The following is a 55,860-nucleotide window of genomic DNA, read 5'->3' as shown; positions in this document are numbered from 1 at the left end:
TCATACATTTGCCATTGTTGTTCCTTTTGAAACCCTTGAAAGTAAAAACGAATTCTTTTTCAAGAGCGCACATCAGGATATTTGCGGCAAGCCTATTTCAATTGCTTTCAGACCATTGTTTAAGGATGTGACTGCGAGTTTTCAATTTAATGGCGTGGTTACGGAGCTCGTGCTTCAGAATGATAGCGAGCTCGTAAATTCTTATCTGATAAAAGGATACAGTCCTACTTTTCTTGCTGAGGACGGCGTGCAGCGGAGGGCATTTTTGAGTCAGACACTAGCGCAGATCATGTCCGGCGTGTTACAGGCTTATCCGCAAAATGTACTACCCAGGAGCATTTCTCCCCAATACGGAGGAGCAATTGATTACAAAGCGCAGTATGACGAGAGCAACTTCGACTTTCTGAACCGGCTTGCTTCCGAATACGGGGAGTGGTTCTATTATGACGGTACAAAACTCGTGGTAGGCAAAGTCTCCAGCCGGACGGAGCAATTTACCGTCGACGGCATTCAAAACTATGATATGGCTATCGGGCTGAAACCAACCCGGTTTGGGATGTCCCATTACAATTATGCGAAGCACAAGGATTTTGCGAGTGCCGGTGGGCCTGTGTCGTTGGGAGGCTTGGGCGGTTTTGCATATCAGAAGTCTTCCAGTCTTTTTGGTCAGTCGGCACAGCTCTGGCCACTCCGCGATATTCAGATGCAATCAGAACTCGATGAGGCCGTGGAAACGCTCAATGCGACCAATGCAGCTGATTTGGTAAAGTTTCAGGGTTCAGGAGAAAACCCGAACCTGAATGTCGGTGTGATCGTGAATGTAACGACGCAAAAGCTGATCAAGCCAGGGAAATATAAGCAAGAGAGTGTGGGGCAGTTCAGGATTACTGCCATTTCGCACACGGTCGATAATATTGGCAACTATGAAAATTTTTTCGAGGCGATACCGGCGTCCACGAATTACCCACCTCGTAATCCGGAAGTAAGGATGCCGATATCGCTGCCGGAGATAGCGACTGTGATCAAAAATGAAGACCCGAAAAAACTGGGACGTGTGCGTGTTCAATTCCATTGGCCTAACCAGTTGCAGGGTAAATCGTCGTGGATACGCGTCACTTTGCCTTACACAGGATCGTCGAGAGGGATGCTGTTTATACCCGAGCCCGGCGATCAGGTCCTGATAAGCTATGAGGCCAATCACGTTGATTTTCCTGTAATAGTGGGAAGTATTTATCATAAGTCACCGGCCAATGACTATTGGTTCGACGACAACGATCAGAAATTCATCCGGACACGTGGTGGGAATAAGATTGTCTTTAAAGATAAAAAAGGTGAGCAGGAGCTTTTCATAACCAATGCCAACAAAAAGGGCACGAGCCTCCATTTTTCTTTCAAGGACGATGGGACGATTACGATGAAGACGGAAGGGCTGATTCAGCTTGAGGCAAAGAATATCAAAATGACCGCGAAGGAAAACATTGAAATGAATGCCAGGAATATGATCGTAAAAGTGCAGCAGGATTTGAAATCAACAGCAAGGAATACCTCATCCCAGTCGCAGCAGGAGGTGAGTATCAGTTCAGGACAAGAGGCGAATGTTAAATCTACGATGGTAAATGTGAAAGGAGGAGGAACAGTGGATGTGAAGGCTCCTATGATCAAATTGAATTCTTAAACAAGTCATACTACTAGTAACTCTCACTGTTAAACCCAATTCACATTATGGCACAGCAAGCATCAGCAAGTATAGCATACTTCCAGGCGACAGGATTCTCACAAACAGAAGTCGAAACGTGTTTTTATCAGCTCAACCGACCTATTGATCAAAAAGGACGTCCTGCCGGTGTAACGCAGGGAGGAACTATCACCGTTGAACTTGTATCCAACAAAGATACGAGCCCTCTGGCAGAGTGGATAACTGACCCATTTAAAGAAGGTGATGGAACTATCGAGTTTTATGATGCCGTACAACAGCAGGTTAAAACCGTGCAGTTCAACAATGCGCGGTGCATCGGCTATTCCGAAAGATTTGACAGAATTCCAAATCCGATGACGCCCAACCGCCCGGCTATGACAATGACACTTACCATTTCGGCTGAGAAGATCGTTATCGGCGATGCAGAGCACAATAATAATTGGGACGACAAGAGATAAAGCACGCAGGTGAGCTTGCATAAAAGCTCACCTGATAATTGCTAGTCGTGCTTTGGAACCAATCTGCGGGCAATAATCCTGGCGCCATTCGTCACATAATTCTCAGGACAATTGCGATAGGGATCGATGTAAAGGTTATTCCGCCACCAGGATCGCTGAACATAGAAATGCCATTCATAGAGATTGGTATAGGAATCCGGGTTCATCGGATCTCTCACGTCGATTTGCCGCAAGGGTTCGGCTGCATTATGTTCGTTGATGGCTAGCTGAAAGGCTTCACCAATGGCCAGTTTGTTCGGTATATCTGTTACAATATCGTATATTTTTTGCTCGCCGAGTTGAAGATCAAGTACGAAAATAACGTCGGTCATGTGTTTCAAATCCGCTGCCGATAGTTTCGGACGGAGCATGGAGGGATCGTATTTCCATACTTTATAAATCTTGGCAGGAATGCGTTGGTAAGCATCGAAAGCCCAGGTAATAAAATAGGGAAGAAGGAATACCGGGATGATTGTAATTAGTGGCCTGACGAATATTTTGTAATCTTCATTTGTTGAGCCGTCTGTAAAGCCAAACATTTTAGGAGAATAGGAAACTAAAAACATCGCGAGCCCGGCAATAATACTCATCAGAAAAGTCATAAGTGTGCCGAGCAAATAATCGTCTGATGTAATCCACGGCATTCCCCAGCGCAGCGTGCTAACATGTAGCCAGCCAATCAGTAATACCACTAGAAGAGTGATGTTGTAGTTCCAGAAAGCCAGATTTTCCGAGGATGCGAGCATTTTGGCAGCCATAAAATAACCGAGAAAACCAATTCCACAGAATACAAGGAATACCGCCATCATATAAATAAGCGTATTCCGGATAGGGACATTTCTCATTAATCCACTTCGTGCACGTCCTACGGTTTGACTTGCAATGGAGCGGGCTTCATTTTGAGGGTTAAAAAAAGAACTCATTTTTGATGAAGGGGGGATAAGTGGTGATATTCAAATCTATAATAAATTGTAATAATATCGAAAAGATAAACTTAAATAGTTGAGTTAATATTGAGTTAAGCTAATCAGAATAGAAAATTAATTCGGAAGAAAAATAATAATCCAAAGAAACAAATACAAATGGGAAGACCCGCAGCCAGAGTTGGTGATCCTCATATTTGTCCGATGTTCGACGGACTCAAACCGCATGTAGGCGGGCCCGTACTCCCACCCGGAAAGCCGACCGTGATGATAGGAGGTATGCCTGCGGCGACGGTCAGTGACCGATGCCTGTGCGCCAGTGCGCCGGATGTGATCATTCAGGGTTCCGCCTCGGTGGTGATCAATGGTCTTCCTGCTGCCCGCATGGGAGATGCCACGATGCACGGAGGCAGAATTATCTTGGGCTGTCCCACCGTTCTGATCGGCGATTTCGGTATGGTTACGCCGGATATGATTACGAATATGATCGATTTTCGAACAGAACGCCCGGGCATTACGCAAGATACAAGTAGGCCTTACGTGTTGGCAGGGGCTGGTGGGGGTGGGGCCGCTCAGATAAGTTCAGCGCTTGCTGCCGCGAAAGATGGAACTCCATTTATGGAAAAATGTTGAACACCATAATTTCGGAACCGCATGTTCATTGTCAAACGTAGCCAACTGGAAGCTTTTCGGCAACCTATGCGTGAAATAGCAAATGCGGACTTAATTCAGGCCCTGCGTTCAGATGGGTTCGGCGTAACTATTTCTGTTGACAAAAGTATAGTTACGCTTTCCGACGAATCCGGAAGTCGAACAGTGCTTCAATATAACCAAGCCAAATTGCTGTCAGGTATTACCAAGCAGTCTGGAGCAATATATGAATTGGATCATGATCATCATGGGCGCTTAAAAACGTTTCGCTACCCCGATGGCAGCGAGTTGTATTTTAAGTTTGATAGTGGACAACTTCGGCAAATAGGTGCTCCTGGCAAAAATTATCAATTCGCGTACGATGGAAACCGGTTAAATCAGATAATTTATCCGGGAAATAAGTTCAGGCAGTTCTTTTTCGATGACTTTGGGGCCATTTTAGCTTCTATCGATCGAATGGGAGAAACTTACCAATTCCATAGAAATGAAGTTGGGCAGATTTATTGTATTACTGATCCCTCGGGAAAAGAGCTTTGTTTCGAGTATGATCAAGCCGGGTTGTTGGCAAAACTTATTTATCCCGATAAAACGGAGCAATCGTATCTCTACGACGAAGAGAATGATACGCTTTTTTTGAGTCTTAGGGATGGCCAGGGTTTTAGTCAGCGATTTGATGGCGAATTAATTACGGAACTCGCCTGGGAGAATGGTCCAGCTGTTCAGTTTGGTTATGATAGTTCCGGTATTCTGACTTCGATAAATAATGATTTAGTTACTGTCAAGCTGGACTATAATGAACAAAATCAATTAATAGAGGAAGATTGTGCGTTGGGCAAAGTCAGATTTGGATATGACAGCCGCGGTAGATTAAGTAGGTACGAGCTGCCCTCGGGCTTGTCAGTAGAATATGAATTTAATACCGAAAGCCAAATTGTTGCATTACGGGTTGCCGGTCAATCCATTCGATATGTTTACAATGATAAAGACCTCCTGACATCGATTCATTACCCGAATGGGTTGAATGAATATCAGGACAATTCGCATGTTCAGGGTTTACAGCGAACTAGCATCAAGGATTCAAATGGACAGGTTGTTTCGGAGCAACTTTATGAGTATGATAGTTGGGATAGGCTTTCCAAGTATCGGGATGCGGCCAATCGACAAGACTTTAAATTGATTTATGACGATGAATGTCACCTTACGGCATTACTTGACAACGAGAGCGGCCGGGTTATAGAATATTTCGAATATGACACTACGGGAAATTTAAATTCTCATAACGGAAGGCGCGTCGGTACGGGTTTAATGAACGAGATCGGAAGCTTTGGAAACCTGACGATCCGGTATGACCCGCTCGGGAATTTAAACAGTTTCCAAGGTAGTAAAGGTGAGATGCAGTGTTTTTTTGCCCGTAACGGCATCTTAACAGAAGTTGCGACGGTAAATGAGATCTGGCGCTATACTTATGACGGGATAGGGCGGCGGATTGAGAAAACGGATGGCGTAAATACGTGGAAGTTTGGTTGGTCTGGCTCAAAGCTAGTAGTAGAAGAACATCACATCCGGGGAGTCGTACTGTCGTTACGTGAATACATTTATTTGCCTGATAACGACGTACCGATCGGCTTTTATGAAAGTGGGAGACTTTACTGGATGCAATCCGACGTACGCGGCGCGATCATACGGGTATTTGATACCAAAGGCCAGCTGGTTTGGCATGCAAGTTACTCTGCCTTTGGCGAAACGGTTTTGTATCGAGATAATATTCGGCAGCCATGGCGGTTGATGGGACAGTATGAGGATGCTGAAACCGGCTTGCATTATAACCTGGCCAGATACTATTGCCCCTGGCTGGCAACATACCTAAGCCTAGACCCTGAATGGCTTAATTTGGAAACGTTGTATTACGGCTATGCCCGCAATGATCCTTACAATAGATCGGATCCCTACGGGAATGTTGCCCCATTACTCATGGCTGTCGGCGTCGGTGCGTTGGTAGGAGGAGTTGTTAGTGGCGCTATGAAAGCGATTGAAGGGGGCGGAATTAGCGAGATAGCGGGTGCAGCAGCAAGCGGCGCCTTGTCGGGGGTCGGAGCCACTTTGGGGGGCATAGTGGGGTTTGCCGTTGGTGGTCCTGCCGGTGCTTACGCCGGGATGGTAGCGGGTACTGGGGCTGGCGGTTTTTTGGGTAGTATGGCTGGCCGCGCCGTTAAAGGTGAAGATGTCTTTACGAGTTGTGCTTTACAAGGAGCAAGAGAGGATGCGATGGGTGAGACGGCCTTCGCTGCTGCACTGCCTATTGCCGGGAAGGTATTGGGGCCCGTTTTGAGGCCAATTGGGAAGAGGCTTGCTGGCACGAGATTAGGGACGGCTGGTTTGACTGCAACAAAAAGAGCAGTTGCACAGGTTAAAGGAACCGTTTCTAAACTTGGTCCTGGTGTGCTACTTGCTGGAAAGCCAATAAAAAGAGTCAAGCGAGGAAACCCGAGAAAGGTTGCTGTTATAGGTCGTAGGATGAAGGGCCACGTGGAGGATGCTATGGTTGATTTAGAGTCACAAGGGGTTGAAATCGAGTTATTTAATAAGGAAGGGCAAAAGAAAAATATTTTTGACATAGATGGAAAGAAATATAGATGGAGTGATATTGAAAATGATTTTGCAAATTCATCAAAATATACAAGGGACGATAAGGGATGGATTGAGCGCGAGGATTTGCCGGAAACATTAATGTACAAGGCGAACAAGCAATGGGCCGAAAAATTGAAAAGCGAAGGCTATACTGTTATCGATATGGGATACCCAGATGATATGAATTCCACTAGCTTATTTTATGACATTGAAACAAGAACCCTTTTTGATTGATTATGTATAGTCAATATACTAACCAGTTTTCGCATGCCGTCGAGACCGAGATGAAGGTTTTGATGGAGTTGGGTTATCGCACTGAACCATTAGATACTTTCAACGAGGACGATGAGCTTCTTATTTTTTGTCGCTTGGTGGTTACTAATTCTGCTCTGAATCGATCGGTTTATTTCGATTTTATGCCGCGTGATATTTACCAGATTGACATATTTATTGAAGATAGTCTTAGTGAAATTTCTTTTTCGATTTCAGATTATCTAACTTATGAGAGGACCGCGCAGCCTATCCGACAGTCCACTTCTTTTCGATTGGATAAAAATGACTTCGAGGAACAATTGAAGCGGTTATTGAGGGAAGTCAATTCTTTACTCAATTATCAGCTTCGCAGTGTTATGGAAGGGAAAGTTATGGTAAGGATACCTTCGCAAGATTTAAGGGACGACTATTGAACGCAATGGCTAAATTCCACCTCCTAGACGCGGCCCGAATGGGATTTTCGATGGACAGTGCAAAATTGCGCAATTCCAGGTGCGATTCACTCTATCGCGGCAGAAGCGAAGAAGAATATGCTGCAATTGCACCATACCTTTTTCAATACGACCTGGAAGATGATTTTGATCTTTGGTTACGGGAGAATGCTGGCCAGTCGTGGGGTATTGGCCTTGTAGCAAATGAGCCTATGGAAGTAGTACACAAGCATTTTAGGAAGTTTCTCTTGGTTCAGGCGGAAGACGGGCAGGAATTGTATTTCAGGTTTTACGATCCGCGCGTTTTACGTGTCTTTCTTCCAACCTGTGACCCGGAGCAGCTGAAGGAGTTTTTTGGTCCGGTTCTGGAATTTCATATTGAAGATCCCATTAATCAGCATATGTTAGTATGCAGGCAGAACGATGGCTTTTTGAAAGTGGAAAAATACCCTTGGAATTTCAGCGAGCTTAACAATTTAATGAATTAACTCTCAGTTGAAACTTAACCCTCACTACATTATGCCCTACTTCAACGTCCAACCGAAATTCGTATACAAAGGGAAGATAGTCCATCTCAAGGAAAGCCTTCCGCTTGGTTTCGGGAATACGCATCCGATTCCGAAGAGTATGTATTACAATCCGGCATATGTCGAAAGCGAAGGTTTTGAGGGCGGTATATTAAAGATCCGCTATAATGGCGAACTACTTCATTTTAACGTCATGTCCGCGGAGAAGTACCTGGAATGCGATCCGTGGATCTGAGGTTTTCAATGAGATTTAATATCACCATCATAAAGAAGTATGGACAACAATGCAGGAAGCCGTCATATTGCCTTGCAAGAGTGTGAAGCGGCGGGACCAGGTACCGTTGGCGCAGTGATTGCCGCGATATTGAAATCAAAGGCGCTTGCCTGGACGGTCAAATATGAAATTGCCAGTGCCGGGATTGGGGCGTTCTACCAACGTCAGGACATCCGGGTTATTCTGAGGAGCTCTTGGACAGACGCCAATCTCCATACGTTGTCGGTTCATGAGACGGAATTTTACCGTACGCAGCCAGGCAGCGCAGGCGTTGTAGGCAGATTGCTGGGCGCGGATGAGCGATATTTTGCGCTACGTATCGCACGAGATCACATGTTCTGATCCGCCTTTACATGTTTCGCTGACTTTCTAAACTGTTCGTTATGCCTGACCATTACTATCGAATACCATTGCGACTGGACCTCATCACTAACAGAGGAGAGGGGCAGTTGGAGACCTCCAATGCACGTGAATTGATGTGTTCACTGGAAGAATCTATCTGGAATCATATCTATCTCATTCTCACCACGGCCTATCGGGAAGTGCGGTTCGATACGACATTCGGCAGTGCCATCTGGGAATACGATCTTATCGCAGGTAGCGATGTGAATGAGATTCGTTGGGAAGGCGAGATCAAAGACCTTGTCGAAGACAGTATCCGTCATTATGAACAAAGATTAGAATCGATACAGGTCAAAGTTAAGCTTCACCTGAGTGCGCAGAAAGACGCCCACAAACGGCTGTCTATCACCATTACCGGCAAAATACGATCGATGGAGCGGCAGACATTCACTTTTGAACGCGATATTATCATTGCTCCTTTCATAGCCGAATCATTGAAATAACTATGAGTTTAAACACTTCCGATTTTACCAGGGATGAGGTACGCAGGCGTATGGTGGAGCGTGCTGCCAATATCTGGCAAATGCGCGCCAGAGATGTCGATACGGCAGATCCGCTGGTGGGCTATCTGATGGATGCCTGCGCTTTTGAGTTTGAAAACACTTCAAAAGTGATAGAGTCGACACGTCAGCGTATTATCGATAGGCTGGCAAGTGTTATGTGTCCAGAGGTAATTGACTTGCCACGTCCGGCCCATGCCATCGTCGCATGCCGGCCTGAAAGTCCGGTTGTGGACCTTTCGGAATCGGCCCAGTTCTTTCACCGGCAACCGAGCGGGGGGACTGAGGGTTATAGAGACGTTATGTTTTCCCCTGTGATTAAAACCCGGCTGGTTAATGCCGAAGTAAAGTTTATCCTCACTGAGCAGGAGGTGTTTCACATCAGAGGACGCGACAGGTTGTCTATCCACCAACTCCCCCAGTTTGAACACACGACCAGCTACCAATCGGTATGGTTGGGATTGGAAGTCGACAAAGACCTATCATCTCTTTCTGATCTGTGTTTCTATTTTGATTGGGAAAACAAACCACATTCGGTAAAAGCGGCGTTCTGTCGGAAAGTTCAGGATAAAAGGCAGACAAGCTGGTGGCTGAATGACCAACCGCTGCAGGTCCGCACCGGTATTCATTCTCCTTTGGAGGAGGCAGGATATGAGCAGGCGTCGGATACTACGTATGGCGAACAGCTCATTGCAAGGGAGCTTGACGGACTCTGGCAATTGGAATCGGAGGTAATAAGCTATTACGAGCAGTCGTTCGTCACGCTGGAAAACATTCCATCGACGCAGGATTACGATTACACCAGATTACCTTATCCCCCGGGATTTGAATTGCCTGATCAACTGGTACAGCGTTTTTTTGCCAATAAGTTGCTCTGGCTGGAGATTCGTTTTCGTCGCGACGTTCCGAAAACCGAGCTTTCGAAAATGGATGTTCGTACGAACTGTTTTCCTGTAATGAACCGGAGGAAAAATGAAAACTATCAACGTCTTCAGCAGTCCATCAATGTGTACCCTCTTATATCCCCGGAAGAGTTTCTTTTTATGAAAAGGGTGTACTATGCGGATGGAAGTGACCTTTACAGATCTTCTCCCATCAGGAATGCTGATGAAATGGAAAACAATTCATTTATGTACCGGGCGCAGGGAGTAGGAAGGTTTGATGTGCGCGATGCCCGCGAAGTGTTGCATTATGTGCAACAATTACTTCGGGAGGAGAACAGGGCGTTTTCGGCTCTCGGTACAGGGGCTTTTACAGAAATCATTGATAGCCTGACCAAGAGCCTTAATGAATTAAAAGTGAAATTGGACAGAGACTTGGTAAATAGTTTCAAAATAGGGCATCCTTACATTTTTGTGAAACCCAGGGACGAATCTGATTCCAATGTTTATATCGAGTTCTGGAGTACTAATGGCGCCGGAGGAAACGGCATTCGGGCAGGGTCGAAGATAAACGTACATGATACCGCGTTTGGTCTGGATGAATCAAGTTTGCTGCTTCTGACCGACACTGTGGATGGCCGAGATAAGCCGGAGATTACTGAAAAAGAACTGATCCTGCGCAGGACGTTGCTTACACGAAACAGACTGGTGACACCACAGGATGTACAGGCAGCATGTCAGACGTTTTTTCATGGCCGTGCGGGCGATCAGGTAATCAGGGTCGAAGTAGAAAAAGGTTTCGCTGACGGTCTGATCGAAGGTGCTGGTTATGTGCGATGCCTCGACGTCTGGATTATTCCCTCTTACCCCGAAGCTCTCAGTGCTGACGACTGGGACAATGAATGTGAGCGTTGCCGTCACCATCTGACAAGTCAGTCATCCACCATCCTGCCTTATCGGGTAAGAGTTAAACAATAGAAAAATGGCTTCAGAGTCACAAATAGTTTCAGAGCCGGACAAGTTGGCCACGAAACTTAAGGCTGGAAAAGAGGAAATAGAATGTCTCGGTAAGAATCATGTGGCAGGTGATCCTGTGTTGGATTTAAGGTTGGAGGTAATTCTGGCCGAGCTCAGCAGTCACGGACTAGATCCCCTGCGGGATGTATTGGTCCATACCTGGAGCCTATTCGAGCGGGATTACCGGGGCGATCTGGATCTGAACTCGAACAGGGTAGTAGTCGGCGATGCGCGGGCATTGGATTTGGAAAAGAAACGGGCAAAAGTTGGTGACTCGTCAACCATTGAGAGCCGCCATGGAAAGCCGGAGTGGGACTACTACGATCTGATGCAACAAAACTTGTTTTTGAACCTTGTCGTACATCGTGATGGGCTCTATGACTATTTGCCGGAAGGATTGTTTCATCAGCCCGTAAACAGTACGCGCGACCGCGACCACGCTGATTTGGTGAATGAGATTGCGGTTCAGTTTGAGCGGGAACATGCTGCCCGTCGATTTTTTCAGCCCATCGAGCAAGAATTTTACCTCCAACGTCTGCTGCTCGAGTTTGAAGAGCGGAAGTACCTGATCACTGAGGAAAATCTGCGCCGCAATGACAGTGGGGAAATATTCCGGGCGTTCTGGCAGTTGCCTGAGAAACTTTTAAGCATCCGCCAGCTAAATAATTTGCTCCACCTTCTGCCCATAACACACCGGATTGTCGGCGATATTAAAATGGTCACAGAAACTTTCGAGTTGATACTCGGAGTCCCTGTCGAACTTTCTGTCCTACCACCTATCAGTTTTCCGATTATTGAACAGTCGGTAAAGGAAACTCCCGAGGACAATTGGATCGGCCCGGAACCGTCCGATCTAGGCCGGCTGTCTTTGGGAACCTTTTCATTGGGTGGAATATATCAGGATACCATGCCAGCCTTGGAAGTTCGCGTCGGACCCCTTACCACCAACCAGTTTGCTGGTTTCTTGCCAGGTGCGCGTGAAAGGCGAATTCTTGACTTGTTGCAGGGATACTTCATTCCGGCAGAAACGACTGTTATCACTCATTTGCTGCCGGACGAAGGGAATATTTTTAAGTTAGACGGATCGGAGTCGGCCAGTGTGTTAGGGTTTAATGCCTATATGGTAGCGTGGCCGATTAAAGCCTAGCCATGAGTTGATCGATTTGTTTTAACTTCTCACGCGCTTCTCTTTTTAACGGATATCCTACCGGCTCAGAAGTGATTTTCTGAAAATTCCTTCTGGCACTGCTATACAAGTCTCTCCGTTTCTGCATCTGGTTGCATGTCGACAAGATATCCGCCTGGGCTTTTTGAGAACAAGCATCACGAAATAGAAACAGAAGGTCCCATTCTGGTTCTTTGCTCTGAGCGCCTCCGCCACCTCCCCCGCCCGCGGATTTTTGAGCGCTCGCGATCAGTTGATCCTTGACGTTGATTGTATTTTGCAAGCCGTTGTTAGCCGTTTTCAATTGCTCAACTTCCATTTTAAGCCTGTGTATTTCGGAAACCTCGCTCTTGATTCCACGCTGGTGTTTCTCTAATACAATGCGCGCCCCACGTTCTATGTAAAGTCGACGAAGGTAAATCGAGACGGCATTGCGTATATCTTTTTTGTAGCCTTTGAAGTTTTTCGATTCTAACTGGTCAATCGCACCATTGAATTGCTTATTCTCCCGCTCCGCATCAGCTACCCATTTTTCCCAGAGTGCCAAAGATCCCTGGCCATTAACCTGGTTGCTGTCTCGTTGCTCCATGACTCCAATATAACTCTGTAATCTTACCAATTCATCTGTTAGTTCTTGCTGACTCTGGGCAGTATCGCCCGTGCCCGTGCCGCCCTTGGAGTTTTTTCCAAGCATGTAGGCCAGGTACAATGGTATGGCAGTAATCAGAACATATACAGCAACAAAGGTGACGATAGAAGAACTGCGCTCGGCGGCGTTTAGGGCTTTCATAAGTTGTAAATAGTTTTGATTGAGGTGATAGGTTTAGCTTCTACGGCTGAGTTCTACGGCTGACATTGTATTCAACATAGTCGTTTTCCCGCGGAATATTGGGCTTGTCGGTAACAACGGATCTTCTCCGGATTATCCAGTCTTCCTTATCCTGTCCAATGTAGTCCAGTTTTACAAGCTCTTCCACAATCTTGAAAATGCCGTTCCAACAAATGGAAATGGTATTCAGTTGGGGCCGGATGTCTGAATGGTTATACTTGTAATTAACCACTTGCGCCAGTTGATCCCTCATTGTGTCGGGTGTAATACCGGCCCAATTGTAAAAATAGTCGAGCACCTTTTCTGCGCCCATTTGCGTTGTGCCGTAGCTTGCTTCGGGGTGGTTCAGGCATGTTAACGTAGTCCGTAAACGTCGTGTAGCCAATGTGATGGCTTCGATAAGGTGGATGGGGGGGGCCTGCCGTCCTGTGAAACTAAGATGGTTGAGTGGAGTATCCAGATGCCCGGCTAGGTCCTCTGCCCATTGACGTATCAATTCCGCAAGTGGTCTCACATTGCTGCTAACTTCGGGCGCGTCTCGTTTTTGACAAACTCTTTCAACGATTTTAAATGCATGCCCTTGTATTTCCGTGAGTAACTTCGCCATTGAATTTGCCCATTCAGCCAGGCTGACATGGCTGCTCACCGAGGCACAAGCGGGGATATAGCTCTTATCTTCGGACAATGTATTTGCGCTGAAAGTCAGTTTACCTATAATGAGACTGCCCGATTCAAACTCCGCAGACGGATAAGCAATGTCATTATCCGAGGTTGTCTGATTGGCTTGCGAGTGAGCTGGCACTATACGGAGACCATACGTTGGTAGTGTGTAGGGAGGCCTGTCAAAATGTTCATCGGGATCAGGCTGCCCAAGCGGCTGACGTTTGAAAAGATTGACCGACAGTACTACCAAAAAATCGAGTTCACGATCTTTGGGAAGGTTAAATTTATCGCGCAAGCTGGCCAGGTTGGTTGTCACGGAAAGCTGCTCATTGATAATTTCAATGCGGCATCCTGATCCGGTAATGGCCCGGCAATTAAAAAGCTGAACCCTTACCATCTGATTTTGCTCGGGGATGATGAGCAGGTTGAAGTCCGGCGCATTTGAGGATAACAACCCGTAATTATGGGGGGTCAGGCCCACTGCAATCGAATCCCTGAGATGGTCCGTCAGATAAGATTCGAGGTCACTGAAATGTTTCCGGGCAATTTTCATCCCGTCTACCCAGTTTACGGGGAAATGTTCAAGTATAGGAAGCATATTGAAGAGGAGATTTGATGGATGACAATTATTTGCAAAATCTTTTTTTCTTAAAATCCGCACGTACTAATTCAGCTATCCGGTTCTGCGGGTCGCGTGCCGCCTGGTCCAGATATTTTAGAATCCGGCAGGGATCGTCCTGCTTCACAAACGCATTGTCGTTCAGATAGAGCTCCGCAAGCGTAACCTGGGCAAAGGAATCACCACCTTGAGCCGCTTTCCGGTAATTGTCGACGGCTTCTCCCGACTTGCCCTGCGCTTCGGTCACCTGTTTGAAATCAACGCCATCTTCTAAAAGTCCCAGGTAGTAATAAGCTTTGGGATTTTTCAGCTCCGAACCCTTTTTTAACCATGCTGCTGCTTCTTTCAGATCAGGTTCGATATTGTCGCGGTCCGATCCTCCGAAGTAATATATAATGCCGAGATCGGTGACGGCTTCCGAATTGGTAAGAAATGCCGGGGAAGACCGATATTGATTTAGTAATGCAAAGGAAGAGTCGTATTGCTCATTTTTATAAAACATAATTGCCTTTGAGACACCCTGATTGGCCTTGTCAGCGGAACTGGGTAGAGTCATTGATAGTTTTTCCGGAGCCGCTTCCTTTATTTTTGCATCAAAAAAAGTGGCATAGATAGTTCCGCCGGTGATCAAAATAGCCAAGACGACCCCAATAGCCAATTTTACATTGAAAGTGGACGGAGTTTTCTCTTTTTCGGTAAGCAGAACTGCCTGTCCGGGTTTACTTACTTCCGTAATTTTTCCGGGATTAGTTCCCGGCTTGTGAGGCGCGAATTTTTCTTCTGGCGTGTGTTCGGAGTTTTTTGCAATATTCCCGATCTGTGTTGCTTCTTCAAAATCGTAATGTGATTTTTTTGCTAATAAATTCTGCGAGAATGCTGCACAGGAATGATAGCGTTCCACGGGATTTTTTTGAGTTGCCTTTGCAATTACATCATTAGTAGTTTGAGATACATGTGTAAGGTTAGGCAATGGTTGCTGAATGATCGCCGACTGAATATTGAAAGAAGATAATTGTTGATCATCGTATGGTTTTGCTCCCGCAAGTAATGTATAAAGCGTTACGCCGAGGGAATAAATATCGGTCCGATAGTCCACACTTCTCGGCGTTAGAATTTGCTCCGGGCTCATGTACAATGGCGAACCCATCAGGGAAGTCGTTTGAGTTAGTCCCAGGTCATCGCCCATGATTTTTGCAATGCCAAAATCCATGACTTTGATCTGGCCTTTGGAAGTACGAAATAAGTTGGCCGGCTTGATGTCCCGATGGAAATAGCCCTTTTCATGTACATAGTTAAAAGCTTGTAAAACAGGTTCGAACCATTGCAATATTTCCTCTTCCCGGATTCGCCCTTTTCGGGAAATCTGATGCAGATCTTGCCCTTCAAGGTACTCCATAATAATGGCCAGTGTTGTGCCGCATTCATAATAATCTTCCACACGCCTGATCGCCGGATGGTCGAGCCTGACCATAATTTGCGCTTCGGCGCGGAACCGTTCGGCGATGGAGGCCTCATGCGCTACAAGCTCAGGTTTGAGTAGTTTTATTGCGAAGGGACGTCCAACGGAGTTCTCCGCATACCATACAGTAGCCATGCCTCCTTTGCCTAACTCATGAAGCAGATTATAATTGAGTATTTTATTAACCGACATATAGAGGGGGATCGAGACCACTAAAAAAGCAATATATTGTGAATTTTCCTTGTGTTATTTTATTTTAGTAAGCACGTATTTCAAATACTTAAAATATATTTATCTTGCGTAAATAGAACACTATTAGAAACACCTCCTTTGTCCCGTGCTTTTGCCATCCTAATATGGCCTGTTGAATTATCCCAGGTGCAATAAGGTATAGCGTCAGTTTGATGTTTTCAGGGTAGTTGCAGGTTAAAAGAAGGCTGGATAAAGCATATCTCAGTTAAAAGAATGGAAGCCTTCCTTACTCAGACAATAAATATCGGGCGTGGTAGTGGTAACGATGTGGTTATTCAAAATCCCGACATAAGCCGGAAACACGCGAAAATCACTTTTATTACAGAACACGTAATGCTTCTCGAAGATACCGACTCTTCTTTTGGTACGACTGTAAATGGTCAGCGCGTAGAGAGAAAGATTATCGGATTCGAGGATATCATTGTTTTAGCGAATCAGGAACAACTTAATTTGAAGGATCTCTTTTCCCGGTTTGTTAAGTCGGAAAAAGCTGAGGTGAAAGAAGAGCCGGTGAAATCCCGTTCAGAAGACCCGCTTGATTTCCGTGCGGATTTTAAAAAGCTCGAAAAAATGCATGAAATGTACGTAAAGGTGACTGAGGCAATGATGGTCAACACACCTCGCCATCAGGCATGGCTTAGAGCGACTTTCAGCATGACGCCGCTACTGGGCATGGCTTTCGGGCCTTTCGGTATGGCTTTTGGCGTGCTTGGTTCGGTGGTCGGCCAAATACTTTCAGCGGAACTGATCAATCCTTCGGAAAAGAAATTAACACTCGAAAAAGAATTTAAACGCACCTATATATGCCCCAATCCCGCATGCAAACGGTTTTTGGGCTTTACTCCTTTTGCTGATCTGGTTTACCAGAAGAAATGTTCACGCTGTAAGGCGCAATGGATGGACTGATCGAATCTGAATTGTCGTATTGGATAAATTTTAAACCACTTAATCCCTTCTTAACATGGCTAATACATATACAGAGGAAAGTAAGCCGGGATCTGCACAGCCGGAATCTGGCAAAGGAGGAACGAAGGCTGCGGCTGTCGCGTTAGGCGGAACAGCGGGGCTAGCCGGAGCTGCTTTTTTGGCCAGTCAATATCTGAATGATGAATCCGATGTGGATAAGACGGCCGTAACCGATGTGCCGAAGGTTGAAGAGCCAAAGCCAGCACCCGACAACAGCAAAGCAGATACCGACGTATCCGTCGATCCGGTAAAGAATGAAACAACGGGTCCAAAATTGGGTGATAACCATCCGGCGGGACCAGGAGGTGGGCATGATGATTCCGGTAATGGAGGCGGAGGGCAGGAGGGGCCTTCTTTCGACGAGGCATTTGCAGAAGCGAGGGCCGACCATGGCGGAGGAGGAGGGCATTTCACATGGAGGGGCGACGTTTACAACACTTATACGGTAGAAGAGTGGGCCGACATGAGCCCAGGTGAGAAAAGGGATTTTCTGGCCGGTGTTTTACACGGCACACCATCAGGCCTCTCTCATGATGATGATCTTATTTCGATAGATAGTCCCGAGGATGACGAAGTGGCGGAGCCTGTTGCAGAAATAGGGGAAGGAAGCTCGCCGGATGCAGGGGTAATAGAAATTGACGGTAGCCAGGCAGAGGTTGAAGTTCTAGATGAGGAAACGCGCTCTGACGCAGAGGAGGTATATGTTACCAGTGTTGCTGAAAGCGAGGACGTGTTATTAGTTGAAGCTGACGATAATGCAGACATAGCCTTGGAGGACACTACCGACGGTCCTAACGCTGAGGGCCACGATTTTCTTGATTTGAATCATTCGGACGGCAATGATTGGGCGTAATTCCTTTTTATTATGACTTTGAAACGACCGGTCATCATAGTTTGCGGCAACCCTGGTTGTGGCAAACGATTGCAAATTAACCAGCCAGAAAAATTTACCCGCGGTGTTGTATGCCCCAATTGCAAGTTTAGAAATTCACTACCGGAGCTTGAAAGTGCGCCTAAGAAGGCGGTTATAGATGATGATTTACCTACCGCCGCATTTTCGGCTGAGGACGTTCCCACAGGAATAAGTTCAAGACCGAAGGCTCCTTCGGTTCCATCCGTACCTGGCTGGCTTATCATCAAGGATGAGCGGACGGCTACCAAAACATTTGCGCTACATCAGGGCATAAATACCATCGGGCGGAAATCGTACCAACATGTCTCGGATCATATGATTGATTCCAATGATCATTTGATGAGCAGACCCCATTGCACGATTGAAGTGAGGCTCAACCGATTGGGTGTGTTGGATTTTATTTTACGCGATGGCGTGGCACTTCCGCAGAACGCACAAAAGAGCAGTCTCAATGGGACCTACCTGAACGCGAACGAAAAGCGTCTAGGTGATCAGGACAGAATTTACCTGCGGGATCGTGACATGATACAGATTGGGATGACAAAGCTGGTGTTGATAACCGGCTATCTCGCAGGTTCCGCTGAACAAGCATGGCAGGAAGTTTCCACAATGGAATTCGGAAAAACAGTTGATAAGTTTTAACCTGCAGCTGGAAAAGACCTACTTTCGTAAGTTTCGGAATAGTAAAGTGAACAAGCTTTTGGATTTCATGGATCAAGCGTATTCTCAATATTGTGACCGAAATAGGAGTTCTGGCATCGGTAGAGGCACTCGGCGATTTCAAAAATAACTTCCTAGATAGCATTGAATTGAACAATACAGCAAGGAAGCTCGTCACTTCGTATTGACTAATAGCAAATCGCTCATCACTTTCTAGGACGGTAGATCTTTCACCGATGCTTTCAAAATGCGGGTATGACTTGATAAGTGCATTTGTAGGGTACCATAGTAAAGAAATCCTTTTTTAGGATTTCGAATTATTTGTAATGCCTGCCATACTTACACGTAGGGGACCGGGCTAAGGAAGATTTTTTGTTTTCTTCGTCTTGGTGACACCTCGGGTCATGGAACGGCGCACCAACTATTCCATTTCTACTATTATTGCAGCGAGGGATTTGAACGATTGACTTAATGGATTGAAAATCAGCGAGGCATCTATCCTTTAAAGATTCCTTCCATGATGCTCGGAAAACGCAAAAGTTTGGCAGATAAGTTTTATGTAACTTATTGATTAGTAGCGGAATGACTAGATTAAGTATTGGCTTGTTTTTCAGGGATTGGATAGATGACGCTGCGCTTTCCCAGCGAGGAGATGTTATCGATATAGGTTAAGGCAACGTTAATATCTAACTTTCTCGAAAAAAGCCGTTCAATCCCATGCAACCCACCTCTCTCTTCGACCAATTCTCTGCCCTATACACCAGTGAGAAGCTAGGCGATCATGACCGTCCGATAATCAAGGACGGTATTATCCACGCACCCACGTTCGAAAAGCAATCCAAGAGAATACTCTTCATCGCCAAGGAACATAACCTGGGTACCGATGGCGGTAGTCCGGACTTCGCGGCCGACTACGGAGTATGGTGGCAGAATTACGTGTACAAGCGTTTCGCTCACCGCCTCAGCGAGTGGGCCTACGGGATTTTGAATGACTTCCCAGAGGATTTTCACAGCATATCCAAAGAGGAACGGCTAGAAGCCCTCCGCTCAATTGCGCTCATCAACGTGAAGAAATCTAGTGGCACAGCGGCAGCCAACGCAGCAATAATCGCCGCGTATATCGCCAAAAGCAAGGCACTACTCCAACAGCAAATCATGGAAATCAGGCCGACTTTAATTGTTTGCTGCTTTCGGTATGACAATTACCCGAACGACCTCTTTGGTGAGACCGACAAAATCCTTGGTCAAAAAATTGAGATGAAAAAACATTCGTCAAATCTTTACAGCAGAGGTCTTTGGAATGGCTTGCCAGTCATTAATTTCTTCCACCCTTCCGCTAGAAAGAGTAAACAGTTTCTGTATACCGAGTTGGCAAACGCTTTATCATACGCTACTGACTATTAGGAAGTAACAAGCATTACCCTCCTAACCAGGATTTCTTAATCCTACGATCCTTATCCATAGCTTTGAGAACGCCGGCATAATTTACAGGAAGTGAAAAGTAGGCTATAGTGCCGCCGAGGAGTAACCCGAAGGTGACTGCGGAAGGCGTCCGTTGTCGTTGTAATCGCAGACGATCTTTTTGGCGCCATGAGTGACAAGCGTTTCCTGAATCTCACCCTTCCATGATGCACGGAGAACTCGAAATTCTGCTAGATATATGTAGCATAATATATTGATTGTTAGCCATTTGAATATGTTGAATATTTGCTTGTTACATTGAGATTGGGTCGCGAATGTTGACATAAGTGGCTATTCAAACCTTGGCAAGCCTCTTCAGCCTAGTCTGATATGCCTGGAGATAATTTCTTTTAGAACGATCATTCAAGAATGAGACCTTGACCAAGCTTTCGACCTTTTTCGAATTAGAAAGCATCGTGTTGAAGATAGAGGTAATCGATTTCGTATTCAAGCCTGCTTGCTCTCCAAGTGTATGGAATCGTCTGGCAATATTCCCCTTTGATAGTTGAGGGGGCAAGAGCCCATCTTCCAGCGCGAAGTCGGAATCATTTACATGAAGTCGGCTGTTAAGAAGATCATACGCAGGACTGAGCCTGAAATCACCCATGCCGGTTTCAATTATCGAAAAGTTCTTAAAATGGGCGTCGCCATTTGAAAATAGATAGTTAAACATGATTAGTTGAAATAGTTTGGGTGATTCTAATCCATAGATTGGAAGATATCTCTTCATTACGTTGAAGAGGTCCAGATAGTTACCCAGATACTTGTAATGTTCCCCGTGGGTCTGAGGACTTCTGTTGGCCAAAGCCGCGAAATCCTCTACCGCCTTCTTTTTATTTCCGTCATGTACATCAAAGCGCTTGGTCAGATATGCGGGTTTACCGTTTTCAAAGAAAATAAGTGCATTGTCTGCCGTTTCAATGCCATAAACCTGGCAGGCTATTTGCATCGTCAAATGTTCATTGGCTGGCATTTGATCTGGATTACTACCGATGGTGGGTATCGGTTTAAGGATGTGCGTTCCCTGCTCGCCCTCTCCAACCAATCTCAGCTTACTCTTGACCTGAATTATGGAAAATTTTTCTTGGACGCCGGAAATTGACACTCGCCTTTGGCTCTGCAAGAACGCTATGTTAGCTAGGCCCCCGGAAGCTGGCGAGTCATACGGTAATACATGTGATACTTTCGCCCCATTGAACATTCTTTTCAGGCATTGTCTGCTGTAAGTATCATAGCCTTCGGCTAATGTACCCGGACAGTATTTGATAATAGGTATACTCATGCCGAGTCATTTGTCCGTTTGACTGTGACAGCTCCAATTGCGTCGTACTGCGCAACGTTCAGTAAAAGCCCAAAATAGTCGTCCTCGTCAATTTTTAGGGACCTGCAGATAACATGCTTGTTAACGCCCTCCGGCAACATATTAGCAAAGAAGGGAAAAAGAGTTTTGGCGTTATACACCTTGACTGATTTCGGCAAAGTGAGGCTAACAGGAGGTTTCTGGCTGTTTGCTATCCAGGCATCTTCGTAGGTGAAACTAAACGAACCATCGTTATGCTGGATTAGCTTGCCAGCAACTTCGCCTTTGTACATAATTTCCGCCTCCCTCATAGCTATTGATCCATCGATTTGATTTGTAGAACGAGCTGCATTCCGAGTACATCGGCAACTTTCTCTAATGTGATGATGGTAGGATTTCCCTTTCCGCTTTCTAGCTGTTTCAATGTTCTCAATCCAACACCTGACATATCGGCAAGCGTTTCCTGGGTTATATCAAGAAGTTTTCTTCGTTCCTTCAGTATGCTACCAAGATGCATTGCCCTTCCCGTTTGTAAAACCTATTATCCAAATATACGTTAAAAAGTGCATTAAAGTGCTCTTTTCGATGTTGAAAATTGTTACTGACTGATAAAAGATGGCAAAAGTGCACTATGTTGCACTTTTGAAAAAATATTTGCGAGCTTTTCTGAACGGGTTTTACCAGAGGTGGGAAAATTGAAATAGAAGAATATTCGCATTCTATAACTGACGCTACTTTTCGAAGAAATCGTCAAGCAATACATTTCAAGTTGATCGATCTGTGTTCACAAAATTTCCGAATGAAGCAGGCCAGAGTCTGTTTGCAATTCGCGAACAGAAAACTCAACTATAAGACATCTTGCATAAAATGATCTAGTGATTGCGTGCGACAACTTGACATCATCAGTTATCGCACTCAATCTCTTAATCAATAATCTGTAAAAACATGACCTTCATATTCACTGTACCCTTCTAAAAACAAGTCTCTGGCGAAGGCTTCGTAGTCAAAATATTTCTCGAGCGCGGATGGCACACCGGACAGCAGTCCTGTTTCTTCGACGTATTGATAGGCGTATTCAAGCTTTGGATCTTTCATTGATCCGCCAAAGAATCCGCGGTAGCTTTCCCGGAATCCATCAAGTTGGTCATCTAATTCGTACCCGTTGGATGGCCAATAGTTAATCTGTTTGCAGTAAATCTCGAATGCTTCGGCAGTCTCATCGTCCATTTCGCCGATGGCCTCGAAATATGTAAATGCCTCTTTATGTAGGCTGCATTCTGATATCAAAAAATCCGGGATGTTCTCCCAGTCCTGGAACATTAGCTCCGGGTCCAGTTCATTTCGATGAAATTCGTGGCAGTCTCGCAAGAATTCTTTTAGATCTGAGTAGTCTGTCAGGTCAAACCATTTACCGAATAGCGATCCATTGTTGTACTGGCTGTAGGTTCCCACATAGATTTTAGGAGTACTTTCAAGATTTCTCATGATTGAAAGGCATTTAAGTAGCTAAGGCCCGGCTTTGTGCTCAGGGCAATCGCTGCCTTCCACTCAATGAAAAAATGACGGGGCTCGTCCCCTTGGTTGCAAGCCCATCCGGCGGTTTAAGGTGCGGCTGGCCGATTCGGGATCAGCTAAAAAGCCGGATGACAAAGTGCAGGCTTGCAACCGTCTTTTTTTACTTTGTAACTTTCGTTTGCACTGAACACGATCTAGCTGATGTCCTTCGAGTGGCCAGCGACTTAGCCCCGTCTCCAGCTTTGACCATATGTAAGCTATATGTTTGTAGCAGTCCCAATATGGATTTGTAGGAGCAACTGAAAGTGCCAAGTCGATTTGCAATTTATGACCCGAACACAATCCGATTATTGTAACGTCTTTTCAGGTAAGAAGTCCCTGGGAGAGAGATTGAAATACTGGGCCAACTTATCAATGTGTTTGAGATTGTATTTAGCCCGATGATTGGTGCTTTCCGCGTTACTGATGAATGCTTTTGTAGTTCCAAGAATACTGGCAATATCCTCTTGAAGCAAATTATTAGTCACACGTAGTTCCCTGACGTAGTCGATTACGTACTGTTCTATTCTGCCAATGTTGTCTTGGTCCTTCATGCTTGGGACGAAGTACGGGAAGCGTAAAAATTTCCAGTACACACATGTGTGTCTTTTGGTAACTTTCGATATATTTGTTTTAACAATCGTTCGCATAACGTGTGCAGATGAATGATTGTCGGCACTCATAGAGCTGCTATTTTCTTTTGTTGCCCCAGTTATCGTAAATGCTATGGCCCTTCATGAACTCTCCAAGACGTCCGCACGCAACGAGCAATACCTGCTGCTTTTTCGCAGCGGTAACGAGCGAGCACTTGATTATTTTTACAAGCGGACTTATAACAGCCTACTTTACCTTGGTAGAGGGTTGGTTAATGACGAGTTTCTGGTGAGCTGCATCCTGCACGAGTGTTACCTAAAAGTCTGGGCACATCGAGATAAGATTGAAAGCCTCTCTCACGCATACCGGTTTATTCGTCTCAACCTTCGTTGGCAGGTGTTAAAGCAAGTGCAAAAACCGGCATACCAGATATACCGGAAAATGACAGAAATAGACCACTTGGAACCTTTCCTGGGTGAAAAGCCAGATCTGGATAGCTACTTCGCGGACGGCACCGAAGGAAAGAGATTGGAAGAAATCTCGAAAGCGATCTCATTTCTGCCCAAACAGCGTCAGTTGATAGCCAGCCTTCATTTTAAGGATGGACACAGCGCGCGCGAGGTAGCCAAAAGAATTGGAGCGAATACGCTACATGTGACCAGCGAAATCCAAAAAGCCATCGAGGAGCTTAAAAAAATGGTAGCGCCCCGCGCGACTGTGCCGATAAGGCAAGCAAAGCAGCCGTACCCTTACGATCAGATTCTGAGTAGCGAGCAGGCTGCGGTCTTCGAGCTCAGGCAAGATCAGAAGAAGTCTTTTGCTGACATCGCCTCTATTCTCGGCTACCCGCAAACCCAGGTACAGCAACACTATATCAAAGCATATCAGCTTGTCAAAAATCATTGGAAGCAAAATGGGCGTTAGGTTATGGAAAAGCTTTTCACTACCCGGAAGATCCGGCTTTTGATCGATTCGGACGACATCGATCAGAAGAACAAGATTATCGATACCCTCTACCAATGGCGCTACATCTGCTTCAAAGCCGCCAACCAGATCTATACGCATCATTACGTCCAGCAGCAACTCAGGGAGATGCTTTATTTGACCGAAGGTGTAAGGGCCAGGCTTTCTGATATCAAGAAGGACGAGCATGGGATACTGTCGACATCGAGAATGAACACGAGCTATCAGGTGCTTGCCCAAAACTATAAGGGCAGTATCCCGATGCACGTCATGAGCGCCTTGAATGGAAATTTGGTTGCCAGTTTTAACAAGATGAGCAAAGCGTTAGCTAGCGGCGAAAGCGCAATGCCCAATTTCCGAAAGGAAATCCCGATCCCGTTTAAAGGAACCGATGTCAAGAAGCTAAGGAGCAGCAAGGAAGGGGCAGTGTTTCACTTTTCGTTATTCGATTTTCCGTTCAGGACATACCTGGGAAAAACAGGCCATGACAAGCGGGAAATGCTTCAAAGGTTACTGGCTAGTCAGGTCAAGCTTTGCACCAGCTCGCTGGTGCTTGACAAAGGAAAGATTTTTATGCTCGCTGTTTTTCAGACAGAACGGCGCGAGCAGCAGCTTGATCAGGATATCATTGCAGAGGCGAGTTTGTCGCTGGATTACCCGATCATCGTTTCGGTAGGCAACAAACGTTATACAATCGGAAGCAAGGACGAGTATCTCTATAAAAGACTCGCTATCCAGGCTGCCATCCGGCGGAAAAGAAAAGCAATGGCATTCATGAACCAAAACAGCCGAAAGCATCTTAGAAAAACGAGTATCGATAATTTGATACAATCAGAGAAGCGGTATGTCTCACACAAGCAGCACGTATACAGTAAGAGGTTAATTGATATATGCCTTAAAAATAAAGCAGCCACTTTGCTGCTCGTAGACCAGACCGAGAAGGAGCAGCAAGCGAAAGAAGATCCGTTCCTTTTCCGGAATTGGGGTTATTACGGCCTCAAACAAAAGATAGAGCGCAAAGCCGAGAGGGTTGGGATTGCTTTGCTGGTAGAATGAATTTTCACAGAGGCTGCTTGTACAGCCGCAGGATGAAACCACTGATGGTTTCATTAAGTGCCCAGAGGCACATACAACTGGGTTAGCTTAATTAGTGGTAAGCAAACGTGACCCGAAATCAAGCAGGTAACCGGTCCCGGTTACCTGCATTTTATGTAGCTCTATTCTGCGTCAATCGCAGCTTTAGGCTTTCTGCCACGAGGCTTTCCGGTATACTCAGGTTTTGGCGCTTCGGTTTCGATCACGAGCTCATAGCCTTTGGTATTTTGATCAAAATCAAAGGTAGAAATCTTGAAGATCAGCTTTTCGCTTTCGAAGTTGACGTTACCTTTTTTCAGAATAACCGCCAATGGAATTACGTGGCCTCTGCCACTTTTCTCGAAGGAAAAAGTTTGATCCGAACCCGCTGCTGGCACAAGATATACGGATTTAATCTTTCGCTTTCCTTCCTGGGTTCCAATTTTGAAATGGGTAGATTCAGGATCAATTCCCAGGTCGCGTAGTGCGGAAGCCGGGAAAACGAGCTTGCCGGAATTAGAAATGTAACCTGTCGGAAGCGGTGCGACTTTTTCGACCACTTTGGTTTTGGAAACGTTTTCCTCCGGAGAAAAGAATTTAATTGCTTTCAGTTTCATGAGTGAACGGGGTTATTTTTGGCTAAGATAGGTCATTCTTCACGAAAACCTGTATTTACAAGCCCAGGCTGTGTTTTTTCTGCTTTTTGACATCCGGTTTTAGCTCTTTTTTGAGGCCGATTTCCAAATTTTGAGCCAGCCTCTTTTCAAGAGAAGAAAGCGAATAGTCACGCCCCAAATCAGAGCCCTTGATCTTAATTTTCTTCTGCATATTAAAGAATGCAATGCCGCGCCCGATGTAAGATTTATATCCCACGGTCATCAATTCTTTTTTAAGCTCATCAATGGATTTTACGTTATCTAACAGCTTGTCAATCGTCTGCCTAAGCTTCAAATGTGCATGGTCGGTTATTGATAGTTCCTGTGTCCTTCGCTGGTTGATGCGCATATCAGGTGCTTGAACTAATCCCAGTTTATGCTCCATTTTGCGAGAGAATGTCCCGATCCGGGCGTAGTTCTTAAAATGATCGGCTGTATTTTTTCCGTTATAGTTTAGCCGGTTTGCAACGATGTGGAAATGGCGATTACCGGTATCCTCATGCTTGAAGACAAGTATTTGGTTCTGTTCAAACCCGAACTCTTTGGCAAACTCAGTAGTGATGCTGGTGATTGTCTCGTTGCTAAGTTTTTCACCTGGCGCGAAGCTAAACGATTGATGCCAGATGTATTTGCTCAGCTGCGTGTTCCGCGAGAGGTTAGCCTCAAATTGTTTAATCAGGTAATCCAGGTCTAGTTTTCCATCTGGTAGTATTTTAATTCCCAGGTTCTGTATGTAGACCAGTTCTCCACGGACTTCTTCTATATCCAGCTTTCTTTGCATTTTCGCCGAAACCTGTTTGTCGTAGTAGCAGTACTCGATAAGCCTTTTAGCGCTATTGCCTAAACTTGCTTTCCCAATCATGTCTTCATGGTTTTCAGTAATGCGGTAAGAGCACTTTCGATCTCGCGATGCACTGAGCTGGCGTCAGCATTCACTGCTTTCCAAGCTGGTTCCAACTCTGATAATGCGGTCTGGTAATAGGCCTGGTATTTATCGAGCAGGCCACTTGTGACCCGGACGTTCAACCGGCACTCTTCAATAAGCTGCTGCTTGCTTTCAAGCTCATCAGGAAAAAGCGACAAAAAGCTGGTTAACCCATTTAACCATGAGTGCAGTCTATCGAGCGTTTGCTTTGTACTACGGATCTCAAAGGATTCAAATACCCACAAGGTGATAAGGTCAGCCAGTAAGCGGACACGCTGACTGCTCTGTTGCCATTGAGCGGAAAGCATCTGCTGATCTTTGGTCTTTAAAACTGCCAGCGACAGGATCCCTGAAAGCTGCTCCAGTATTCGGACCGTGTCAGTGACCGGTTTGGGGAGCGATCTTTTCTGTGGTTTTTTAAATGGGACGTCCAGCGCCAATGTCAAGAAATACTGACTGGCGGAAAGCCCACTTTTCTCTATAATCTGATTAATCTGGCTTTTCTGTTCAGCGCTCACCCAAACTGAAAAGTGTTCCCTTTTGGCAGTGCCTTTCTGTTTGGGCGGTCTACCTTTCGTTTTCTGATTTTGCATATGTCTTTTGAGATTAGCTATGAGCCGGAGGCGAATAGCAGGGGTCCAGGGGTTTCTCCTGGCCAGCTCCGCCGGGGAGTCGCATTTTGCGACGTACCGGCGATAGCTGGCTAGGGAGAAAACTACAGCCCACGTTCGAAACTGTTCGAAAGTGTTCGCTTCCGTTCTAAAAAATTCGGATTTGTTTGAAAGTGTTCGAATTCGTTCGAAAGCGTTTGAAGTTGTTCGCTTTTGTTCGAAATCGTTTGAAAAATAAGCTGCCCTACTCGGCCCCTAGCGGAACCAGCACGCGTTTACCGTGGGAGTCATAAACGTAGTGCTCACCGATCTGGACTTTCCCTTTCTTAGGTAAAGGCGTTAGTTGCAGGTAGAGCATTTTATCGTACTCGACGATTTTTCCTTGCTCCATGATCTGCCTGTAAGCCGGTGCATTCTGGTACTCGTCCAAAATTCTTTGCCGCTCTACATACTGCTGTCCATGGCGTATCAATACATAGAACAAAACAGATATGACAATGCCAGCTATTGAATAAGGAGCGCTTACACCCATGCCATAGAATAGTGCTTGGCCTCGGTCTTGAAACTGCAGGAACCGTTTCCTGCCTTTCAGCTCCAATGCAGCCCGGTCGATAGCTGCAATGGATTTACCGACCTTGATTTCCAGGCTTTGAAAATGCTCCTGAGTTTCGGTCAGAAACAGCGCTGACCAGTCGTCGATCTCGTGACCATACTCATATTGTGATATGAATTCGTAGTCAAGCTTCCGGATCTCAAAGTCGTCTGCCTGGTATTTCCATTTGATGAAATCGCGGGTGTGTTTCATGCAGGTCTCATACCGCTCCAAAGTGCCGGGAGCAAAATCGGCCCCAATCAAAGCCGCGATCTGATCGTTGTGCTCGCGGAAGATGGGCAGTATAGTTTTCCCGCCTTCCGTTCTGCCGAGAAGAAGATTCTTGATAGCTTCTGAGGTTATCTCCTTATTTGCCTCAATCAGGGACCGCTTTGCCTCGTAAATCTTGGAAGTCAGTGTATCGAGGTAGGCATTCAATGTCTTAGTGTCTTCCTTGTTTCCTGTCGCCCGACCAGCGCTGACGCTCCATTTCGATGGATGCCAGATGCGTTTTGTAGAGATGTCCTTGGGAATGCCGTTAACCGTGACCCGACAATAGACATAGCGCATTCCACCCGCTAATTCTGGTTTGGGCTTTTTCAAAAAGAAAATCAACCCGAAGCTTGTTTCCAACATAGTAAAAAATGTTTAAGATGAACAAAAATCGAATTGTTACAATTGAAAGTAAAGATGTTTAGTGTGTAAACATCTTTTGATCAGCCAGTTAGTAAGTGTGGTATGGAAGTTTTTGCTCAATTTTGTCACTTCCACGATACCCTACATTTTCATTGGGAATTTGTGCATTTTTTGGAAAGCCCGAAAAACGCAAAAACCCCGTTTAAAGCGTTTAAACGGGGTTTTTGAATGTTTTGACATCATGTCCTGCAGAGAGAGAGGGATTCGAACCCCCGGACCTGTTACAGTCAACGGTTTTCAAGACCGTCGCAATCGACCACTCTGCCATCTCTCTATTTGATTCGCCGTGCGCGATTCATGGTGCAAAGGTAAGGTTAATATCGATAAGCGCAAGAAATTTTGAGATATTTTGTGGTGATTATTTTTAAGTGTTTCATTTTGAGGGAGTAGTGGTGGGATGGATGAGCGAAGAACGAGTGCGGGATCCCTATCGGCTGATGTAACTTGTGGCACGTTTTTTGCTTACTCGATGTCGTTCCACATATCAAACCACTTCAAATTCAAAAACCATGAGAAAAATCTCTTTGCTCGTTCTTCTGTCGGTGTTCAGCAGTGCGGCGTTTGCGCAGTCGTTTTCCATCGGCCCGAAAGCGGGAATCAACATCAGCAACTATACCGGAAGTGATATTGAATCGGATGCCCTCGTGGGGTTTCATTTGGGCGGTATCATGAACTTCGGGATCGGGCAGGTGTTTTCGATCCAGCCTGAGGTGTTGTTTTCGACACAGGGGGCCAAAATTGACAATGGCGGCAAACGGAATTTCAAAACGTCGTACGTGACGGTGCCGGTCATGCTGAAATTCCGGGCGAAAGGCGGATTCTATTTCGAATTCGGACCGCAGGCATCATTTAAGACGGGGGAGGATGTTCCGGATCAGACTATCGACCATTTTGCTAAAAACCTTGACCTGGCAGGAGCTGTCGGGCTGGGCTACCAGGCCAATTTCGGACTTGGCATCGGCGCGCGATATATCGCCGGTTTTTCCAAAGTCGGTGATTTCGACAAGAATGCGGCAATGAATCCCGATTTCAAAAACAGCGTGATTCAGCTGAGCTTGTTCTTTGTGATTCCCGCTCATAAATAGTGAGTTATCAGTTTGCAGCGTTGTCAGAAGAGCAGGGGAGACCCTGCTTTTTTATTGGATGAGCTCACTAGGAAAGGCCGATTTGCTTCAAAAACTGCTCACGATAATTGCTGCCGATCGGTATTTCGGTATTTTGGATAAATACACGGTTGCCCTCAATGTGATCTATTTTGGATTTATTGATGATAAACGAGCGGTGAATCCGCAGGAATTTTGATTTGGGAACCAGCTCCTCAAAGCCTGAAAAAGTCATCGCCGGTAGTAGGGTATGCTGCGCAGTCCTTACTTTGGTATAATTCCCGTTCGCCTCGGCGTACAACAGGTCGTCGTGCATCACCTTGTAAATCCTGCCTTCGGCTTTCAGGAAAAGAAAGTCGTCTTCTTTTGATTCACCGGTTTCAACAAATGCCCTAGCGGTAGGTTGTAATTTTTCCATGGCTTTGTCAACGGCGACGATAAAACGTTCGAGGGAAAAAGGTTTTAAGAGATAGTCGCAAGCGGAGAGGTCGAATGCGTCGACGGCATATTCTTTGTAGGCGGTCGTAAATATGATTTGCGGCGGTGTTTTGAGTGTTTTGAGGAAAGAAATACCGTCCATTACAGGCATATTGATGTCCAGGAAAACAATATCGACTTTCTGCTGCATCAGCACTGCCCTGGCTTCGAGCGCGCTCCCGCACACACCCGTCACGTGCAGGTAGGGGAGATGCGCACAATAGGTACGTATAATGTCCCGCGCAATGGGTTCGTCGTCGACGATCAGGCAGTCGATGGGCGTCATATTATCGAAGATTCAGGCGTAAGTTAACGGTGTAATGGGTCTCTCCATTTTCAATCGAGAGGTCGTGCTGGTTCGGATATAATAGTTGCAGCCGCTTCTTCACATTTGCGAGACCGAAACCGCTATGTTTTTCAACGGTTTGTGCCTTAATGTCGGACCGGTTGTGCGAATTTCTAAGGTAAAAAAGAATGGAATTTCCCCAGATTTTCAGCCGTATTTCGATGAATACCGTTGGCTCGGAAGTGTTTTTGGAGTGTTTGAATGCATTTTCGACAAAGACGATCAGCAGCATCGGGGCAATCCGGATATCGTTGTTTGTCAGGCTTTCAATGTCCGTTTTTAGTTCCAGCCGGTCACCGATCCGAAGTTGCTCGAAGTCGATGTAATTGTGTATGTAAGCCAGCTCATCTTTCAGCGGCACGTAAGTTTCGTTCGCCTCATACACCGAATACCGCAGTAAATCCGAAAGTTTCAGGATCAACGCAGGGATCTTTTCATGCTGCGTGATCGAGAGACCGTACATATTGTTTAATGTGTTGAACAAAAAATGTGGACTCAGTTGCGATTGCAGCATATGCAGCTCACTCTGGCTTTGAGCAGCCTGTGTTTTGGCAGCTTCGAGTTCCTTCCGTGTGCTCATTCTGAATAACTTAATTAATGCGCCGGTGCAAAGCCCGATTATCAGAAAAGGTATCCAGTACAGCAGCAGATTAATGCCCCGGAACGTCTCAAACTGCAAATCGACGTGGACAAAAAGCCAGACGAAACACACTGCAATCGCGATAGCCAGCCCGTTCAGGACATTTTTGGGGATTTCGCGCTGCCGGGCCGACCATATCGTGGCCAGGTGCCGGCCGATGTAAATACACCCGAAAAGGACCAGCGTCGCGGCAGTGGCAACCGCCTCGTCGTGCGCAGCGCCGATGATATTCAGATAAGTGTCGATACCGAAGAAAACGGGTACACATGCCGCGGCAGTGAGCACCACATAAATGCCGATTTGAGTCGCCTCTTTGTTGTCGCTATTGAAAATACTGCTCATGGGATCATCCGGTTCATGCCTTGGCGGCGCTTGCAAATATGCTTTCCCGAAGGCAGTAATAAGATAGCAAGCTGTTATAATGGCCCGATTTCATGACAGAAAGCTACCAGTCCAGGTCGAAATGGTTCGTCAGCCTTAAAGCGGTTTCCGTCACGGTTCCGGGAAGTTACAACACAATTATTTCATGGGGTTACTAGGCCGGGTAATATTTGCCTCATCACTCGACCATCTAAAGTAACAGCCATGAAAACGCTTTTTGCAATCCTAACATCTATCCTGATCAGTTTAAGTGCCTACGCTCAAACTGGCAACACCATTTCCGGAACAGTTAAAGACGCCGGAAATGAAAGTTTGCCAGGCGCAACCGTCCGCTTGCTTAAATCGTCGGATTCGACGCTCGTAACCGGTGAGGTAACGGACATGAATGGAAATTTTCGTTTTATCAATCTTGAAAATAATACGTATGTATTGGCAATCAGTGCGATAGGACAGAAGAACTTCAAAAGTACGGCATTGACGATCGACGCCGGGCATTCCAGCATTGCATTACCCGCGATTATCCTGCTTCCCGCCAAAAGCATCGAACTCCAAGAAGTAGTGGTAAAAGCGCAAAAGCCGCTGATCGAGCAGGAAATAGACCGCACGATAGTAAACGTCGGCTCTATGATCGGGAGCGCCACCAGTAACACGCTCGATGTATTAAGTAAAACGCCGGGCGTAACTTTGAATGCGAACGGAGAAATCAGTTTAAATGGAAAGGGCGGGGTAATGGTGCTGATCGACGGGCGCAGTACTTACATGTCGGGCGCCGATCTGGCGGCCTACCTGAAATCGTTACCCGGCGGCGTGCTCGATAAGATCGAACTCATGGATAACCCACCTGCCCGATACGATGCGGCAGGTAATGCGGTAATTGATATCCGTTTGAAAAAAACACGTGCGGGCGGGCTCACGGGAAGCGTAGCCCTGGGCGGGAGCCAGGGCAGGTACGCGCGAAGCAATGACGCGCTGAATCTGAATTACAACCGCCGAAAGCTGAACCTGTTTGCCAACCTGGGTTACAGTTATGAAAAAAATTACAGCAAAGATGATTTCAGCCGCAGGTACTTCGAGGAATCAGGTACATTGAAATCGCAGGTTGGACTGAAAAACGACCAGGTAACCGCTGGAAACGGCTATAATATCAACCTTGGAATGGACCTGACCGCTAAGCCCCAAACGATTTTCGGGGCTATTCTCAACCTGAATGGTTCTTCGCGGAATGGCAATTTTAGCTACGAAAGCACGCAGCGGAATGCGCTTAACAACCTCATTAGCTCCGGAAAGGGCGGTACGGTTTCGAAGGATATTCGCAACAATACTAGTTTGAATATGAATATGTTGCACAAATTAAACGATAAGGGCCGCGAGTTGGCTATTGATGTAAACTATCTGAACTATCACAGCAACGGCAGGCAAGACCTTGAAAACCGCCTGTTCCATTCAGACGGCACCATGACCAGCCGGGAGCTGTTCCGCTATCGCACCCCTTCGGAAATCAATATCTACACTTTGAAAGCTGACTATGTTCACCCGTTGAAGGACAAAGGACGTGTAGAGGCAGGATTTAAGTCAAGTTATGTGGATAATGACTTTGTGTTCAATTACTTCAATACCAACGACGGCAATGTGGTGATCGACAACCGCCGGTCGAATCACTTCCTGTACCGCGAGAACATCAATTCCGCCTATGCCAGTGGTGAAAAACGGTGGGCACGTTTTGGCATACAAGTGGGTTTACGTTTGGAAAATACGCTTGCAAAAGGCAATCAGCTGGGTAACGACTCCGTTCCGGCAACACGTTTTAACCAAAAATACACCAAACTCTTCCCCAGTATTTTTCTCAATTACAAACTGAACGACAAGAATGCATTTGTACTCATGGCCGTGCGGAGGATCAACCGACCGAATTACCAGATGCTGAACCCCTTCGTTTTTTACAAAGATCAATACACTTACAGCGCGGGAAACCCGCATTTGATACCGCAATATCAGGACCGGCTGGAATTGAAATACCAGCATAAAAGTTTTCTGAACATGGGCCTCAGCTACAATCGCTTCACGAATGTCCTTTTTACAACCATTCAGGCGAAGGGGGATACGTTCATCAGTCGCCCCGATAACATCGCCAGTGGTTATATGGTATTGCTTAACACAAGTGTATCCGGCCAGGTCACGAGCTGGTGGTACAATAGCACCACATTGCGGCTGTCGCGCATTGCTATGGAAGGTCCTTTGTACAACGACGCAATAAATTATGCGACCAATGTGGCGCGTCTTGAACTCAACAACTATTTCAACCTCGGCAATGGCTGGAATGCAGAGTTGGGAGGTTACTATGCCAGCCGCGACATCAACGCCCAGGCGCAGATTTCAAATATGTTCCGTGTCAACGGCGGCATTCAGAAAAAGATATGGAAAGGAAAAGGCACGATCGCGGTGAATTTCGAAGACCTGTTTCATTCCTGGGTGTATCATAGCCGGTCATTCGGGATCGCTCAATCAGATTATCGTCAGGTCAACAAAACGGATACACAGCGCATCAGCATTGCATTCAATTACAAATTCGGAAAAGAAACCTTCGCCCGTAAACGTCGTCACAACAACAATGCGTCCGACGACGAAAAGGGTCGGGTGGAATGAGCAGCTTTTGTTCAGGAGTTGTCGGGTGTGGTAAGGCATGCAAGTAGTACAAGCACAAACGACACCACCGAGGCATAAGTGCGGATGGTATGTAGCCTGTTCCAGGGGGCTTCGAACTTTAACCGATGCGCTGCCAGTTCGTTTGCGGAAGCCCCGGTGAGGTTCATTTTATCCAATGCATCATTCAAAGGTACATTGCCGGCAATAGTAACGCCGAATGTCCCGATCACATACACCAACGTCGCCGCGAGCAACAAGTAAAAACGGGTACCCATCCCGAAATGCTGATAAGTGCTGAGTGGCAAGAGCAAAAGTGTTCCCATGAAGCTCAAAAAGAACACGGGATTGAGAATAGCGCGATTAATGGATTGCATTGCCGCGAGGTAATTGGCATCGGAAAGCGCGCCAAGTCCGGGATTCACCGAGCATGAATAGGTGTAAAATAATCCGGCGATAAGGCCGCTGGCAAGCGCCGCCGAAAGAAGGAAAAGATTGATTGTCGTCATAGCTTTTTTTCTTTCAAAGTTCGGCGCGACGCGGGTCGAAAAATAGAACGAAAGCGACAGCCTATAAAAAACGCTCCCCGATTTCCCGCGCAAGTTGTGCAAACTCGTCGAATGTGCTCGGTTTGGTCATAAAGCTGGTAACGCCCGACAGGTAGGCTGTCCGGATCAGCGTTGGATTGGATGAGGTGGACAGCATCACGATAGGCATTGCGGCTAGGCGGTTGTCCGTGCGGATCGCCGCCACCGTTTCCAGTCCGTTCATTTTAGGCATATTCATGTCGATAATGATAACCGAAGCCTCCGGGTCGATGAGCTCCTTCATCAGCGTGAGAAGGTCAAAGCCGTTTTCCACTTCGGTAATGCGAACATTCATACCCGAGTCCTGAATCGCTTCCCGGATAAAAAAACGGTCGTCCTGATCGTCGTCAACAAGGTAAATCATCTTGGAGTAGCTCATCAGGAAAGTGATTAGTGCGCGGTCCCGGTTTCCGGGATTGGGTCGATGAATAGATTAGCCGCTGGTAAAGTTAATCCCGAAAACCGACAAGCCAAGAACTAAATTCCCTTTTGAAGGGAATTTAGTTACTTCCGAACCTCATCACCCACATCCAGTTCATAGGCCAATGAGAATTGATGCCGTCATGGCTTAGTAATATGTTATTTACCAGTTCGTAGCCTATCAACGACCCCCCTTTTTGCGTAATGTCGTTTTTGGCCTGGTTATACAATTGGACCCATGTCTCGTGAGAGATCAGGTCTTGCGAAGCGCTTTTGAGTCGTTTCCTGTTGGGATCTTCGGCATAGCTGCCATAGCGCTCGATCAGGTAATGCTTGAAACTTTCATCGTTCAGCGTAATTACCGTCTGTTTTTCATTTTCGCCTTCCATAGCTATCAAGTTTAACTTTGCGGATAAGTTGAAAATTGTAACCGATGTTACTATTAAAACTATACCAACTTCTTGTAGCTGCACGTAGAAATAACTCACAAATGCGGTAGCGACGAGCAGGAGGCTAATTTTGTTTATTTTCAGGAGATCAAACCGATCATTTTTGCGCTTTGCAATGCTTCAATTGAGTTGTCGGCTTGCAGTTTTTCAAGTATACGCTGTCTGTGCGTGTTGACAGTGTGGACGCTGATCTCCAACAATGCGGAAATTTCTTTACTCAATTTGCCGGTGCCGATCATGCCCAGGATCTCCTTTTCGCGCGAGGTCAGCCTAATGCCGGCCGGTAAATTGTGAAATTGTAAATTAATCAGTTCTCCCGTGTGGAAATTGATCACCTGGCTCTTCACGTCTGTAAGCGATTGGTTGGGCGAGATGTCGATCACTCCCAGTGAAAGCCAGATATTTCCGGCTGCGTCCTGTTCCAGCACCTGGTGCTGCTCCATGACACGGATCGATGTCTGCTCATCGAGCACGATCCGGTACTCGGTCACCATTTTGAACTGCTTACGCGTGTGTGCCGGCTGCGCCATCATAAACTTCATCGCTTCATAGCCGTTTCGCGCGAGGGCATGGCGGTCGTCCGGGTGGATTTTCCTGTCGAACATTTCATTCGGGATGGAAGAATCCATTGTCCCGAAATCGTAACCATACAGCTGGTAAAAATTGTGCGAAACGTGAACGTGCGTTTGCTTTTGCAGATCATACACCGTCACGCCGCTGCTGCTAAGCTGGGCCATGGCGCGAATGAGCGCCAGCTGCTTATCGAGCCGATCAGGTTCAAAACCATCGAAATCATAATATCTATTGAGCAAATGCAGGTAATCGGGAGCAATTCTCACCGACTTTCCCGGTGTGTTTTGTAATGATAAATCAGTATTTCCTCTCATCGGCATCCGGATTTTCTTTGCAGGTATATAGCAAGGACAACTTTGGGCGCATTTCACCTAAGGCAGTCGCCATTATTTTGTCAAAATCATCAACTCATGAATTTTTCAGTCATCCGGGGGGCAGATACGCCCTGGGGAAAATCTTTCGCCAAAGCGCTGGCAGCCGACAACCGGCATTTGATCCTGATTGGCGCAAAAGAAGTGCTATTGGAAGCGCTCGTGCGTGAAATTGTGCAAAAACACCGGGGGCTGGTTCACTACCTCGTTGCCGACGATGCTGATACCGGAAGCATTATTGCAGCGTGTGAAAAGATCAACGACCGGTTTGAGGTCGATCTGCTGGTTAACTATGCCGAAACGGGGTTTCACCAGCGGCTGGAAGACTACGACATTCGCTCATTGGATAGAAAACTGAAAACCAATCATGCCAGCGGCATTCTCTATCTGCACCAGTTACTGCCTAACCTGCTCCTGCATGCACATGCACAGGTAATCGATCTCTGGCATTGCCCGCACCCGGTGCCAGTTTGGGAGCAGGCATTGCTTACATTCAACAAACGTTTTGCCGAACATCTCAATTCCGAACTGAACGAGGCCGGGTTGGCCATTCATAGTATGGCATTACCTGCATACTCGGCTCCTGAATCGGCGCAGAGGGTGGCGGTAATTCTGGAAGATATAATGCCTGGCATTACGGAAAGGCGATTATTGACACGGTAATGTCATTTATTTCCATGAAACCCGGGGTACAGCGCCCCGAAATGGTAGATTTGCGAAATCACCACATCAACATTTTCATGGAAAACATTCAGATCAGGCAGGCACGGCTCGACGAGCTTCCCACACTTCTTCAATTCGAACAAAACCTGATTGCAGCCGAGCGCCCGCTTGACGATACGCTCATCAGTGAGGAATTTCATTATTACGATCTCGAAAAAATGATCCGCAGCGACGAAGCGGAGGTCCTTGTGGCCACGCTGGACGACCGGTTGATCGCCAGCGGGCACGCGCGTATCCTCGAAGGGAAGCCGTATAACAGTTTCAAGCGCTACGCTTTCCTGGGTTTTATGTATACAGAGCCGGATATGCGAGGCCGCGGGATCAACAAACTGATTATCGATGCGCTGGTGGATTGGGCCAGAGAAAAAGGCCTGGAAGAGGTTCGCTTGCAGGTTTATTCCGACAATTCGCCGGCAGTGGCTGCCTACGAGAAGGTTGGTTTCAAGAAAGTACTCACCGAAATGCGGTTGGCGACCGATCAATAATGACCGTCGGACATTGTCAAGTGTAGTCAGGTATGGTCAGGTGTAGTCATGTATTGTCAATTGTATCCAGGTCTGGTCATGTGTAGTCATATATTGTCAATTGTAGTTAGCTATGGTCAAGCTATTGGTTTACAAATGCCTGACCACACTTGACTATATCCTGACCACACCTGACCAGACCTGACTACATCTGACTAAACATGACATTGTAACTATTTTTTGAGCATGTCATGAAATGATAAGTCGTTGGCGCGTGCGGGTAAGCCGTGGGCGGAGGGGCTGCAATACCTTTGTTGCATCCAAAAACAACTAACCAATCGACATATGAAAATGCTCAAAAATGTAATGCTAATTAATGCAATCAGTTCAGGTGCAACGGGTTTGGGATTGGCTGTGTTTCCGAAAGCAGTCGCCGGTCTGTTCGAAACCACGGCTACCATGCCTTTTATCGAAGTAGGTATTTTCCTCCTTGCATTTGCGGCGCTGGTCTTTTCGGTAAGCCGCGGTAACCCGATGAACGTACGCGCCGTCAGGCTGGTGATTGTGCTGGATACGCTTTGGGTAGTCGGCAGCGCGGCCATTGTGCTGTTCCAGGTATTTCCGATTTCCGCCTTGGGCTATGTGTTTATCGGGGCAGTGGCAGTTTGGGTTGCGGCCATGGCCTACCTGCAATCTGCGGGTCTGAGACAAATCTCCGTGTCCCGGTAAAAAAACGCTTCTTTGATTCCCTGCCGCCATTCCGGTGCGCAGGGTTTTTTTTTTGTATATAAATCCTCATTTTAGGTGACTCAAACTTTTGCCTAAAACCCATTATCCAGCCATGAATTTAACCGACATTGCCGCACTGCGCCTTGCTAATCAACAGATTTTGAATACCCGTTTTACAGATCCCGCAGAATTGGTTGCCTGGATGGGCGCAGTGCAGTCGCAGGACTTTGCGATGGCAAAATGGGCGCTGGGTATGCGGCTAAAAAAAGCTACGGATGCGAGCGTGGAGCAGGCGATCGATGCGGGCGGCATTATCCGGACACATATCATGCGGCCCACCTGGCATTTTGTCGCCAAAGAGGATGTCCGCTGGATCATGGATCTGACAGCCCCCCATGTTTATAAGCTCGCGGGCACAATGTATCGACAGCTGAAACTGGACGATGCCGTTTTTAAAATTACCAACGACCTGATCGGCAAATTGCTCGCCGATGGTGCCGAGCTGACGCGCGAAGAAGTCATTGCAGAGGTAAATAGGGCAGGCATTGAAACGGACAATCTTCGTGCGACGCATATTATGTTTCAGGCTGAGCTGGACAAAATCATCTGCAATGGTGCCCGGCGGGGAAAGAAATTTACTTATGCATTATTCGACAAAAAGGTGCCTGCTTCGGCCCCACTGAAACGGGAGGAAGCATTGGCTGCGTTGGCCCGGAGGTACTTTATAAGTCATGGCCCGGCCACTGTCCAGGACTTCGCATGGTGGAGCGGCCTGTCGCTGACGGATTCGAAGTTTGGTTTTGAGGCCGTTCGCGCGGAATTTGAAGCTGCCAATGTCGACGGGCGTGAATATCTTTTTACTGCGATGGCGGAGCTTCCGAAGGTAAACGGGAAAGCGATACTTGTACCTGCATTCGACGAGATTACCATCGGCTACGCTGATCGCAGTGCTGCCATGGATGAGGCCGTCGCTCAAAATCCCGAATCGGGTGGTGGTATTTTTAAACCGGTGGTCATGGTGAAGGGAAAGGTAATGGCAGCCTGGCGACGGACAGAAAAAAAGGATGCTGTTCATATCGAGCTCTCCCGCTTAGCCAAGTTGCCAGTGGCCGCAGAGAACTCTCTCGAAGCGGCCGGTTCTGCTTATGCACGGTTTATCGGGAAAAAGAATGTGGTACTTCAATAGGGATTTACCTCAAAGTATTCGCTCGATTTTGTAATACTCGATGTGTTGCTTGAAAAAGGGTTCGGAGAACTTTTTGAAACCAAAACGTTCGTAAAATCCGAGTGCGTCGGTGCGGGCGTCACACCACATACGTGTATATCCTTGCGCTTGTGCGTACGTGATGGCGTGATGGAGGAGCCTGGATCCCAGTCCTTTGCCTTGAAAATCAGGTAGTGTCGCAAATTTGCGGAACCGGATGCCCTGCTCATCGTCAAACAATGAAATGACGGACACCAGCTTCCCTTCGAAATACAAACCGAAATGGATACCGCTTGCATCCTCAGGTACTTTTACAAATTCACGCGGCTTGTCCGGCCAAAGCACCAGATGCCGGATTTCCATCAGATCATCAGTATTAACTTTTTGAATTTCAATTGAATCCATTCCTTTTATTTAATACAAAAAATAACTAACTACACGAGTCCTTCCTGCAAAAATACGCCTTATCCAACCCGTAACAACATGACGCAGCCGGCCGCATTGCAAAAAGAGGAGCGATTGTTCTGGTCGACAGGGCTCGGGACCGATGTATGGCAAATGTTCTGCGCAGCCCGCGACGGCGATCTGGAAAAGGTTAAAAAGTTGCTGGCGAAAGACGCCTCGCTCGTACGCAGCGCGTACGACTACCGAACGCCGATGTCTTTCGCCGTGGCTAACGACCGGCTGGAAGTAGCGGCATACCTCTTGCAGCATGGTGCAAGTCCGGTTGACTCCGGCACAGGCGATCCACTCATTCAAATGGCCCGCGATCGTGGTTTTAGAGCGATGGAGGAGCTGCTGGAACGCGCATTGAACCGGCACAGAGGTTCAGAGGCAGGAAAGCAAATCGCCGCAGCCATCAGAAGCCGCGATTTCAAGGCTTTTAATACATTGCTGAGCAGTTCGGAAGAATACATTCACGCTACCGACGACGAAGGGAATCAGCCTATTCACTGGGCTACTATGTCACGCCAACCGGAGATGATCGACACATTGCTGAACCATGGGGCGGATATCAACGCCCGGCGGCCCGACGGTGCGCGGCCGATCCAGCTGACCAACGGAGATTATTCCTACCGTGGCTGGCGTGATGTTCCCGAGGATTGGCCCTGGAAGCCCAATGATATTTACTTACATCTCGTGCGTAAAGGCGCGTATGTGGACATTTGCATGGCGGCCTTGAAGGGCGATGAGGCGAGGGTAAGGGCGTTGCTCGACCTGGATCCGTCACTGGCCAATAAGCCTTCCGAATATGTTACCTATTATGCTGGTTCGGGTACGCCGTTGAAAAACGCGGCTATGGCCGGGCGAATGGCGATCGTCAAGTTGCTGCTCGAAAAGGGGGCGGATCCGAACCTGCCAGAAGAAGGAATAGCACCTATGGGCCATGCTTTGCATTCGGCGGTGGTGTACAATCATATCGAAATTGTGAAACTGCTGCTCGAACATGGTGCATACCCCAATGTACCTGTCGAAAGTTCCGCAGATTCGCTTACGGCGGCTTTGGAGCGCGGCGATAAAGAGATGATCGACCTGCTTTGTTCTTACGGAGCGGCGCGATCGCTCGATTTGCTGGCCCATTATGGCGATATCCACACGGCTGCTGCTGTTTTGAACGCAAATCCCGCGTTGGCGAATGATGCATCGGCATTGGAAACGGCGGCGGGGCAGGGGAACGAAGCTTTCGTTCGGCTGATGCTGCATTACCAGCCTGGTCTGGCTAAACAGATTGCGGTTGGCGTGCGGAGCCAGGGGCCGCAGGATGCAATTAAGAGCCGCGAGCTCACCGAATTCCTCTTCCAGCGCGGGATGAACGCCAATTTCAGAAACTGGCTGGGGATTACCCCTCTGCACAGGTTTGCAGAGCGGGGCGACGTCCATAATGCCGTTTTGTTTCTCGAACATGGTGCTGATATCGACGCGATCGACGAGCAGCATTGCACCACACCGCTCGGCTGGGCTGCGAAAGCAGGCAAGACCGATATGGTGCAGTTCTTGCTCGCAAAGGGCGCCAATCCCCATTTGCCGACCGATAAACCCTGGGCACGCCCGCGAGCGTGGGCGGAGAAGCGCGACCATACGGCCGTGCTTGCATTATTGAGATCATAACATGGATTCCCATGCAAGTCGAAAACGATAAACCCGAGCCTTTTATATCGCATGCCGAACCGGTACTGTCGGTTAAGGATGTGGCCGAAACTGTTAAATACTGGCATGAAGTGCTGGGTTTTCCGGGCCATTGGACCTGGGGTACCCCGCCCAATCACGGGGGCGTTTCATGGCATGGTGCGTTCGTCCAGTTCTCGCGGGACGTGGAGGCGGCCGACCGGATGCGCGGACAATGTGTGTGGATCAGGGTTAAAAATATCCGGGAACTGTACCAGTCGCATCTCGACCGCAAGGCTGACATTATCATGCATTTGGAGAAACAGCCCTGGGGTTTCGATGAATATGTAGTTAAGGACCTTAATGGCAGCTATATTACCTTCGCCGCACCCGCAACTTCCGGCGGAGAGAGCAAGTCGCAGGCGTTGCCGGCTCAGGTAAGAACACTGGGCCGTGCACTCACAACCGACGAATACCGGAAACTTGCCGAATCGGTAGGATGGTCGGGCACACAAAGCGACGACGTTCTTCAACAAAAGCTCGACGCTACACTTTTTATTGCAGTGGCAGAAAACACCGAAACCGGCGAAGTAGTCGGTTGCGCACTTGTATTGGGTGACGGTCTTAGTTTTTTCTACATCAAAGACGTCATGGTACATCGCGACTGGCAGCGAAAACAGGTTGGTTCGGCGGTTATGAGAGAGGTAAAGCGCTGGCTGGATGCGAATGCACCGCAGGGAGCTTTGGTGGGGCTCTTCACAGGGCAGGGCTTGGCCCCATTTTACCAACAAACCGGTTTCGGCGAGGCTTTCGGTATGATCCGCATCATCGACCGATCACAATTGGGGTAGGGTTGCTCATTGAAAACAACCCTACCGGATATATTTTATCCGTTTCACAAGATTACCATCCGAAACCGTAATCTTCCCCGTGGTTACTCGACCCTCCCCAAAAGCTGCCGTGTTGCCAATCAAAGTAAATGGCGTTGATCGGGCCGCTGGTACGGGGCTGGTAGCTGAGCTTATAACCCATCCGGGAGAGTTCTTTCCGCGTCCAGTCCGGCATGGATTGATTGAGTATCAACCCGCCGGGGTCTTTTTCATGTTCGCCGAAACTCGCGTACATCTGTAAGGTCTTGAAACTGGGTGCCTCCGTCGCTTCCTGAACCGTCATTCCAAATTCAACGACATTCAAAAAGAATTGCAGCAGCAACTGATCCTGCTCGTCCCCGGCTTGCTTAGCAAACGAAAGGAATGGTTTCCCGTCTTTCATCGCCAGGCTGGGCGTGAGCGTAACCCTTGGCCGTTTGCCCGGTTCTACCACATTGAATGGATTCTCGCGTGCGTCTAGCACGAATGACTGCATGCGCTGGCTTAGCCCTACACCTGTGTTACCTGCAATGCATGCAGGTACCCAGCCGCCGCTCGGCGTAATGCTCACTACCCAGCCTTCTTCATCGGCCGCTTCTACCGACGTTGTGCCTGCCGTGAATTCCTCCATGAATTTTTCGTCGAGCCCGTTGGCATTGCGGTTCAGCGATGCCTGGAAATTGCCCCAGTTTCTGATCTGCTCCGTAAAGGGATTCTTTTTGCCTTCAAAGGGATACGGGTCACCTGGCAACGCTTTTGCGTCATTACGTTCCCAATTGACCTGCTTTAACCTTTCCTTCGCATACTCCTTTGAAAGCAAGCCCTTCATAGGCTCTTCCGGCGCAAATGCCGGGTCGCCGTAGTAAAAGTCCCGGTCGGCAAAGACCAGGTTCATGACCTGGTACAATGCATGCACGTAGCGTGAAGAATTGTATCCCATGCCTTTCAAATCGAGGTTTTCAAGCATATTGAGAGCCTGCAACATAACCGGCCCCTGCGTCCATTGCTGCATTTTATAAACTTCGATTCCCTTATAGTTCGTCATCAATGGCTCTTCGATTTTGACCTTCCAGTTAGCCATATCCTGCTCGGTGATCAGGCCGCCCTGCTCCTGGCAGCCGCGTGCGATTTCCTTGGCGATATCTCCCTTGTAGAAGCGATCGTAGGCCGCATAAATGGCTTCTTTGCGATTCTTGCCATTTTTTAAGGCTAGTTGCTCGGTATCCACGAGCTTTTGCAATGTTGCCCGCAGATCCTTCTGGACGAATATCTCTCCCGCGTCCGGCGCTTCCCGTTTCTGGCCCAGGTGGGGGAGGAACACTTTCGTTGGATACGGCCACTTTTTAATCTGATCTTTCCCTCTTTCAATGGAATTAGCTGTTTGCGCTTCGATCGGATAGCCTTCTGCCATTTGCATAGCGGGAGCGAGGACTTCTTTGAGGCTCATGGTGCCATATTCCGCCAGCATGGTCATCAGGCCTCCCGGCGTGCCGGGCGTCGTGGCGGCCAGCGGGCCATATTCAGGCGGGTATTTCATCCCTTTGTTCTTGAAGAAGTCGGCGGTAGCACCCGTCGGAGCCACACCCATTGCATTAAGGGCGATTACCTTTTTAGTCTTGGGATTATAAATCAGCGCCTGCGTTTCACCGCCCCAGCTCAGCACATCCCACATAGTACAGGTAGCCGCAAGCATCGCGCACGATGCATCGACCGCGTTGCCGCCCTTACTGAAAATAATGGTCCCTGCTGTTGCGGCCAGCGGCTTACCCGTAATGCCCATCCAATGCTTGCCATGTAGCGGCGGTTTTTGGGTGGTAACGGGGAAATTGTTGAATGACTGCGAGAAGGCTGCGAAGCCACAAAGCAGTAGTCCGGTCGTCGCGCGTAAAAGGAGTTTTGGTTTCATAAAACGTGGTTAGGAATTTTAAGCTCCCGGTGCATCGAAGAGCACAAACTCCTACGAATTGCCGCAGCCCGATAGCCGAAGATACAAAATAACCACGTCAGGCCGACCTCAAAAGCCGTCTCTCACCATTTTGTTAGTCGGATATCCCTATACGTCTTACCTTAATCAAAACAACTTCGCCTGCACAAATGCCTGATCCGGTAGTCCCAGCAACGGCATCCGTGCGACCTCCCTGCATTTGGAACCGCTGACTAGCGATCGTTTCAGCAGGATCATTTCGGTAACACGGAACGACGAACGGAATTTTTTGTACATCCATTCTTTCGACGCGCTGTTTACCTGCAAGGGCGTCATTTTACGGGCGACGGTAACGTGCGGGTCGGTGCAAAACCGGAATTCGCCGGAAGCCCATTTGGAAAGGTGGTCAACCGTCTCGTTTTTAAGTGTTTTGACTAACCCGTTGACCCGCTGTGAAGAGCCTTCTTCCAGGTCTACATAAAAGGTGCCGCCTTCGTATTTATTAAAACCATTCAGCTCGATGCGGAATGGTGTAATGTGCCGCGCCACCTTTTCAAACCCCTGAATGACCCGTTCGAGTTTGTTTTCATGGATAATGCAGTTGAAAAGTGTCAGGTGAGGGCGGAGATTAGCTGCTTGTTCACAGCCATAAGCCCTTTGAAAATACTGCTTGACGCTTCCGATCGCGGCTTCGGTTACCGGATCACAGGAAAAAACCAGGAGGTACTCGTAGAGATGCTCCCGGATGTTCCTGATCGTACTCAAATCGTTGTTGTTGAAGTGAATAGATTTCATGATGATGAAGTGTAATAAAATTTTTGCGATAAAAATTTCACTGGTAAAAATAGGAAAGATATTTTAAATATCAAACAATTGATTTTAAAAATATCATTAATTTCACTACAAATGCCGTTTCTTGAACTCTGACGGGTTTTCACCAACAATTTTCCTGAAAATTTTATTGAAATAGGATAGGCTTTCGAACCCGACAGCGAAGCATGTTTCTGAAACTGAGCGGTCTTGGAGCAAGAGATTCTTGGCCTGATTGATCCGGTACTGGTTCACGAAATCGGTGAAAGTCATGCGTGCATTCGTTTTGAAAAAACGGCAGAATGCAGGTGTTGTCAGGTTGACAGCCGCAGCAATTTCATTCACATCAGGTGTGCGGTCGAAGTGGGCTTCGACATAGGCATAAACCTGTTGCATCCGCAGCTGCTCTTTATGAAGAGATTTGCTGCCGATCGGTTTGGGGTTCAGTACGATGGTTTCGGTTGACTCCGCCATGGTTTTCAGAATGCCCAGAAGAGCCATTAGTTGTTCGAAGGGAGGCAGCGCCGGCATTTGTTTCAGTTTTTGCCCCACCACACGTTTGGTTTCGCCGGAGAATGACAAGCCATGATGCGACTGCTCGAACAGCTTCCGGATGCTGTGCAACTCGGGCGCAAGCAGGAATTCTTTCCCGAGAAAATCCTCCCGCATTTGTATGATCACCTGCTCGCATTGGGTGCGCACGCCGTAATCGAAGTTGAGGTGGGGGATATTCGGGCCGATGAAAACCAGGTCGCTACCCTCGTACACAGATGTATGCGCGCCCACGTGGCGCGTCCCGCCCGAGCCTTCGACATACACGATTTCATATTCGGGATGAAGGTGCCAGAGAAAGGTGTCGTTCAGGCCCGGTGTGAGGAGGATTTTGAAAGAACTTCCCTGATCGGGCTGGATATTTTCTCGAATGATTTTCATCGTAATCAGACCTTAATTGCTCCTGGTTTGCCGGCGTTTGTATTACGGAGAGTATATTTTGTCAATGCAGAGCAAAAGTAGGTAATTGTAGCGGTAGCCGGACGGATGCTGCGGTGTTAATTTTGTTTTATTCAATCATGAAAAAATATTATTGATATGGAGACGAGAACAATGGCTACCATGGCACCCGCCAATGCGCACACGGATATTCCCGGAAACCCTTCCACTGCAAAGTCAAGTAATGTGCGGCTTAATGACAGGAGCAACGGCAAACCGCTTCGGCTACTGAGCGAGGAGGATTGGGATTTTTGGGTAACCAATGGCTATATCGTGATCAAGGACGCGGTCCCGAAAGAGCAGGTGAAGAGGCTGGCGGATTTTCTCTGGGAGTTTGAAGAAAAGGATCCGAACGATCCGGAAACCTGGTATGCGCCTCCGCGGGCCGAGATGAAAATGAAAGAACTCACTAATACGGGAATGGTAGAGGTGTATAACCATCAATATCTGTGGGATAACCGGCAGTACCCGAAGGTGCACGAGGCATTTGCCGACATTTGGGGTACCGAAAAGCTATGGGTAACCATCGACCGTGCCAATCTGAACCTGCCGCTCCGCCCCGGATTTGAATACAAAGGTTTCATTCACTGGGATTACGATCCGGAAACGAAACCACAGAATGTGCAAGGAGTATTGGCCCTGGCCGATCAGGACGACGAAAATATGGGCGGGTTTCAATGTGTGCCCGAGCTATTCAGGACCTATGATACCTGGAAACTGACGCAGCCCGAGGACCGGAACCATTTCCAGCCGGATGTAACAGGTTTTGAGATTGTGAAAGTAAAGATGAATGCAGGTGACCTGCTGATTTTCAATAGCTCCCAGCCGCATGGCATCCGCGCCAACCGCAGCAAAGACAAAGTCCGCCTCGCGCAATACATTGCCATGATGCCGGCTCAGGAAGACGATGAGGCATTGCGGCAATGGCGGATCCGCTCCTGGCGGGAAAGGGAGGCACCGCAAGGATACGCCTTTCCCGGCGACCCAAGAAATTGGGAGCAAACGCGCTATCAAACGGCAGAATTAAGCGAACTGGGCCGAAAATTACTAGGACTCGATCGTTGGGATTAGCGTTTGGGCGCTTCCGGGGAATATGTACGAGGTGTCGGCTTCGATTGTTTAAAGAAGGTGCTCTTAGGCACCTTTCAAAGCATATTCCCGGATCAACAATTCGACAGGAATGCGTAGCAATTGACTGAATTTCCGGATCATCGACAGTGAGAGGGCCTGTTTGTAATTTAAAACTTTACTCACAGTCCCTTTGTCGCCATATACCTGAGCCAGGTCGGCTGGTTTGTAGCCGAAATCTTCCATTCTAATTTTAATAACCTCAACCGGATCGACTTCGACGTCAATGCGGAAGCTTTTCTCGTATTCGCTGATTAGGTGAACGAGAAGCATTTTTTCTTTATGCTCCCTAGATCCTTTCGCCGAATATTTTACCTCATCATAGCGACTCAGCGCTTTCTCGTATTCTTCCTCGTTTTCAATCAAATACCATTGTGCCTTTTCCATTGTTCAGATTGTTTCTGCGTTAATATGATCATACTCTGAATGTGTTCCCACGAATCGTACTTCAACGATCGATTCCTTATAGTCGATCTCGACAATCAAGCGATATTTGTTTCCTACTATCTTAAACCTGGCTCTATTCCCTCTAATCAGTTTTGCAGTCGGAAAATCAAACAATACGTCCGAATTCTTTTTCCATTCGGCCGTCTCGACTGCCTGAATCCAAACACCTACGCTTTTACGCGAATCGGCATGTTTTTGCACGAAGCGGGTCAATAACAGTTCGCGGATAATTCTCATGATGCAGCTATGTTTGTTCGAAGCTGCACCCTCCGTGATTAGTGTTACAAAGAAAAATAAAAGTTGGTAAGTTGCCAACTTTTTCGACTAGTATTTGCAGCACACCGCCGAATTCCATGCTCAATAATATTCGTTGAGATTTGCTTGGCCTCAATCCAATGATCCAGCGGCAGCAACGAACTTTCATCAGTTCAAACATGCATTCTGTCAGTTGAAACATGCTTTCCGGCGTCAGGGGCGGAATGGGCTTCGTTGATGGTCATTGAAATGAGAATTTTGCACCGTTATGAGGTGCTCGATGCTGGTTTTAATGGCTCTTTTACTGAACGTTACGGTCGTGTTCGCACAGGCTGAATGGAAGCGTGTGGCTGTACGTGACGGGGTAAAAGTGTATGCCAGAACAGTACCCGACTCAAAGGTCAAGGCCATGAAGGCAGAATGTATACTGGATGCGGGTGTTGATGAGATAATTGCATTGCTGCTGGACGTCAACGCAGCCGAGCGATGGGTATGCCATACCAAATCGTGCAAGTTGATCAGAAGAGTTTCAGATAGCGAGCTGCTGTACCACACGGAGGTAAGCTTGCCCTGGCCGCTGGATAATCGGGACTTCGTGACACATTTGAGGGTGGTAAAAAGTGAAAACAGCCCCATCGTTACCATTGAAGCACCGGCAGTACCGGGTATCATGCCCGTGCGGGAGGGCGTTGTGCGCATCAGCACTTCCATAAACCGATGGGTGCTGCACCCGTTGCCTCATGCGAGGGTACGGGTCGAGTATACGCTGCAAGTCGATCCGGGAGGGCATATTCCCGCCCATGTTGTCAATATGTTCGCCTACCGTGCGCCCATCGAAACCTTTCAGAATATGCGGAAGGTGTTGGCGGAGCGGAAGCGGACATTGGCGGCCGACCGCTGACCGCCGACCGCGGAATGGTCTATGTGCTTAGGGAACTACTCCACACAAACAACAAAATACAGCCTTCAATCAACAAAACGGCGGTCGGCGGTCCATGGTCTGCGGTCAAGGCGGCGCAAGTCGCCCCACATTGGCATGCATTTTTTGAGATTTTTTATGATTATTTTTCTAAATTGGCAAAAGAGAAATTCGGCGCGATTTCCTGCGCTGAAACCAGGATTCTGAAATTCAAAGCAAAACATACAATCATGGGAAAAGGAAAAGATCTTTTCGGACACTACAATGATCTCGCCAAGGAAAAGGGCCCGGGTAGCGAAGAAAGTAAATATGCCGGCGTTCTTTTCCAGTCGCTTCTGATGCTTGGCGAACGCCGCACTTTCGAGCTCCTCGAAGAGGCGGATGAAAAAGGTAAGAAGCTGAAATTGGAGTATAATACCAGTGCTAAGGCCAGCACGGCATGTCCCTGCGGTGTTACATTGACGTAGATTTAGAGCGAAAACATTTAGTACAGACCTGGCGGAGCGAGATGAATCCGCCAGGTCTTGTTGTATATCGGCACCGGTAATTCATCAACTATTTCTACCGTTTCATCCAGCCAGTTCCTATTTCGCGCTTATTCCAGTAAATTGTAGGTTGTATCGCCTGTTGCCCGCATGATCGTCCAGCCTCTTTCTGATCCGGATTTTGCTCCTCCGCCTGCCCGGGCGCATTGGTTTTTCAGGTACAAGCTCTATCACATTCCTTTCTGGATAGCCTACCATTATATCTGGTGGGTGGTGGCGCTGGGAAACCCCGTCAAGGTGGTGGAGGCACTGTTTACGACGGCGGTGATCAAGTTTCTGTTCTACGTGGTATGGCAGGCGCTGGCAGTGTATTTCAATCTGTATTTCCTCGTTCCGCGCTACCTGGAAAAGGGGAGATATGTGCCATTTCTCTTATTATTATTGTTGACGATCCTGGTCACCGCTGCGCTCATCGTCCCCGGGTATTATATCGTGGCGTGGGCATCGGGTAAGACGGTGGAAGCGTTTTTCGGGCCGGGAAACTATGGGTTCTTTCATATGATGCTCGGCGGGCCACTGTCGTCAACGGTGGCTGCGATGACATTTGCCATGAGTATTAAGCTCGCCAAAAACTGGCTCCAAACGCAGCGGAGGCAACAAATGCTGGAAAAGGAGAAGCTGGAAACCGAACTGAATTTTCTGAAATACCAGTTCAATCCACATTTCCTTTTTAACAGTATCAACTCGATTTTTTTCCTGATCCATAAAAACCCCGACATGGCTTCGGCATCGCTGGCGAAGTTTTCGGAGCTGTTGCGGCACCAGTTGTATGAATGCAACGACCATCAGATCCCGCTGAGCAAGGAAATAACCTATCTTGAAAATTTTATTGAGCTGGAAAAGCTGCGGCAGAACGATAGTCTCGAAGTGGTTTTTAAGGCGCAGGAGCGGTTCGAAGGTGAGCCTGGCATTGCGCCGTTCATTCTCATGACTTTTATGGAAAATGCATTCAAGCACGTTTCAAGGCATCAGGGCGCGCCAAACTGGATCCGCGGTGATTTGCAGCTCGATCGTATGGAGCTGAGATTCAACCTCAGCAACAGTGTTTCGGAAGAAGGAAATACCGAAGTGGTTCATTATGGCGGCATCGGCTTGAAAAATGTACGACGGCGGCTGGATCTGATCTATCCAGGAAAGTACAAACTGGATACCCGGCGCGATGCCGACCGTTTTATCGTTCATTTTGAGGTGGAGCTCGAAATGCTGGCCATGACTGAAATAGCTCAAATGTCTTTAAATCAGGTTGGATAGATGATCAACTGCGTGATAATCGATGATGAACCGTTGGCGCGGGAAGGGTTGGCGGATTATGTAAAGGAAGTGGATTTCCTGAAACTGACCGGCGTATGCGAAAATCCCGTGGAGCTCATGAGTCTGATGGACCGGGAGCCGGTGGATCTGATTTTCCTGGATATTCAAATGCCCAAAATGAGCGGCATCGATTTCCTGAAAATCGTGCAGAATCCGCCGATGGCCATTATCACAACGGCCTATCCAAGCTATGCACTTGAAGGTTTTCAACTCAATGTGATGGATTACTTGCTTAAACCTATCACTTTTGAGCGGTTCTTTAAATCGGCGGGTAAAGCCCGGGATTATCACAAGTTGCTGACGAAATCCGCGGTGTCGAAGGCCGACGAGGACTATTTTTTCATTAAATGCGGGAGCAAATACGAGAAGATTTTCTTCGACGATATCCTGTACATCGAAGGCCTGCAAAACTACGTCACGATTTATACAGGCAAAGGCAAGTACATTACACTGCTTAATCTCAAACACCTCGAACAAAATCTCGACAGCCGGCATTTCATCCGCATTCATAAGTCCTACATTGTCTCGATCGGCAAAATTGAAGGCATTGACGGGAATGAGATTTTTATCCAAACCCATCGTATTCCCATCAGCCGTAACTACCGCGAGCAGGTGATAGAGCAGGTGGTAAACCGTAGGTTAATGGACAAGAACCGCCAGGTTATCTAATGTTGAAATGCAGCAAGGCAATTTCTCCGGTCACAGCCTCCGGCTTTTTTGTAATATCCCTATCAAACGGACGCACGAGGTTATTTCCTGCCAAATCTTCCAGCCTTGGCTCGATCAGGACTTTATACGTACCGGCCTTCCAGTTTACGTCCGGGATAAAATTGCATTGCATTTCAGCTTTGCCTGGTTGCCATTGACCCGAAACCTTCTCGCCGGCGCTGTTTTGAATAGTGAAAACCTCCCGCAACAGGCTGTGATCCAGAGGCTCTTTGAAATCAATCTTCAATGCTTGCTTCGTGCCGGAAACGGGCGGTACCAAGGCCCATTGCGAAGGCTGCGGCGATAACGAGTCCTTTGCGACGGTAATAAAATTCTTTTGAAAGGATTTGGCCAAATGCTGTCCGCGTACGTCAGCCCATGTTTGCGACACGGAAATCCGGTAATGTGTACCGCGCTGCATCGGGGCGCCCAGTCGCTTATTCGGCTGTAAATCACGTTTGATCCGCCCGGGATCGAGCCAGAGTGTAAGCACCGTTCGTTCCGGGTTCCAGAGTTCCGGTTGCAGGTCGAGGAATGCGCCTTCGATGGTATCGCGCTCGTTTTTAATGAGTTTGACATATTTCCCCGAGAGCCCCTCGCGCATAGGTTGGTCAAAATGCAGGTAGATTTTGAGCAGGTTTTCAGGTAGTGTATCAGCCGAAGGATAAATGGCTGTCACACTTGGCACATTAGCCGCATTGTTTTCAGGTATTTCAAAGTCTCCCACGCGAGTCCCGCGTACCCGTATATCGTAATGCATACCGCGCGTGAAGGGAATCATCGGCGTGAATAGCAGCCCGCTTTCTTTTTGCTCGAATAAGCCCAGGATGCCGACCGGGTTTTGTTGGCCCGCAATACTGACGGTTACCAGGGAAAAAATAGAATCTTCCGGAATATTTGCTGCAAATGCATCAGGAATAGTGATTGCGACGGCCTGTTCGTTCTTCCATTGAATGTCAATCGATTGGTTCGTGCGCTCCGGGTGGCAGGCGAAAAGGCATACAAAAAAGGCCAGGCCGGGAATACACGCCAGCCTGACCAACCGTTTTGTTGAAATCTTACAAATACCTTTCACTCGAAGTCCAAAGGTCGAGGCTGCCGTTCGACCGCCGTTGCAGAATGACCATGCGTGAATCGTCCAGCTTGTCCATCTGGATCACGTTTGTCACGGGCAGCGAAACGAAATCGACGCCCGCGGTCGCGAAACTTTCTTCCACAGGCGTGGTCAGCGAGCCCTGGTAGGCCTCAATACTTTTGTATTTTACTTTGAAAACGGGCCGGGCCGAGTTGGACATCATCAGGAATGACTCTCCGCCTTTGCTTACCGTTACCATGTCGATAGGGGAGTTGCCGCTTCCCATTTCCGCTACGGTACGGCCCTTTACATGCATACCGGGTTTGAGCTCATCCATTGGGAAAAGAACCAGCGGCGTGCAGGTATAGCTCGCTACCAGGTATTTTTTTCCTTTAATTTCAGCCGTTGTGAATGTGCGGATCGGTGCGAGCGTCTCATACTTGCCATGGGCGGCGTGGTAAATTTCCAATGTCGACTGGTCCTGTTTGTTAGTAAAAGGAAAAGGAATGCTGCGGAAAGTTGAATTAAACTCCTGGCCTGAAAGCCCGCTCACGAGCACTTTTCCGTCCGCAAAACCGATATCCGAAATGGCCGAAACCCTCACAGAATTACCACGTTTGTCTTTCGCGTTTTCCGCAGGAGCATTGTTAAGCGCCAGACTCGAAAACGGAACGTTCTTCGTGCTGACTGCTTCGATTTTGTCGCCGATAATTTTGAACAGAACCGGTGTGCCGTCGGCACTTTGCACGGCGCAGTAGATGCTTTTGGAAACCGGGTTTACGGCCATGTCCTGAATACTGATGTTAGCCGCTTCTGTTCCCAGTAAAGCTGCTATTTTCTGGTCAATGTTTTTGATTTCAATGGGTTGAGAATTTGCATTGGCTGTCGCATCTTTGGTGTCGATCGCAAAAACTGTTGCACTTTTGGAATCGCCTACCAGTAATACTCCGTCGGGGCCGAAAGCGAGTCCGCTGATTGAGCGGATTTCCGGATTGCCCACTGCCATGCCGTATTTGGCTGGCTTCACGCGTGAAGTGTTGGCGAGAAACACGAGCCCTGCAAGTGCCGCCAACAGGAAGTAAACTTTCTTCATGGTTTATGTGCGTTTAACGAGTTGACAATGAATGGACAGCGCGCATTCGCGCAGCGAATTATAAAGCAGTGGGAACGTCAAAACTACCGGTCGGCGTTACCTTTAAAGGAGAGTGTTGAATTTCTCCGATTCAAGATAAGGCAATGGAATTGAATTCATATAAGGTTAAAAAATCCCAAAGGGTAGTAGCGGTAGTACTTGCAGCGGCAGCAACCGGTGTTTTTTCAGCATTGGTGGCCGACACCCTCAAAGTGATCACAGAGCATTATGAGGAAGCATTTCTGGAAAATTTGCGGCATAATCGTTACCTGATATTCATTATTCCGCTGATTGGCCTCACGACTATCCACTTACTGCGCTATTTTCTTTTTCATAACAAAGCGAATAAAGGAATCAAGGAGGTGCTGGACACGATTAACAAAAATGCCCACACTTTGCCCGCCTACAAGATTCCCTCGCATTATTTCAATGGCTTGCTGACGGTGATTTTCGGAGGCTCCACGGGAATTGAGGTTTCCACGGTGGTGTCCACAGCGGCTATCGGCGCGTTGTCGAGCCGGAAAGTGAGCTACCTGCGCAAGTACCGGACGGATCTCGTATGCGCGGGGCTGGCCGCGGGTGTGACGGCGCTTTTCAATGCGCCTGTTGCCGGTTTTCTATTCGCATTTGAGGTGTTTACGAGAAGAAAAAGCAAACTTCATACGGCAGCTGTGATTACCGCCGTACTCTCGTCTTATCTCATTACCCGGTTTTTCTTCTACAAACAGGTTTTCCATTTCAGCGTGACCAGCTGGCGTACCGAAGCATTGCCTTACATGGTCCTGCTGGGCGTTTTGGCTGGCCTCAACTCGGTTTACCTCACCAAATGCGTGTTGTTTTTTAAGAAATTTTTCGGTTCGCTGCAAAACGATTACATCCGCATTATTGGCGGGTCGCTGCTGATTTCTACGATGATTTTCTTCGTACCAAACCTGTATGGAGAAGGTTATGAGGGCATCAAGCACGTTTTCCGGCATGCCGATGCACCTGCATTGGCCGTGGTACTGCCGTTGCTTGCCGTACTGTTATTGAAGCCGGTCGCGACGTCGGTAACACTAGGCGCGGGCGGTGACGGAGGCGTTTTCGCGCCGAGCCTGTTTATCGGCGCTTTTTTGGGTTTGATTGTCTGCGTTGTGCTCAATCACTTCTTCGGCCTGGGCCTGATCCCCGTCAATTTTGTACTGATAGGAATGGCGGCGGTGCTCAGCGGAAGTATCCACGCGCCATTTACCTCGATTTTCCTCGTATGCGCGCTGGCCGATAACTACATCCTTTTCATACCGATTGTTGTTGCGAGCCTCGTGTCCAAATGGGTAGCCTCGGCTATTTTCCCCTATTCGGTTTATACTTATCAGGTCAAACACGCGCAGGCGCCCGCGGCTACTTTTCCGCAATCACGGCCATAACTAGCGTAGCAGCATTATGTGCAGCGACGTTGTAAAACTGGTCCATATCCGCTTTGGCTTTACCGTCGGCTTTGTCGCTCAGGCTTCGGATGATCAGGAACGGCGTGTTCTGCTGATAGCAGGTTTGCGCAATGGCTGCGCCTTCCATTTCAGTAGCGGCTGCATTCAGGTCTTTCAGTAGCCTCCGCGTGGTTTTTTCGGAGGAAATAAACTGATCGCCGGTAACGATAATGCCTTTTTTTACAGCCGGCACAAAGCTGCCGTTCCCGCGTTCCACCTTGGCCAGTTTCAGGCTTTTGGAAACCGAAAGCGCCTTGCTGATCAATGCCGAATCGCAGTGGAATTTTATTGGATTTTCCTTTTGGGTAAACGGGTTTTTCGTGGCCCAGTAGTGCATTCCGGCATCGTCGATTTGCCCGAAATCATGGTAGGCAATCTGTGTCCCGATTACCAGGTCGCCCGGCGCCAATGCCGGA

Annotated in this window: 57 protein-coding genes and 1 tRNA gene (2 of these 58 running past the window's edge); 30 read left to right on the top strand and 28 right to left on the bottom strand. The window is 47.6% G+C overall.

The genetic code is table 11. The features are described from left to right. Together CLV60_RS18385 and tssD are read left to right on the top strand one after the other, a co-directional pair. Positions 1–1,675 carry the 3' portion of a type VI secretion system Vgr family protein gene (locus CLV60_RS18385; protein WP_106596829.1) on the top strand. It extends 92 nt beyond the left edge of the window, so only the last 1,675 of its 1,767 coding nucleotides appear in the window; the start codon falls outside the window, past its left edge; its stop codon occupies positions 1,673–1,675. 47 nt (positions 1,676–1,722) lie between these two features. Continuing rightward, positions 1,723–2,154, top strand: a complete 432-nt coding sequence (gene tssD, locus CLV60_RS18380; protein ID WP_106596828.1) for a type VI secretion system tube protein TssD — start codon at positions 1,723–1,725, stop codon at positions 2,152–2,154. A gap of 41 nt (positions 2,155–2,195) precedes the next feature. Here tssD and CLV60_RS18375 read toward each other — a convergent pair whose 3' ends face one another. After that, on the bottom strand, positions 2,196–3,116 hold the full coding sequence (locus CLV60_RS18375; RefSeq protein ID WP_146151571.1) for a TssN family type VI secretion system protein: 921 nt from the start codon (positions 3,114–3,116) through the stop codon (positions 2,196–2,198). A 159-nt stretch (positions 3,117–3,275) separates the two neighbouring features. On the opposite strand from CLV60_RS18375, the gene CLV60_RS34925 reads away from it, so the two are divergent. The 8 genes from CLV60_RS34925 (at position 3,276) to CLV60_RS18330 (ending at position 11,847) form a co-directional block, all read left to right on the top strand. Next, on the top strand, positions 3,276–3,749 hold the full coding sequence (locus CLV60_RS34925) for a PAAR domain-containing contractile injection system baseplate protein (RefSeq protein WP_106596826.1): 474 nt from the start codon (positions 3,276–3,278) through the stop codon (positions 3,747–3,749). A 21-nt stretch (positions 3,750–3,770) separates the two neighbouring features. Continuing rightward, positions 3,771–6,629, top strand: coding sequence for an RHS repeat domain-containing protein (locus CLV60_RS18365; RefSeq protein WP_106596825.1), 2,859 nt, complete (start codon positions 3,771–3,773; stop codon positions 6,627–6,629). Positions 6,630–7,086: 457 nt separating this feature from the next. Then, positions 7,087–7,587, top strand: a complete 501-nt coding sequence (locus tag CLV60_RS18355; protein WP_106596823.1) for a DUF4123 domain-containing protein — start codon at positions 7,087–7,089, stop codon at positions 7,585–7,587. Positions 7,588–7,618: 31 nt separating this feature from the next. Further along, a complete protein-coding gene (locus tag CLV60_RS18350) occupies positions 7,619–7,861 on the top strand; it encodes a hypothetical protein (RefSeq protein ID WP_106596822.1) in 243 nt (80 codons plus the stop codon). A gap of 39 nt (positions 7,862–7,900) precedes the next feature. After that, a complete protein-coding gene (locus tag CLV60_RS18345; RefSeq protein ID WP_106596821.1) occupies positions 7,901–8,242 on the top strand; it encodes a hypothetical protein in 342 nt (113 codons plus the stop codon). Between the two features lie 41 nt (positions 8,243–8,283). Then, positions 8,284–8,745 carry a GPW/gp25 family protein gene (locus CLV60_RS18340; RefSeq protein ID WP_106596820.1) on the top strand — a complete coding sequence of 154 codons (462 nt, stop codon included), beginning with the start codon at positions 8,284–8,286 and terminating at the stop codon, positions 8,743–8,745. 2 nt (positions 8,746–8,747) lie between these two features. Then, on the top strand, positions 8,748–10,661 hold the full coding sequence (locus tag CLV60_RS18335; protein WP_106596819.1) for a type VI secretion system baseplate subunit TssF: 1,914 nt from the start codon (positions 8,748–8,750) through the stop codon (positions 10,659–10,661). Positions 10,662–10,665: 4 nt separating this feature from the next. Further along, positions 10,666–11,847 (top strand): hypothetical protein, encoded by a 1,182-nt coding sequence (locus CLV60_RS18330; protein ID WP_106596818.1) that lies wholly within the window; start codon positions 10,666–10,668, stop codon positions 11,845–11,847. On the opposite strand, the gene CLV60_RS18325 is transcribed toward CLV60_RS18330, so the two are convergent. The 3 genes from CLV60_RS18325 to CLV60_RS18315 are packed head-to-tail and all read right to left on the bottom strand — an operon-like array spanning position 11,837 to position 15,627. Beyond that, positions 11,837–12,655: a hypothetical protein gene (locus CLV60_RS18325; RefSeq protein WP_106596817.1), complete on the bottom strand. Its 819-nt coding sequence runs from the start codon at positions 12,653–12,655 to the stop codon at positions 11,837–11,839. The genes CLV60_RS18330 and CLV60_RS18325 overlap by 11 nt on opposite strands. 40 nt (positions 12,656–12,695) lie before the next feature. Further along, positions 12,696–13,955 carry a hypothetical protein gene (locus CLV60_RS18320; RefSeq protein ID WP_106596816.1) on the bottom strand — a complete coding sequence of 420 codons (1,260 nt, stop codon included), beginning with the start codon at positions 13,953–13,955 and terminating at the stop codon, positions 12,696–12,698. Positions 13,956–13,983: 28 nt separating this feature from the next. Continuing rightward, positions 13,984–15,627, bottom strand: a complete 1,644-nt coding sequence (locus CLV60_RS18315) for a serine/threonine-protein kinase (RefSeq protein ID WP_106596815.1) — start codon at positions 15,625–15,627, stop codon at positions 13,984–13,986. 273 nt (positions 15,628–15,900) lie between these two features. On the opposite strand from CLV60_RS18315, the gene CLV60_RS18310 reads away from it, so the two are divergent. The 4 genes from CLV60_RS18310 (at position 15,901) to CLV60_RS18295 (ending at position 19,630) form a co-directional block, all read left to right on the top strand. Further along, positions 15,901–16,593, top strand: coding sequence for an FHA domain-containing protein (locus tag CLV60_RS18310; RefSeq protein ID WP_106596814.1), 693 nt, complete (start codon positions 15,901–15,903; stop codon positions 16,591–16,593). A 55-nt stretch (positions 16,594–16,648) separates the two neighbouring features. Further along, positions 16,649–17,506, top strand: coding sequence for a hypothetical protein (locus CLV60_RS18305; protein ID WP_106596813.1), 858 nt, complete (start codon positions 16,649–16,651; stop codon positions 17,504–17,506). A 12-nt stretch (positions 17,507–17,518) separates the two neighbouring features. Next, the gene (locus CLV60_RS18300) at positions 17,519–18,208 is read left to right on the top strand and encodes an FHA domain-containing protein (protein ID WP_106596812.1); all 690 of its coding nucleotides are present in this window, start codon (positions 17,519–17,521) and stop codon (positions 18,206–18,208) included. Between the two features lie 735 nt (positions 18,209–18,943). After that, on the top strand, positions 18,944–19,630 hold the full coding sequence (locus tag CLV60_RS18295; protein ID WP_106596811.1) for a hypothetical protein: 687 nt from the start codon (positions 18,944–18,946) through the stop codon (positions 19,628–19,630). A gap of 352 nt (positions 19,631–19,982) precedes the next feature. On the opposite strand, the gene CLV60_RS18290 is transcribed toward CLV60_RS18295, so the two are convergent. The 4 genes from CLV60_RS18290 to CLV60_RS18275 all read right to left on the bottom strand — a co-directional run bounded on the left by CLV60_RS18290 (position 19,983) and on the right by CLV60_RS18275 (position 22,472). After that, positions 19,983–20,969, bottom strand: a complete 987-nt coding sequence (locus CLV60_RS18290) for a type II toxin-antitoxin system HipA family toxin (RefSeq protein ID WP_106596810.1) — start codon at positions 20,967–20,969, stop codon at positions 19,983–19,985. Continuing rightward, positions 20,966–21,298, bottom strand: coding sequence for a HipA N-terminal domain-containing protein (locus tag CLV60_RS18285; RefSeq protein WP_106596809.1), 333 nt, complete (start codon positions 21,296–21,298; stop codon positions 20,966–20,968). The genes CLV60_RS18290 and CLV60_RS18285 overlap by 4 nt, the downstream gene beginning before the upstream one ends. Before the next feature lie 2 nt (positions 21,299–21,300). Then, positions 21,301–21,504: a helix-turn-helix transcriptional regulator gene (locus CLV60_RS18280; RefSeq protein ID WP_090373383.1), complete on the bottom strand. Its 204-nt coding sequence runs from the start codon at positions 21,502–21,504 to the stop codon at positions 21,301–21,303. A gap of 410 nt (positions 21,505–21,914) precedes the next feature. Further along, the gene (locus CLV60_RS18275; RefSeq protein WP_106596808.1) at positions 21,915–22,472 is read right to left on the bottom strand and encodes an antirestriction protein ArdA; all 558 of its coding nucleotides are present in this window, start codon (positions 22,470–22,472) and stop codon (positions 21,915–21,917) included. 795 nt (positions 22,473–23,267) lie between these two features. Between CLV60_RS18275 and CLV60_RS34485 the strand changes: the two genes are divergently transcribed. Further along, positions 23,268–24,059 carry an RNA polymerase sigma factor gene (locus tag CLV60_RS34485; RefSeq protein ID WP_146151570.1) on the top strand — a complete coding sequence of 264 codons (792 nt, stop codon included), beginning with the start codon at positions 23,268–23,270 and terminating at the stop codon, positions 24,057–24,059. A gap of 3 nt (positions 24,060–24,062) precedes the next feature. Continuing rightward, positions 24,063–25,154 (top strand): hypothetical protein, encoded by a 1,092-nt coding sequence (locus CLV60_RS18260; RefSeq protein ID WP_106596806.1) that lies wholly within the window; start codon positions 24,063–24,065, stop codon positions 25,152–25,154. Positions 25,155–25,315: 161 nt separating this feature from the next. On the opposite strand, the gene CLV60_RS18255 is transcribed toward CLV60_RS18260, so the two are convergent. The 5 genes from CLV60_RS18255 to CLV60_RS18235 all read right to left on the bottom strand — a co-directional run bounded on the left by CLV60_RS18255 (position 25,316) and on the right by CLV60_RS18235 (position 28,926). Further along, entirely contained in the window at positions 25,316–25,789 is a 474-nt protein-coding gene (locus CLV60_RS18255) for a hypothetical protein (protein ID WP_106596805.1), read from the bottom strand. A gap of 55 nt (positions 25,790–25,844) precedes the next feature. Further along, entirely contained in the window at positions 25,845–26,690 is an 846-nt protein-coding gene (locus CLV60_RS18250; protein WP_106596804.1) for a relaxase/mobilization nuclease domain-containing protein, read from the bottom strand. Next, on the bottom strand, positions 26,687–27,346 hold the full coding sequence (locus tag CLV60_RS18245; RefSeq protein ID WP_106596803.1) for a plasmid mobilization protein: 660 nt from the start codon (positions 27,344–27,346) through the stop codon (positions 26,687–26,689). The genes CLV60_RS18250 and CLV60_RS18245 overlap by 4 nt, the downstream gene beginning before the upstream one ends. A gap of 262 nt (positions 27,347–27,608) precedes the next feature. Next, positions 27,609–28,592, bottom strand: coding sequence for a hypothetical protein (locus CLV60_RS34725; protein WP_229211032.1), 984 nt, complete (start codon positions 28,590–28,592; stop codon positions 27,609–27,611). A 249-nt stretch (positions 28,593–28,841) separates the two neighbouring features. After that, a tRNA-Ser gene (locus CLV60_RS18235) sits at positions 28,842–28,926 on the bottom strand. A gap of 235 nt (positions 28,927–29,161) precedes the next feature. Between CLV60_RS18235 and CLV60_RS18230 the strand changes: the two genes are divergently transcribed. Then, a complete protein-coding gene (locus CLV60_RS18230) occupies positions 29,162–29,737 on the top strand; it encodes a porin family protein (RefSeq protein WP_106596802.1) in 576 nt (191 codons plus the stop codon). A gap of 67 nt (positions 29,738–29,804) precedes the next feature. On the opposite strand, the gene CLV60_RS18225 is transcribed toward CLV60_RS18230, so the two are convergent. Both CLV60_RS18225 and CLV60_RS18220 read right to left on the bottom strand, forming a co-directional pair. Continuing rightward, positions 29,805–30,518, bottom strand: a complete 714-nt coding sequence (locus CLV60_RS18225; RefSeq protein ID WP_106596801.1) for a LytR/AlgR family response regulator transcription factor — start codon at positions 30,516–30,518, stop codon at positions 29,805–29,807. 1 nt (position 30,519) lies between these two features. Continuing rightward, entirely contained in the window at positions 30,520–31,560 is a 1,041-nt protein-coding gene (locus CLV60_RS18220) for a sensor histidine kinase (RefSeq protein ID WP_106596800.1), read from the bottom strand. Positions 31,561–31,803: 243 nt separating this feature from the next. Here CLV60_RS18220 and CLV60_RS18215 point away from each other — a divergent pair, with 243 nt between their 5' ends. Beyond that, positions 31,804–34,242, top strand: coding sequence for a TonB-dependent receptor (locus tag CLV60_RS18215; RefSeq protein WP_106596799.1), 2,439 nt, complete (start codon positions 31,804–31,806; stop codon positions 34,240–34,242). An 11-nt stretch (positions 34,243–34,253) separates the two neighbouring features. Here CLV60_RS18215 and CLV60_RS18210 read toward each other — a convergent pair whose 3' ends face one another. The 4 genes from CLV60_RS18210 to CLV60_RS18195 all read right to left on the bottom strand — a co-directional run bounded on the left by CLV60_RS18210 (position 34,254) and on the right by CLV60_RS18195 (position 36,582). Further along, complete coding sequence (locus tag CLV60_RS18210) at positions 34,254–34,748, bottom strand: anthrone oxygenase family protein (RefSeq protein ID WP_106596798.1); 495 nt, start codon at positions 34,746–34,748, stop codon at positions 34,254–34,256. A gap of 61 nt (positions 34,749–34,809) precedes the next feature. Then, positions 34,810–35,205 carry a response regulator gene (locus CLV60_RS18205; RefSeq protein WP_106596797.1) on the bottom strand — a complete coding sequence of 132 codons (396 nt, stop codon included), beginning with the start codon at positions 35,203–35,205 and terminating at the stop codon, positions 34,810–34,812. A gap of 121 nt (positions 35,206–35,326) precedes the next feature. Then, positions 35,327–35,635, bottom strand: coding sequence for a hypothetical protein (locus CLV60_RS18200; protein ID WP_229211031.1), 309 nt, complete (start codon positions 35,633–35,635; stop codon positions 35,327–35,329). Positions 35,636–35,775: 140 nt separating this feature from the next. Next, the gene (locus tag CLV60_RS18195) at positions 35,776–36,582 is read right to left on the bottom strand and encodes a LuxR C-terminal-related transcriptional regulator (RefSeq protein WP_106596876.1); all 807 of its coding nucleotides are present in this window, start codon (positions 36,580–36,582) and stop codon (positions 35,776–35,778) included. A gap of 96 nt (positions 36,583–36,678) precedes the next feature. On the opposite strand from CLV60_RS18195, the gene CLV60_RS18190 reads away from it, so the two are divergent. The 4 genes from CLV60_RS18190 (at position 36,679) to CLV60_RS18175 (ending at position 39,741) form a co-directional block, all read left to right on the top strand. Beyond that, entirely contained in the window at positions 36,679–37,302 is a 624-nt protein-coding gene (locus tag CLV60_RS18190) for an SDR family NAD(P)-dependent oxidoreductase (RefSeq protein ID WP_106596795.1), read from the top strand. Next, the gene (locus CLV60_RS18185) at positions 37,302–37,847 is read left to right on the top strand and encodes a GNAT family N-acetyltransferase (RefSeq protein WP_229211030.1); all 546 of its coding nucleotides are present in this window, start codon (positions 37,302–37,304) and stop codon (positions 37,845–37,847) included. The genes CLV60_RS18190 and CLV60_RS18185 overlap by 1 nt, the downstream gene beginning before the upstream one ends. 324 nt (positions 37,848–38,171) lie before the next feature. Then, positions 38,172–38,555 (top strand): hypothetical protein, encoded by a 384-nt coding sequence (locus CLV60_RS18180; RefSeq protein WP_106596794.1) that lies wholly within the window; start codon positions 38,172–38,174, stop codon positions 38,553–38,555. Positions 38,556–38,667: 112 nt separating this feature from the next. Continuing rightward, positions 38,668–39,741 carry a winged helix DNA-binding domain-containing protein gene (locus CLV60_RS18175; protein WP_106596793.1) on the top strand — a complete coding sequence of 358 codons (1,074 nt, stop codon included), beginning with the start codon at positions 38,668–38,670 and terminating at the stop codon, positions 39,739–39,741. A gap of 9 nt (positions 39,742–39,750) precedes the next feature. Here CLV60_RS18175 and CLV60_RS18170 read toward each other — a convergent pair whose 3' ends face one another. After that, complete coding sequence (locus CLV60_RS18170) at positions 39,751–40,164, bottom strand: GNAT family N-acetyltransferase (protein WP_106596792.1); 414 nt, start codon at positions 40,162–40,164, stop codon at positions 39,751–39,753. 78 nt (positions 40,165–40,242) lie between these two features. Between CLV60_RS18170 and CLV60_RS18165 the strand changes: the two genes are divergently transcribed. Together CLV60_RS18165 and CLV60_RS18160 are read left to right on the top strand one after the other, a co-directional pair. After that, entirely contained in the window at positions 40,243–41,868 is a 1,626-nt protein-coding gene (locus CLV60_RS18165; protein WP_106596791.1) for an ankyrin repeat domain-containing protein, read from the top strand. Positions 41,869–41,879: 11 nt separating this feature from the next. After that, positions 41,880–42,716 carry a GNAT family N-acetyltransferase gene (locus tag CLV60_RS18160; protein ID WP_106596790.1) on the top strand — a complete coding sequence of 279 codons (837 nt, stop codon included), beginning with the start codon at positions 41,880–41,882 and terminating at the stop codon, positions 42,714–42,716. A 52-nt stretch (positions 42,717–42,768) separates the two neighbouring features. On the opposite strand, the gene CLV60_RS18155 is transcribed toward CLV60_RS18160, so the two are convergent. The 3 genes from CLV60_RS18155 to CLV60_RS18145 form a co-directional block, all read right to left on the bottom strand. Further along, positions 42,769–44,640, bottom strand: coding sequence for a gamma-glutamyltransferase family protein (locus CLV60_RS18155; protein ID WP_106596789.1), 1,872 nt, complete (start codon positions 44,638–44,640; stop codon positions 42,769–42,771). A gap of 165 nt (positions 44,641–44,805) precedes the next feature. Continuing rightward, the gene (locus tag CLV60_RS18150; RefSeq protein WP_106596788.1) at positions 44,806–45,453 is read right to left on the bottom strand and encodes a 2'-5' RNA ligase family protein; all 648 of its coding nucleotides are present in this window, start codon (positions 45,451–45,453) and stop codon (positions 44,806–44,808) included. A 105-nt stretch (positions 45,454–45,558) separates the two neighbouring features. Next, complete coding sequence (locus CLV60_RS18145; protein ID WP_106596787.1) at positions 45,559–46,401, bottom strand: helix-turn-helix domain-containing protein; 843 nt, start codon at positions 46,399–46,401, stop codon at positions 45,559–45,561. A 156-nt stretch (positions 46,402–46,557) separates the two neighbouring features. Here CLV60_RS18145 and CLV60_RS18140 point away from each other — a divergent pair, with 156 nt between their 5' ends. Continuing rightward, positions 46,558–47,529 (top strand): phytanoyl-CoA dioxygenase family protein, encoded by a 972-nt coding sequence (locus tag CLV60_RS18140; protein WP_106596786.1) that lies wholly within the window; start codon positions 46,558–46,560, stop codon positions 47,527–47,529. 63 nt (positions 47,530–47,592) lie between these two features. On the opposite strand, the gene CLV60_RS18135 is transcribed toward CLV60_RS18140, so the two are convergent. Together CLV60_RS18135 and CLV60_RS18130 are read right to left on the bottom strand one after the other, a co-directional pair. Continuing rightward, complete coding sequence (locus CLV60_RS18135; RefSeq protein WP_106596785.1) at positions 47,593–47,973, bottom strand: helix-turn-helix domain-containing protein; 381 nt, start codon at positions 47,971–47,973, stop codon at positions 47,593–47,595. Between the two features lie 3 nt (positions 47,974–47,976). Beyond that, entirely contained in the window at positions 47,977–48,270 is a 294-nt protein-coding gene (locus CLV60_RS18130; protein WP_106596874.1) for a type II toxin-antitoxin system HigB family toxin, read from the bottom strand. Positions 48,271–48,580: 310 nt separating this feature from the next. On the opposite strand from CLV60_RS18130, the gene CLV60_RS18125 reads away from it, so the two are divergent. The 4 genes from CLV60_RS18125 (at position 48,581) to CLV60_RS18110 (ending at position 51,732) form a co-directional block, all read left to right on the top strand. Further along, positions 48,581–49,189, top strand: coding sequence for an START domain-containing protein (locus CLV60_RS18125; protein WP_229211029.1), 609 nt, complete (start codon positions 48,581–48,583; stop codon positions 49,187–49,189). A 14-nt stretch (positions 49,190–49,203) separates the two neighbouring features. Then, entirely contained in the window at positions 49,204–49,674 is a 471-nt protein-coding gene (locus tag CLV60_RS34720) for a hypothetical protein (protein WP_229211028.1), read from the top strand. Between the two features lie 168 nt (positions 49,675–49,842). After that, entirely contained in the window at positions 49,843–51,003 is a 1,161-nt protein-coding gene (locus CLV60_RS18115; RefSeq protein ID WP_106596783.1) for a sensor histidine kinase, read from the top strand. Then, positions 51,004–51,732 carry a LytR/AlgR family response regulator transcription factor gene (locus tag CLV60_RS18110; RefSeq protein WP_106596782.1) on the top strand — a complete coding sequence of 243 codons (729 nt, stop codon included), beginning with the start codon at positions 51,004–51,006 and terminating at the stop codon, positions 51,730–51,732. Here the strand turns inward: CLV60_RS18110 and CLV60_RS18105 are convergent. Together CLV60_RS18105 and CLV60_RS18100 are read right to left on the bottom strand one after the other, a co-directional pair. Further along, the gene (locus tag CLV60_RS18105; RefSeq protein WP_170118811.1) at positions 51,725–52,846 is read right to left on the bottom strand and encodes a hypothetical protein; all 1,122 of its coding nucleotides are present in this window, start codon (positions 52,844–52,846) and stop codon (positions 51,725–51,727) included. The two genes, CLV60_RS18110 and CLV60_RS18105, sit on opposite strands and share 8 nt — an antisense overlap. Beyond that, on the bottom strand, positions 52,830–53,939 hold the full coding sequence (locus CLV60_RS18100; RefSeq protein WP_106596780.1) for a hypothetical protein: 1,110 nt from the start codon (positions 53,937–53,939) through the stop codon (positions 52,830–52,832). Before CLV60_RS18100 ends, CLV60_RS18105 begins: the two co-directional genes overlap by 17 nt. A 143-nt stretch (positions 53,940–54,082) precedes the next feature. On the opposite strand from CLV60_RS18100, the gene CLV60_RS18095 reads away from it, so the two are divergent. Next, positions 54,083–55,384 (top strand): chloride channel protein, encoded by a 1,302-nt coding sequence (locus CLV60_RS18095; RefSeq protein WP_106596779.1) that lies wholly within the window; start codon positions 54,083–54,085, stop codon positions 55,382–55,384. Here CLV60_RS18095 and CLV60_RS18090 read toward each other — a convergent pair. Continuing rightward, positions 55,359–55,860, bottom strand: the 3' portion of a protein-coding gene (locus tag CLV60_RS18090; protein ID WP_106596778.1) for a 5'-methylthioadenosine/adenosylhomocysteine nucleosidase. It continues 305 nt past the right edge of the window; only the last 502 of its 807 coding nucleotides appear in the window; its start codon lies beyond the right edge, outside the window; it ends in the stop codon at positions 55,359–55,361. The genes CLV60_RS18095 and CLV60_RS18090 overlap by 26 nt on opposite strands.

The organism is Dyadobacter jiangsuensis (genome assembly GCF_003014695.1).
Lineage (GTDB): Bacteria > Bacteroidota > Bacteroidia > Cytophagales > Spirosomataceae > Dyadobacter > Dyadobacter jiangsuensis.
This window is presented reverse-complemented; position numbering and strand designations above follow the sequence as displayed.

Excerpts from the sequence above, each read along its gene's own strand:
- CLV60_RS18310 (WP_106596814.1), top strand. The coding sequence starts at position 15,901 with ATGGAAGCCTTCCTTACTCAGACAATAAATATCGGGCGTGGTAGTGGT.
- CLV60_RS34720 (WP_229211028.1), top strand. The coding sequence starts at position 49,204 with ATGGTCTATGTGCTTAGGGAACTACTCCACACAAACAACAAAATACAG.
- CLV60_RS18095 (WP_106596779.1), top strand. The coding sequence starts at position 54,083 with ATGGAATTGAATTCATATAAGGTTAAAAAATCCCAAAGGGTAGTAGCG.
- CLV60_RS18315 (WP_106596815.1), bottom strand. The coding sequence starts at position 15,627 with ATGTCGGTTAATAAAATACTCAATTATAATCTGCTTCATGAGTTAGGC.
- CLV60_RS18335 (WP_106596819.1), top strand. The coding sequence starts at position 8,748 with ATGAGTTTAAACACTTCCGATTTTACCAGGGATGAGGTACGCAGGCGT.
- CLV60_RS18170 (WP_106596792.1), bottom strand. The coding sequence starts at position 40,164 with ATGGATTCAATTGAAATTCAAAAAGTTAATACTGATGATCTGATGGAA.
- CLV60_RS18365 (WP_106596825.1), top strand. The coding sequence starts at position 3,771 with ATGTTCATTGTCAAACGTAGCCAACTGGAAGCTTTTCGGCAACCTATG.
- CLV60_RS18355 (WP_106596823.1), top strand. The coding sequence starts at position 7,087 with ATGGCTAAATTCCACCTCCTAGACGCGGCCCGAATGGGATTTTCGATG.
- CLV60_RS18125 (WP_229211029.1), top strand. The coding sequence starts at position 48,581 with ATGGCTCTTTTACTGAACGTTACGGTCGTGTTCGCACAGGCTGAATGG.
- CLV60_RS18165 (WP_106596791.1), top strand. The coding sequence starts at position 40,243 with ATGACGCAGCCGGCCGCATTGCAAAAAGAGGAGCGATTGTTCTGGTCG.
- CLV60_RS18145 (WP_106596787.1), bottom strand. The coding sequence starts at position 46,401 with ATGAAAATCATTCGAGAAAATATCCAGCCCGATCAGGGAAGTTCTTTC.
- CLV60_RS18210 (WP_106596798.1), bottom strand. The coding sequence starts at position 34,748 with ATGACGACAATCAATCTTTTCCTTCTTTCGGCGGCGCTTGCCAGCGGC.
- CLV60_RS18220 (WP_106596800.1), bottom strand. The coding sequence starts at position 31,560 with ATGAGCAGTATTTTCAATAGCGACAACAAAGAGGCGACTCAAATCGGC.
- CLV60_RS18135 (WP_106596785.1), bottom strand. The coding sequence starts at position 47,973 with ATGGAAAAGGCACAATGGTATTTGATTGAAAACGAGGAAGAATACGAG.
- CLV60_RS18180 (WP_106596794.1), top strand. The coding sequence starts at position 38,172 with ATGAAAATGCTCAAAAATGTAATGCTAATTAATGCAATCAGTTCAGGT.
- CLV60_RS18200 (WP_229211031.1), bottom strand. The coding sequence starts at position 35,635 with ATGGAAGGCGAAAATGAAAAACAGACGGTAATTACGCTGAACGATGAA.
- CLV60_RS18345 (WP_106596821.1), top strand. The coding sequence starts at position 7,901 with ATGGACAACAATGCAGGAAGCCGTCATATTGCCTTGCAAGAGTGTGAA.
- CLV60_RS18285 (WP_106596809.1), bottom strand. The coding sequence starts at position 21,298 with ATGAGGGAGGCGGAAATTATGTACAAAGGCGAAGTTGCTGGCAAGCTA.
- tssD (WP_106596828.1), top strand. The coding sequence starts at position 1,723 with ATGGCACAGCAAGCATCAGCAAGTATAGCATACTTCCAGGCGACAGGA.
- CLV60_RS18255 (WP_106596805.1), bottom strand. The coding sequence starts at position 25,789 with ATGAAACTGAAAGCAATTAAATTCTTTTCTCCGGAGGAAAACGTTTCC.
- CLV60_RS18245 (WP_106596803.1), bottom strand. The coding sequence starts at position 27,346 with ATGCAAAATCAGAAAACGAAAGGTAGACCGCCCAAACAGAAAGGCACT.
- CLV60_RS18215 (WP_106596799.1), top strand. The coding sequence starts at position 31,804 with ATGAAAACGCTTTTTGCAATCCTAACATCTATCCTGATCAGTTTAAGT.
- CLV60_RS18305 (WP_106596813.1), top strand. The coding sequence starts at position 16,649 with ATGGCTAATACATATACAGAGGAAAGTAAGCCGGGATCTGCACAGCCG.
- CLV60_RS18140 (WP_106596786.1), top strand. The coding sequence starts at position 46,558 with ATGGAGACGAGAACAATGGCTACCATGGCACCCGCCAATGCGCACACG.
- CLV60_RS18260 (WP_106596806.1), top strand. The coding sequence starts at position 24,063 with ATGGAAAAGCTTTTCACTACCCGGAAGATCCGGCTTTTGATCGATTCG.
- CLV60_RS18155 (WP_106596789.1), bottom strand. The coding sequence starts at position 44,640 with ATGAAACCAAAACTCCTTTTACGCGCGACGACCGGACTACTGCTTTGT.
- CLV60_RS18290 (WP_106596810.1), bottom strand. The coding sequence starts at position 20,969 with ATGAGTATACCTATTATCAAATACTGTCCGGGTACATTAGCCGAAGGC.
- CLV60_RS18375 (WP_146151571.1), bottom strand. The coding sequence starts at position 3,116 with ATGAGTTCTTTTTTTAACCCTCAAAATGAAGCCCGCTCCATTGCAAGT.
- CLV60_RS18280 (WP_090373383.1), bottom strand. The coding sequence starts at position 21,504 with ATGCATCTTGGTAGCATACTGAAGGAACGAAGAAAACTTCTTGATATA.
- CLV60_RS18325 (WP_106596817.1), bottom strand. The coding sequence starts at position 12,655 with ATGAAAGCCCTAAACGCCGCCGAGCGCAGTTCTTCTATCGTCACCTTT.
- CLV60_RS18225 (WP_106596801.1), bottom strand. The coding sequence starts at position 30,518 with ATGACGCCCATCGACTGCCTGATCGTCGACGACGAACCCATTGCGCGG.
- CLV60_RS18195 (WP_106596876.1), bottom strand. The coding sequence starts at position 36,582 with ATGAGAGGAAATACTGATTTATCATTACAAAACACACCGGGAAAGTCG.
- CLV60_RS18320 (WP_106596816.1), bottom strand. The coding sequence starts at position 13,955 with ATGCTTCCTATACTTGAACATTTCCCCGTAAACTGGGTAGACGGGATG.
- CLV60_RS18275 (WP_106596808.1), bottom strand. The coding sequence starts at position 22,472 with ATGAGAAATCTTGAAAGTACTCCTAAAATCTATGTGGGAACCTACAGC.
- CLV60_RS34725 (WP_229211032.1), bottom strand. The coding sequence starts at position 28,592 with ATGTTGGAAACAAGCTTCGGGTTGATTTTCTTTTTGAAAAAGCCCAAA.
- CLV60_RS18330 (WP_106596818.1), top strand. The coding sequence starts at position 10,666 with ATGGCTTCAGAGTCACAAATAGTTTCAGAGCCGGACAAGTTGGCCACG.
- CLV60_RS34925 (WP_106596826.1), top strand. The coding sequence starts at position 3,276 with ATGGGAAGACCCGCAGCCAGAGTTGGTGATCCTCATATTTGTCCGATG.
- CLV60_RS18160 (WP_106596790.1), top strand. The coding sequence starts at position 41,880 with ATGCAAGTCGAAAACGATAAACCCGAGCCTTTTATATCGCATGCCGAA.
- CLV60_RS18350 (WP_106596822.1), top strand. The coding sequence starts at position 7,619 with ATGCCCTACTTCAACGTCCAACCGAAATTCGTATACAAAGGGAAGATA.
- CLV60_RS18130 (WP_106596874.1), bottom strand. The coding sequence starts at position 48,270 with ATGAGAATTATCCGCGAACTGTTATTGACCCGCTTCGTGCAAAAACAT.
- CLV60_RS18185 (WP_229211030.1), top strand. The coding sequence starts at position 37,302 with ATGTCATTTATTTCCATGAAACCCGGGGTACAGCGCCCCGAAATGGTA.
- CLV60_RS18295 (WP_106596811.1), top strand. The coding sequence starts at position 18,944 with ATGCAACCCACCTCTCTCTTCGACCAATTCTCTGCCCTATACACCAGT.
- CLV60_RS18230 (WP_106596802.1), top strand. The coding sequence starts at position 29,162 with ATGAGAAAAATCTCTTTGCTCGTTCTTCTGTCGGTGTTCAGCAGTGCG.
- CLV60_RS18150 (WP_106596788.1), bottom strand. The coding sequence starts at position 45,453 with ATGAAATCTATTCACTTCAACAACAACGATTTGAGTACGATCAGGAAC.
- CLV60_RS34485 (WP_146151570.1), top strand. The coding sequence starts at position 23,268 with ATGGCCCTTCATGAACTCTCCAAGACGTCCGCACGCAACGAGCAATAC.
- CLV60_RS18340 (WP_106596820.1), top strand. The coding sequence starts at position 8,284 with ATGCCTGACCATTACTATCGAATACCATTGCGACTGGACCTCATCACT.
- CLV60_RS18110 (WP_106596782.1), top strand. The coding sequence starts at position 51,004 with ATGATCAACTGCGTGATAATCGATGATGAACCGTTGGCGCGGGAAGGG.
- CLV60_RS18190 (WP_106596795.1), top strand. The coding sequence starts at position 36,679 with ATGAATTTTTCAGTCATCCGGGGGGCAGATACGCCCTGGGGAAAATCT.
- CLV60_RS18250 (WP_106596804.1), bottom strand. The coding sequence starts at position 26,690 with ATGATTGGGAAAGCAAGTTTAGGCAATAGCGCTAAAAGGCTTATCGAG.
- CLV60_RS18205 (WP_106596797.1), bottom strand. The coding sequence starts at position 35,205 with ATGAGCTACTCCAAGATGATTTACCTTGTTGACGACGATCAGGACGAC.
- CLV60_RS18115 (WP_106596783.1), top strand. The coding sequence starts at position 49,843 with ATGATCGTCCAGCCTCTTTCTGATCCGGATTTTGCTCCTCCGCCTGCC.
- CLV60_RS18300 (WP_106596812.1), top strand. The coding sequence starts at position 17,519 with ATGACTTTGAAACGACCGGTCATCATAGTTTGCGGCAACCCTGGTTGT.
- CLV60_RS18175 (WP_106596793.1), top strand. The coding sequence starts at position 38,668 with ATGAATTTAACCGACATTGCCGCACTGCGCCTTGCTAATCAACAGATT.
- CLV60_RS18100 (WP_106596780.1), bottom strand. The coding sequence starts at position 53,939 with ATGAAGAAAGTTTACTTCCTGTTGGCGGCACTTGCAGGGCTCGTGTTT.